This window comes from Pseudomonas fluorescens Q2-87 (assembly GCF_000281895.1).
Lineage (GTDB): Bacteria > Pseudomonadota > Gammaproteobacteria > Pseudomonadales > Pseudomonadaceae > Aquipseudomonas > Aquipseudomonas fluorescens_S.
Window position 1 is genome coordinate 6319026 of sequence record NZ_CM001558.1, and the last position, 49143, is coordinate 6368168.

Genomic DNA, 49143 nt, shown 5'->3' on the forward strand with positions numbered 1-49143 from the left:
CGAGCGGCGGACAGGCGTGCAACGAGGCGGGCGCCTCGGTTACGCATGGGCATTTCCACCCAACGGTAATTGAGTTCGCTCAGCAGCCCGATCAACAGCAAGGCGCAGGCCAGGGCCAGCCAAGGGTGGCTCGCCGGGTCCGGCGAGCCCAAGGGCGAGAAACGAAACCACAGCTCGCGCAACAGGAAAAACACCGGGATGTGGATCAGGTAGATCGCGTAGGAACGACTGCCGACCCAGACCAGCGCTGTTTTCAACCGGCCACGGGGCATCAGGTAATCGCGGTCATAGGAGGCCACCCACACCAGTACGGCACTGGACACTGCAATGACGCCGAGGCGATAGAACGACAGATTGAAATGCTCGGTGGCGATCCAGGCCATCAACCCACCGAGGAGCCCGATCAGCAGCACGCCCAGTCCAGGCCAGCGCAACCATGTGGGCTCGAACCGCCAATAGCTGGAGCGCAAGCTCCAGATCGACAGCAACACCCCGAGGGCCAGGGCGTCGGTGCGGATGACCGACAGCCACAGCGCCCGCCAGGTGAAAAACTGCACCAGTACCACCGCCAGCAGTACCCAGATCAGGTACCGGCGCGAGACAAACACCAGCAGCGGCAGGATCAGGTAGAACTGCTCTTCCAGCGACAGCGTCCAGTACACGAAGCTCGCTCCGTATTCATAACGCATGAACGCGTCGGCAAAACGCAGGTTGGCAAATTGCAGCAAGCCGGCCACGGTCGCCTGCAGGTTGGCCTCGACGCTGCCGAACGCGCCGGAACGGTTGAGGAAAAACACGGCGAACAGCACCAGCAGCAGCCAGAGCCAGGCCGAGGGCAACAGGCGGAAGGCGCGGCGAATCCAGAAATCCCGTGTCGTGGCCCAGAACTGCCGTCGCGTATCACAACGGCGCAGCTGCGCAATCAAGCTGCGCCCGATGACGAACCCCGATATGGCGAAAAACAGGTCCACGCCCCACCACAACTGAAAACTGTCGGACAGGGCCGTCAGTCGCGGCCATCCACCAGGAAACGGCATGCCTTGCAGGTGGTGGAACAGCACCCCTATCACCGCGACAGCGCGCAGCAACTCGATGTCCATGATCCGCTTGCTACTCATGAAGTTCTCCCGGACAAAGGGTCGGGCTTGCGCGCGATGATCACCTGGCTCTTGGGCATGAACCGGTCCAGTACCTGCTTGACCGCCAACCCGCCGGGTTGCGTCAACAAGTCTTGCCAGACGCCCGCCCAGCGTTCCATCAGGGGTGGATAAGGAGCGTGGATACGGTCGCGCACGGCGCCCTCGGGGTTGCGCCCCGCCGCCTGTTCGCTGGCCCAGAAGAAAATCATGCCCATGACCCAGAAAAATCCACTGGCCTGGCGATGCTCGATCACCAACCCGGCATCCTCCACCAGGGCGGCAAATCGTTCGGCGCTGAAAACCTGAACATGGTTGGGCGACTGGAAGTAGCTCGCCGGTGCGATGCCACGCTGTAGATCTTCGCCTACCGGCGCTGGCACGCTGAGCAGATACTGTGCCCCTGGCCGGCCCATGCGCACCAACTCCGCCATGAACGGTTCGGGATCATCGACGTGTTCGAGCACCTCCATGCAGACGATTTTGTTCGCGCAGCCATCGGCCAGGGGCAGCGGCAAGCTGTTGCTGACCAGCCCCAGGAAAGGCGCGGCGCCCTGGGCTTCGACCTGGCGAGCCAACTCTCGGACCTTGTCCTGTTCGCTGTCGGTAAAGATCACTGAAGCGCCTTGGCGCACCGCGAACAGCGTCGCCACGCCCTCGCCGCAGCCGACGTCGAGCAAGGTGTCACCCGCCGTGATGGCAAAGCCCTTGAGCAACTCGCCGGTTTCATTGCGGAACCAGCCATCGAGCATCGCGTCGTACAGGCCGGCGTCGCGGGGCGAAACAGCCGCCGCGGATGGCGCCGTCGACGGCGGCGACGGTTCGACCGGCGGCCTGAGCCAGGACAGTAATCGCCGGATCATGGCTGCGGGGCGTTCCGGCGACGCTCGCAGGCCTGTTCAATAAATGCCCGCAAGCCTTGCTCGGCGTTGGCCTGGCTGCAGAATTTTTCCAGGCTGGTCACGGCATGGGCCGACATCCGGCGATAGCGCTCGGGATCATTGATGGCCACGTCGTAGCTCGCGCGGTAGGCCGAGCACAGCGAGTCCCAGTCGGTGACGTAGCGCAGGGTCCGATAGGCCGCTCGTGGGTCGTGGGGCCAGGCGGTCAGTTCTTCAGTCGAATCCACCACGAAGGCATTGTCGTGATCGATGTAGTCGGCCATCGCCGTGTTCAAGGGTGCGATGGCCGGACGGCCGCAGGACATGAACTCCATCAGCGGCAAGCACTGCCCTTCTCCGTAGGAACAATTGACCACGTAGCGGGTGGCTTCCACCAGTCGCTCGTAGTCCGCGTCCGCCAGGTAGCCGTGGATCAGCACAATGCGGCAACGGTAGGACTGGTTCTTGTAGACGTGATGCAACATGTCGGTCAGCGCAGCGCTGACGTCGTGGTGGGTCAGCTTGAGCACCAGGGTCGCGTCAGGAACGTCGCGGAACGTCGTGCAAAACGCGCTGATCATGTCCTTCCAGTTCTTGCGCCCGTCGTAGGGGTTGAACACCGAGGTGTAGATCACGCCGTCCAGCAGCAACTCACAATCCTGCGCCGGGCCATCGAGCACCAGCGGAGTACCAGCCTGATGCGCCGGCGGGCCGTAGGGCCGCAAGTCAGTGGTGCGGCTGTCGATCAGCAGGCCACGCAATTGCAGGCGCATGTGATCGACCGTCGGCCGCTGGGCCAGCAGCGCGCCCCGGGCGGCAAACCGGTCCCAAACCGGCGCCGCGATGGCGACAATGGGGAAATCCGCGCCCATCGCTTCCCGGACGGTATCGACGGTGAAACTGGAATGTGTGATTGCCATGCCGGTTGTGCCAAGCACCACTCGCCAGTCATGGCGGGGTTCGCCCTGCCAGCTTTCGGTCGGGATGGTGCTGAATTCCCAGGCAAACACGGGGATGGTCGGGCAGGCATAGTGCACTGCGGTGCGATGAGGTGGTGAGAACGACAGGAACACGCAGTCTTCGCCACGCCGCAGGCAATCGGCATGCAGCAGGTCGACCTCTTCGTCCGGCCGGGTCACTTCCACGACTCGCCCCAGCCGTTCGAGTACCGGACGGAACTCCTTGAGCACGAAGTAGTAGCTGTACTCGGGCTTGCCAAGGTTTTCGAGGATGTTGCTCTGGTTGGTTTCCGAATGAATGATGATCAGCATGATGCGGACCCCGCCTCGACCACCAGCGACAACTCATCGCCTTCTGGCACCGCGAGAAAATCAACCAGGCGCTGCTGCACCGGAGCAAAACCGCAATAACGGCGCATGCGCTCGTTGGCGGCCACGGCCATGGCCTGGTAGGCCTGCGGCTGGAGTTTGGCCAGGGCATAACTCTGCTGGTAGGCAAGCTTCAATGAACCCCAGTCGGGCCGATGGCGCAGGGTGCGGTACAAAATGCGCGAATCTTCCGGCCAGATGGTCGGTTCGCGGCTGGACTTGACGATAAAGGCCACCTCGGCGTCGATGTAGTCGCGCATCGCCGTATGGTCCGGCGCAATGACCGGTCGCCCGCTAGACATGAACTCCATCAGCGGCAGGCACAGGCCTTCGCAGCGGGACGCATTGACGTAAAAACTCGCCGCACCATACAGCCGGGCGAATTGCTCGTCCTCCAGATAACCGTGCATCACCACCACTCGACAACTGAACGGCGACAACTGGGACAGCAGCGTCAGCAGTTCGACGTAATAGGTCGACAGGTCGTTCTGGGTCATTTTCAGCACCAGCGTGGCGTCCTCGACATCCCGCAGGGCCCAGCAGAACGCGGTGATCAGGTGATGCCAGTTCTTGCGCCCGTCATCGGGGTTGAACACGCTGACATACACCACCCCGTTGACTTCGATTTCCACCACCTGACTGGTGTCCGGCAGCACGGCTTGGGGATGATCAACGGGAGCTGGCTCTGGATCTGGCGCCGGCAATGGCTCGACAATCGGCAGTGACGGCGCCGGGCGGCCCCTCAGGATCCGGCTGACCAGCACACGTGCAGGCACCGGCACCAGGTCGCGGACCGCTTCGCGGTACCAGCACAGCAGATTGTGCTTGAACAACCACAACGGACCCTGCTCGGCCTTGCCGGTGAAGGCACGAATGACCTCACGCAAATAATGACGGGAAATGAACGCGCGGCGCCGCCAGGTCAAGGGTGGCGGCTCGATGATCGGTTCTGGTTCTGGTTCCGGCTCCGGTTCTGGCACCGGTGTGTCTTCCAGCATTGGTGCGATCAAGCCATCGGCAGAGAGCCCGAGGGGGCGGCTATCGATAATGCAGCCCTTGATCTGCAGGACTGTCCCCGGGTTGACCGGCCTGCTCGGAAATTGCTCACGAACCGTCGCGAAACGCTCCCATAGCGGCGTCGGCAAGACCAGTACCGGGAATTCCTCGCCCAAGGTACGGCGGATCGCTTCGGCCGTGTGGCTGGACAAGGTAATCACCCGGCCATGACGGGCCAGGGTGCGGCTCCAGTCGTGGCGCAGGTCATCGTCCCAGTGCTCGGCCGGGATCGAATCGAACTCCCAGGCCACCACGCAGACCATTGGGCAGAGCAGATCGACAGGCGTCTTGTGGGGTGGGGAAAACGAAAGGAACAAGCAGTCCTGGCCGGCCTGCCGCAATTTCTGGTAAAGCGGATCGACTTCCGCGACCGACGACACCACATGCACCGGGCCCAGGCTTTCAAGCACGGGCCGGTAAGCCTTGAGCACGAAATAATAGCTATATTCAGGGCGGCCAAGGCTCTGGCTGATGGAGTGATCGTTTACGTCCGAGTAAAGAATGAAATTCATGGCATCCCATCATGGAGCCGCCATCCCGGCCACTCCACTTCATGACGGTCGAGTCTCGAATCGAACCGGCCTGGGGCCGCATCCATTCGATCGTCTTCTGACCCGTCTCGTTCTTGTTTTTAGTAGCCCTGGCCGTGCGCTTCGATCCGAGAATCAGAATCGGGCCGGCGTAGTGACGAGGGCATTCTAAACACATCCACCAAGCGTTCGTGAACCGCTCGATGAGAATAAACCGGCTATAAATATGAGAACTGACCGGTCACGGTCTGCGCTGTTGAAATTGCGTTGAAATTGGCACAAATTGGCAACCAAACAACTACAACAAACGCTTCTCTACGCCGATTGTTGAGTGACTTTTCCCCGAACTTACGGAAATTTCCCACTCAGTTTGCGATAGACGAGGCAACCGTACGGGGGCTAGTGCTTGAAAAAACGTCTGTTCGTTACGGGCCTCAGCGGTTTCGTTGGACGCCACCTCAAATCTCGACTCAATGGTCATGATTCGACGTGGCAGTTGATGCCTGTCGCCGCCCGCTATGACCTGACAGAGGCAAAGACCCTGGAAGGCCTCTGGCCCGAGATTCCCGACGCCGTCATCCACCTTGCCGGCCAGACGTTTGTCCCCGAAGCCTTTCGCGATCCGGCGCGCACCTTGCAAATCAATCTGCTCGGCACCCTGAATCTGCTTCAGGCCCTCAAGGCCCGGGGGTTCACCGGGACATTCCTGTATGTCAGCACCGGCGATGTCTACGGCCAAGTCGCTGACAACCAACTGCCGATCACCGAACTGCACGCCCCGGCCCCACGCAATCCTTATGCCGTGAGCAAACTCTCGGCCGAGCTGCTGAGCCTGCAATGGGGCATGAGCGAAGGCTGGCCGGTGCTGGTGGCCCGCCCGTTCAATCACATCGGTCCCGGCCAGAAAGACAGCTTCGTCATTGCCAGCGCCGCCCGGCAGATCAGCCGTATCAAGCAAGGACTGCAACCGGCGCGTCTGCAAGTGGGCGATATCGACGTGACCCGCGATTTTCTCGATGTCAGCGACGTGATCTCGGCCTACCTGGCGCTGCTGGAAAAGGGTATGGCGGGGCAGGTCTACAACATCTGCTCGGGTCGCGAGCAGAGCATTCGCAGCCTGATCGAACAACTGGGCGACATCGCCCAGGTCGATGTGCAACTGATCCAGGACCCGGCGCGTCTTCGCCGTGCAGAACAGCGTCGCGTCTGTGGTAGCCCCGCCAAGCTACGACAGGCAACGGGATGGACGCCTGAAACAACAACACAACAATCCTTGCGGGCGATCCTGTCCGACTGGGAGATACGGGTACAAGAAGAATGAAAAGTGCACTCATCACAGGGATCACCGGCCAGGATGGCGCGTATCTGGCCAAGCTGCTGCTCGACAAGGGTTACAAAGTCCATGGGCTGGTGGCGCGACGAAGCAGCGATTCACGCTGGCGGTTGCGCGAGATGGGGATCGAGCACGACATCGTTTACCTGGACGGTGACATGGCCGACGCCTGTTCGGTGCAGCGAGCCGTGATCAAGTCGGCGCCGGACGAGCTGTATAACCTCGCCGCGCAAAGTTTCGTTGCCGCATCCTGGGACCAGCCGGTAACCACCGGCATCGTCGACGGGCTGGGGGTCACCCACCTGCTCGAAGCCATTCGCCAGTTCAGCCCGCATACCCGCTTCTACCAGGCGTCCACCAGCGAAATGTTCGGCTTGATCCAGGCCGAGCAACAGGACGAACACACGCCGTTCTACCCGCGCAGCCCGTATGGCGTGGCGAAACTGTACGGCCATTGGATCACCGTCAACTACCGTGAAAGCTTCGGCCTGCATGCCAGCAGCGGCATCCTGTTCAATCACGAGTCGCCCTTGCGCGGCATCGAATTCGTCACCCGCAAGGTCACCGACGCCGCCGCGCGTATCAAGCAGGGCAAGCAGCGGGAATTGCGCCTGGGCAATATCGACGCCAAGCGCGACTGGGGCTTTGCCGGCGACTATGTCGAGGCCATGTGGCTGATGTTGCAACAGGACAAGCCCGACGATTTCGTCGTCGCCACGGGCGTTACCACGACCGTCAGGGACATGTGCAAGATCGCCTTCGAGCACGTGGGCCTGGACTACCGTGACTTCGTGAAGATCGACCCGGCGTTTTTCCGCCCGGCCGAAGTCGAGGTGCTGCTCGGCAACCCGGCCAAGGCCCAACGGGTATTGGGCTGGAAGCCCAGGACTGACCTCGACACCTTGATCCGCATGATGATGGATGCGGACATGAAACGCGTCGCCAAGGAGTAGGCCATGCTCATTCCCGTAATTCTCTCCGGCGGCGCCGGGACGAGATTGTGGCCGGTGTCCCGCGAGGGCCATCCCAAGCCATTCATGATCCTGCCCGACGGCCAGTCACTGCTGGGCAAGACCTATCGACGCGCCGCCGGGTTGTTCGACGGCCGGGGCGACATCGTCACTGTCACCAATCGCGAGTACTACTTCCAGAGCCGCGACCACTATCAAAGCGCTCATCTGGAGCGTTATCGCGGGCACTTCGTGCTGGAACCGACGGGGCGCAACACCGCGCCGGCCATCGCCGCCGCTACCTTGGCGGTGCAGGCCCTGCACGGTGACGACGCCATCCTGGTGGTCATGCCCGCCGACCACCTGATCCAGGACGAGGCGGCTTTCAAGGCCTCCGTGGGGCACGCGGTGGAGTTGGCAAAAAGCGGTCACCTGGTGACTTTCGGTGTGTTGCCCACGACACCGGAAACCGGCTTCGGCTACATCGAACGGGGCAAGCCCCTGGACACCAAGGGCGCGGCCAAGGTCGTGCGCTTCGTCGAAAAACCCGACCTGCCGACCGCAACCCAGTATCTGGAAAGCGGCCGCTTCCTGTGGAATTCGGGCATGTTCTGCTTTTCGGTCAAGACATTGCTGGCGGAGCTGCAAGCCCATGCGCCCGACTTGCTCGAACAGGCTCGTGCCTGCGTCGCGGCCAGCACGGCGGTGGAAACCTCAGGGTGCGTGCAACAGGAATTGTCGGCAACGCACTTCGCCGAAATGCCGGACATTTCCATCGATTACGCCCTCATGGAACGCTCCGCCCACGTGGTGGTGATTCCAGCCGCATTCGACTGGAGCGATATCGGCTCCTGGAGCGCCGTCGCCGGCCTGGTGCCCGCCGATGCTCAGAACAACCGCGCCACGGGCGAGACCTTGTTCATCGACAGCCAGAACAACTTCGTCCAGAGCGACGGACGATTGGTGGCCGCGCTGGGTGTGGAAAACCTGATCATCATCGACACCGCCGACGCCGTACTGGTGGCCCATGCCGACCGCGCCCAGGATGTGCGCCGCGTCGCCCGGCAACTCAAGGACAAGGAACACGAAGCCTATCGCCTGCACCGCACGGTCAGCCGCCCGTGGGGCAGCTACACCGTGCTCGAGGAAGGCCCGCGCTTCAAGATCAAGCGCATCGTGGTCAAGCCCGGCGCGTCGCTGTCCCTGCAAATGCACCATCACCGCAACGAACACTGGGTGGTGGTGGAGGGCATGGCCAAGGTCACCAACAACGGTTCGGGTTCGCACCTGGTGGCCAAGAACGAGTCGACCTTCATTCCCGCCGGCCACAAGCATCGCCTGGAAAACCCCGGTGTCATCGACCTGGTGATCATCGAGGTGCAGAGCGGCGAATACCTGGGCGAAGACGACATCGTTCGTTTCGAAGACCATTATGGCAGGGCCGTCTGATGTTGCTGACCTTGCAACGCACACTGTGGAGCTATCGCGGCTTCGTCCTGGGTAGCGTCAAGCGCGAGTTCCAGGCGCGGTATCGCAACTCGCTGTTCGGCGCGTTGTGGACGGTGCTCAATCCGCTGTCGATGATCCTGGTCTACACGGTGATTTTTTCCCACATCATGCGTGCCCGCCTGCCCGGGGTCGAAGACGGCATGGCCTACAGCGTCTACCTCTGCGCCGGGCTGCTGACTTGGGGCCTGTTCGCGGAGATCACCACCCGCAGCCAGGGCATGTTCCTGGAAAACGCCAACTTGCTGAAGAAGATCAGCTTCCCGCGGATCTGCCTGCCGGTCATTGTCTTGTTCAATGCCGGCATCAACTTCGCGATCATCCTCGGGCTGTTCCTCGGTTTCCTCCTCATCACCGGGCGCTGGCCGGGCATGGCCTTGCTGGCGTTGGTGCCGTTGCTGGTCTTGCAAGTGCTGTTCGCCGCCGGGCTGGGCATGTTGCTGGGGATTCTCAACGTGTTTTTCCGCGATGTCGGGCAACTGTTCGGTATCTGCCTGCAGTTCTGGTTCTGGCTCACGCCGATCGTCTATCCAATGACAATCCTGCCGCCGTCGATCCAGCAACTGCTCGCCTTCAATCCCATGACCGCGCTGATGCAGAGCTACCAGAACCTGTTTCTGTACAACCAGTGGCCGGTCTGGAGTTCGTTGGTACCGTTGCTGGTGGTCGGCCTGCTGTTATGCACCTTGGGCTTGCGCATGTTTCGCCGGCGCGGCGGTGAAATGGTGGATGAACTCTGATGGGACATTTGCGCGTCACTGGCCTGGGCAAGGCCTATAAGCAGTATCCGAACCGCTGGAGCCGGCTGTTCGAATGGTTGATTCCCTTTTCCCGGCCGCGCCATCAGTTGCACTGGATCCTGCAAGGCGTGGATTTCGAGATCCAGCCCGGCGAAGCGGTGGGCATCGTTGGGGTCAATGGCGCCGGCAAGAGCACCCTGCTCAAGATGATCACCGGCACCACCCAACCGACCTGCGGCCACATCCAATTGCAGGGGCGCGTCGCCGCGTTGCTGGAACTGGGGATGGGCTTTCATCCCGATTTCACTGGCCGGCAGAACGCCTTCATGGCCGGTCAACTACTGGGCATGCAGGTGGAGGAAATCGAAGCCCTGATGCCAGAGATTGAGGGGTTTGCCGAAATCGGCGACGCCATCGACCAACCGGTGCGCACCTATTCTAGCGGCATGCAGATGCGCCTGGCGTTCAGCGTCGCCACCGCCCGGCGTCCAGATATTCTGATCGTCGACGAGGCGCTGTCGGTGGGTGATGCCTACTTCCAGCACAAGAGCTTCGAGCGCATCCGCAGCTTTCGCAAGGCCGGCACCACGTTGCTGATCGTGTCCCACGACCGTTCGGCGATCCAGTCGATCTGCGACACCGCCATCCTGCTCGAACACGGGCGCATGGCCATGCGCGGCAAGCCGGAAGAAGTGATGGATTACTACAACGCCATGCTGGCCCAGCGCGAGGGACAGGTGGTGCGCCAGGAGATGCTCGCCAACGGCCAGGTACGCACCATTTCCGGCACCGGTGAGGCCGGCATCCTCGATGTGCAATTGCTCAACAGCCAGGACCAGCCGGTGGAAGTGGCCGAGATCGGCCAGCCGATGGTGTTGCAGGTACGCGTGGAAATCCGCCAGGACATCGAGCGTCTGGTGCTGGGTTTCCTGATCAAGGATCGCCTCGGCCAGCCCATGTACGGCATCAATACTCATCGCCAGGACAAAGCCGTGACCGACCTCAAGGCCGGCGAACAGATCACCTTCCGCTTCAGCTTCGACATGCGCCTGGGCAAGGGCAACTACTCCGTAGCCCTGAGCCTGTCACGGCTGGATTCGCACCTGGACCGCAACTTCGAATGGCGCGACTACGGGCTGGTGTTTCACGTCATCAACAATCGCCAGGAAGACTTCGTCGGCTGTTCCTGGCTCCAGGCGCGGACCAGTATCCAGCGCTCGAGCCAGACTGCCGTCCAAGCGTTGCCGCAAAAGGAGCTGCCATGACCCGTCTACTGGTGGAGTGCACTTACGTATTTGAACATCCGGAAATCAATTCCGGCATCCAGCGCGTCGTGCGCAATGTGATTCGCGAATTGCCCGCCAAGGACGGTGAGCAAGAATGCATCCCCGTGGTCATGCTGGAAGGAAAGTTATACGAGGCCAAGAGCCTGGCACCGCTGTCGACCGATAAACTGGACCTGGTCAGCCTGCGGATCCGCTGGGAACAGATGGCCAACCTGTTCTGGTTCTGGCACCGGACACTGGCACGGCAGTGGCCCTTCGGCCGATCATCGTGGGCCCGCCGAATCCTGTATGTCGGCTGCCGCCTGTTCGCCCTGGGCTGCTTGAGCATTCCGATACGCTTGCTCGACCGCGCGCTCAAGGGCAAAGAACTACCGAAACGTTGCGTACCGCTGAAACATCGGGCAGGCGATCAACTGGTCTTGCTCGATTCCTCCTGGCATTCGGATATCTTCCCCCTGGCCGAACAGCTCAAGCGTGATGGCGTCGGGATCATTTCGGTGGTCTACGACCTGATTCCCCTGTCCCATCCGCAATTTTGCGACGCGGGTCTGGTCAAGGTGTTCAACCATTGGTTCGACTGGATTGCCCGTACCGCCGACGGCTACATCGCCATCTCCGCCACCATCCGCGACCAGCTTCGCCAGGAAATGGTCCGACGCATTGGCGAGGAGCAGGTGCAGGAACGCTGGTTCGACTATTTTCATCTGGGCAGCGAGCTGGACCAGATTAATCCCGCCCACGCCGTCGATACGCAATTGCTGCGACTGTTCAAGCGCCCCGAGCCGGTATTCCTGATGGTCAGCACCATCGAGCCGCGCAAGAACCATGCTTATCTGCTCGATGCGTTCGAGCGGGCCTGGACCGCCGGTTCACAGGCGCGCCTATGCATCGTCGGGAAGATCGGCTGGAAATGTGAGGCGTTGATCGAACGTATCGAGCGTCATCCACAACTCAACAGCCGTCTGTTCATGTTCAATCGCCTCTCGGACCACAGCCTGGAACACGCCTATCGGCACTCCACCGCGCTGGTGTTCCCGTCTTATGTGGAAGGCTTCGGCCTGCCGCTGGTGGAAGCCATGCAGCGCGGCTTGCCGGCAATGGGGAGCGACATTGAAGTGTTTCGGGAAATCGGCGGTGAGTTCATGGCCTACTTCGACCTCGAGGATCCTCAAAGCTTGACGAACCTGGTCACCGAGATGGAACGCACCGGGGTCTTCCCGGCCAGTCGCAACCTGGATCAATGGCAATGGCTGAGCTGGCGCCAAGCCAGTGCGCAACTGGTCGAGCGAATCGAGCGACACGTCGAAGCGGTGATTGTCGACAGGGAAACAGCATGCGGATAGCCCTCAACGCGCGCATCCTCCAGGCGCCACGCACCGGCATTGGCCAATACGTGTCGGAATTGGCCACCGCCCTGGCCCGCGAGCCGGATGTGCAGTTATCGCTGTTTCACGGCTGGGGCTGGAACTCGCAGCTGCCACAAGCACCCGCGCCTGGCTATTCAAGGTTCAGCCCCTTGCTGCGGCGGGTTCCGGGGGCCTATCAGGCTCGCCGCTGGCTGGAACAGAAGCGCTTCGATCAAGGCCCTTCAAAAGCCATCGACCTGTACCACGAACCCAGCCTGTGGCCGCTGGCTTTTGACGGCCCGACGGTGATGACCCTGCATGACCTCACCCATGTGCGGTATCCCGAGACGCAACCGCCGGCACGCCTGAAAGAAATCGAGCGACGGCTGGCCCGGGCGGTGGAACAGGCGCAGTTGATCATGACTGTTTCTCAGTTCATCGCCGATGAAGCCCAACAGTATTTCGGCCTCCCAGCCGAGCGCCTGCGCGTCGCCCCATTGGGCGTGGCGGCACGTTTCCATCCGCGCGAACCCGAGGCCATCGACGGAGTACTCAAGGCCCATGGCCTGGAGGCGGGTCGTTATTTCCTCTGTGTGGGTACCCTGGAACCGCGCAAGAACCTGTCACTGGCCCTGCACGCCCATGCCGGACTCCCAGAATCAGTGCGTCAGACCTTTCCTTTGTTCATTGTAGGAATGAGCGGATGGCAACAGGCACAGCTCAATGATGAGTTGAAACGCGCCCTGGCTGGAGGGCATGTTTGTCTGGCGGGTTACCTGCCTGACGAACAGGTCGCCCAATTACTGGCGGGGGCACGGGCACTGGTTTTCCCTTCGCACTACGAAGGCTTTGGCCTGCCGGTCCTCGAAGCCATGGCCAGCGGCACGCCGGTTATCACCACGCGTTGCTCGGCCATGCCCGAGGTGGCGGGGCCGGCCGGCAATTATTGCGACCCGCAGGATCCCGAGGGCTTGCGCGAGGCGATGCTCCGCTTGATCGAAGATCACCCGCATTGGCAAGCCTGCCGGGAAGCAGGATTGCAGCAAGCGGCGCTTTTTTCCTGGGAACGCTGTGGGAAAGTCACTGCCCAAGCGTATCGCCAGGTTCTGGGAGGTTGAATGCGAGTCCTGCACTTTTACAAAACCTATCTGCCTGAGTCCATGGGCGGCATCGAGCAGGTGATTTTCCAGCTGTGCGACAGCACTGACCGGATGAGTATCGATAACACTGTGCTTGCTTTGAGCGGGAATCCGTCCCCCACCCCTCTCCAGATTCGACAGCATGTCGTTCATCAATCCCGAATGGACTTCCAGCTCGCCTCCACCGGTTTTTCCTACAGCGTTTTCAAGAAGTTCCGCGAGCTCGCCGCTGAAGCAGACGTGATCAACTACCACTTCCCGTGGCCGTTCATGGATGTGGTGCATTTTTGCAGTGCCGTGAAAAAACCCTACGTAGTCACTTACCATTCGGACATCGTTCGCCAGCGGCACCTGCTGACGCTGTATCGGCCCCTGATGCGGCGCTTTCTCGACGGCGCCGATCGCATCGTGGCGGCGTCGCCGAACTACGTGCACACCAGCGACGTGCTCAAGCAATACCCCGATAAAACGCGGATCATCACCTACGGGCTGAACAAAAGCAGTTATCCACAGCCGGACGCCGAGCGCATGGCCGGATGGAAGGCCAGGCTCGGTGAGCGCTTCTTTCTGTTCGTCGGAGTGATGCGCTACTACAAGGGCCTGCACATTCTGCTCGACGCCCTCAAAGGCGTGGATTATCCCGTGGTCATCATGGGGGCCGGTCCCCTGGAAAAACAACTGCATGCCCAGGCAGCGGCATTGGGTCTGCGCCATGTGCATTTCCTTGGGCGCCTGGGGGACGAGGACAAAGTCGCCTTGCTGGAACTGAGCTACGCCATCGTGTTTCCGTCGCACCTGCGTTCCGAGGCCTTCGGTATCTCATTGCTCGAAGGGGTGATGTTCGGCAAACCGATGATCTCCAGCGAAATCGGCACCGGAACCAGCTACATCAATATCCACGATGAAACCGGCCTGGTGGTGCCTCCCAGCAATCCCGAAGCGTTCCGGGAGGCGATGCGTACCCTATGGGAAAACCCCACGCTGGCGCAGGCCATGGGCGTCAGGGCCGAAGCCCGTTACCGGCAGTTGTTCACCGCCGAGGAGATGGGTCGCAAGTGGGTGCAGCTGTATGAAGAGTTGCTGGAGGAAAAGGCGCTTTCCTACGCCTAGCAGCCTCTCATCCAACGAAATGCCCGCTGTGGCCAGGGCGCTTGCTCACTGGCCACAGCGGGCATTCAGCCTTGATTATCAGGCATGTGTTTGCAAACCGATCACTGTACGCGGCATGCCCACAAACCCAGGCAAGGCTTCGATACGCGCCAGCCAGGCTCGCACATTCCCGTAGTCCTGCAATGACACATTGCCTTCCGGTGCGTGGGCGATGTAGCTGTAGCCGGCCACATCGGCAATCGTCGGCGCATCGCCGGCCAGATAGGCGCTGCCGCTCAACTCTTGGTCGATGACTTTCAGCACGTTATGGGAACGCGCGATCACGTCTTCAGCGTTATAAGGCGCACCAAACACCGTGATCAGCCGTGCCGTGGCCGGCCCCGCATGAATCGGCCCCGCGGCAGCCGACAACCAACGCTGCACCCGGGCCGCGCCGATCGGATCGGTCGGCAACCAGCGGCCCTTGCCGTATTTTTGCGCCAGGTACACCAGGATGGCGTTGGAGTCCGCCAGCACCACGCCATCATCGTCGATGACCGGTACTTGGCCAAAGGAGTTGAGCGCCAGGAAATCCGCCTGTTTGTGCGCCCCCTTGGCCAAGTCGACGAAGACTTCCTCGACGGGCAACTCGAGCAACGAAAGCATCAGCTGGACGCGGTGGGAATGGCCGGAAAGCGGGAAGTGATAGTGCTTGATGGGGTTCATGGTCGACTCCGGGGGAAGTGACGCCATCAGCACAACGGCGTCGATGGGGTCATCTTCCTCCCCAAGCCAAAACAAGAGAATCACCCGCAAACGCAATCCATTATTTCGTCTTTTGAAACAATACCTCAGCCGCTCAAGGCCGGATGTTCGCGCAACGCGTTAACGGTGAAATCGACAAAACTGCGAACCCGCGCCGGTGCATTGCGCCCGCCCTGATACACCACATGGATCGGCAGCGGCGGCAATTCGAAGTCAGCCAGGACGATTTCCAGCTCACCGGCCGCCACATTGCTCGCCACTTGATAGGACAACACCCGGGTCATACCCAACCCTTGGCAGGCAGCGGTGATCGCGGCCTGGTTGGCCGTCACCACCAGGCGCGGCACAGGCCGGACGGCCAGCGGTTGGCCTGCATCGATGAAGGTCCAGCTTTTGATCTGGCCAATGGCCGATGACGCCACCACCGGCATTCGCTCCAGATCCTCTGGATGGCGAGGCCGGCCGTGGCGGTCGAAGAATGCCGGGGAGCCACAAACGACCCTGCGCACCTCACCCACACGCACGGCGTGCAGATTGCTGTCCGGCAACTCGCCGATGCGCACGGCCACATCGATGCCCTCCTCGACCATGCTGACCGTACGATCCAGCAGCAAGGCATTAATACAGACCTCGGGATACCGGTGCAGATAATCGACCAGCAGCGGGGTGACGAACAACTGGCCGAACAATACCGGCGCAGTCACCGTCAGTTGTCCTCGGGGTTGGACATGGCTGCCGGCCGCCGAGTCCTCGGCTTCCTGCAGCTCACCCAGGATCCGCCGACAGTCCTCGAGAAAGCGCTGGCCCGCTTCGCTCAAGTAGACGCTACGGGTGGTGCGCACCAGCAGGGGCGTACCGATGCGTTGCTCCAACCCTGCCACCGCACGCGTGACGCTAGCCGCCGACAGCCCCAGGCGCCGCGCCGCTGCCGAAAATCCGGCGTCCTGGGCCACCGCGACAAACACCTGCATTTCCTGGAACCTGTCCATCCATCCCCCGATGAGAAATCCTGATACAAGTTTTTCGCGGCGTCTCAACGCAGCGCAGGGCCGCCATTGTAGAGGCCTGGGCCAGTGAACCACAGCGTAGCGCAGCCGGACACCGGGACATTGATCCGGCCACGGAAGGTACCCCTTGGTACCATCGCGTTTCATGACAATTTTATGACCCGGAAAATAACCCTGTGGGAGCGAGCTTGCTCGCGATAGCGGTCCGTCAGTCGCCATGAATCCGACTGAGCCGACGCTTCGCGAGCAAGCTCGCTCCCACAAGGTCCGCCTGCTGTTTTATGGATTGGCTTCAACTGAAAGGCCTGTTGCTGTGAAAGTTTTTTACCACCGTCTAACTCATCCTCTCGCCTCACTGATCATGCTGGTCGGGTGCGTATTACTCGTCCCGATGATCCTGCGCCTGGCCCTGGGTTGGTCCGACCCGCTGGGCTATCTCTCGGACCTGGGCATTGGCGGCTTGCTGATCGTGTTGCTTCATCGCCGTCCCTGGTGGCTGGCGCTTCCGGTATTGCTCGCCTGGAGCGTGTTGACCCTGGCCAGCATCGAGCTGGTCAGCGCCGTCGGACGGATGCCCACCCCCTCGGACATTCACTACCTGATCGACCCGCAATTCGTCGAAAACTCCACCAGCGGCGGCTTCGCGCATCCTTGGCTGGCTGTGTTGCAATTGGCCGCGCTGGCGTTATGGCTGATGACCCGCTGGGCCAGCCGACCCAGCTTGACGCCGCGTTTGCCGCGCCACGCCTGGGCGTTGCCGGTCATGCTCTTGCTGGCCCACGGTGCGTTGCAATCCTGGCGTCCTACCGAAGCAGACCAATGGAATGTCTTCAACCTACCCCATCAACTCGTTACGGCGGGCATTGTCGCGGGGCAGGAACGGGCCGAGCAGTGGTTCGAAGGCGATACGGTCGATCCGCTCCCGCCCATGGAAGGTCTTACCAGGCTGGACCTCGATGGCGCGAAACTGCTGGCCGAACCGGGGGGCGCGCGCAACGTCTTGGTCATTGCTCTGGAAGGCATTCCCGGGGCCTACCTGAGCACCAATCGCCAAGCCCTGAACCGCCGCTATCAGGAAAACCTGATGCCGCGCCTCAGCGCCTGGGCCGAACGCGGCATGAACACGCCCGATTACGTCTTGCACAGCCACCAGACCATCCGTGGCTTATACGCAATGTTGTGTGGCGACTACGACAAACTCAACGACGGCACGCCCAAAGGCGTCGAGATGCTGAACCAGAGCCAGCGCAACCAGGACTGCCTGCCCGCCCAATTGCGCCAGAACGGTTTTTCCACCCATTTCCTGCAGGGCGCGGGGCTACGTTTCATGGCCAAGGACCGGATCATGCCGCATATCGGCTTCGACACGACCCTGGGCATGGACTGGTTCACCCAACCGGCGTACTTGGAATTTCCCTGGGGCAAGGACGACAAGACCTTCTTCGAAGGCGCACTGGATTACGTCGGGCAGCTTCAGCAAGCGGACAAGCCATGGATGCTCACCCTGCTGACCGTGGGCACCCACCAGCCCTACTCCGCGCCGGACGACTACCTGCAACGCTACGAGTCCGCCAAGCAGGCGGCCGTGGGTTACCTCGACGACGCCCTGGACAGTTTCCTGACGGGCCTGGAACGCCAGGGCATCCTGGAAAATACCCTGGTGGTCATCACCTCGGACGAATCCCACGGCATCGACGATGTGCGCCTGGCATCGTCCTGGGGATTCAACCTGACGCTGGCACCGGAGCCATTGCCCACGATCAAATCGGGGACCTACGGCCATGTCGACTTGACCGCCTCGATCCTTGATTACTTCGGTTATGCGGTGCCCACGTCGCTGTCCGGCCGCTCGCTGTTCCGGGACTACGCAACCGGCCGGGAAATCATGTCGTTCACCAACGGCAAGCTGCGCCACCACGATGGCGACGGCACGTTTACCGAGTGTGATTTCCAGCAGCGTTGCCGTTATTACACCAGCGAAGGCTTCATTGCCGAACGCGCCCTCTATCGCGGGCAATACAGCGGCCAGCGCGCCCGGCTGATCAGCGCCCGGGCCACGGCGCTGGACCAGACCCTGCTGAGAACGCCGCTGAACCAGCATTATCAGTTTGGCAGCGCCGACAAAATCCCATTGCCGGCCACGGTCAGCAACGACTGGACCGATAACCTCATCGGCGCCCAGTACCTGGAAATGCCCAAAGGCTCACAGACCCGCGTCAGCCTGACCATTCGCGCGGTGGAGGCAGACCACGCGGCCTACATTTCGCTCAAGGCCAAGGAGTTCGAGCGGGATGTGCCGATAGATTTACCCACAGACGTGGCGGTGACACACGAGCAACCACTGGTGATGGACATCCGTTTCGACAACCCGCTGCCGCGCAAGGCATTTTCTTTCCATTTGCTCGGCCATGGGGCCGGCGCCATCGAGATCAGCGATTTCAGCGTCGTCACCGAATTGCCGGACCAGACCGACCAACCGCAATACCTGGACGACATGCAGGACGACAGCGAGGCCCAATCCAGCTGAACAAAAAACCCGCAGCCCTGGAGCAAGGCTGCGCGTTTTTTGGGCTCATCCGACTTGATCATATAAAAGCGCCGGGCTAATCCAGCAATCGATGCAGCTTGGCGTACTGCAACAACATGATGGTCTTGCCATCGCAAATCTCGCCGGTCTCGATCATGCCCAGGGCCTGATCCAATGGCATCTCCAACACCTCGATTTCTTCACCCTCCGCTTCCAACCCGCCGCCTTCGTGCTGCTTGTCTTCATCGAAGTACTCGCCGACGAAAAAATGCACTCGCTCCGTCACGGAGCCCGGGCTCATGAAGGCTTCGAACACCTTGCGCACGTCCTGGATGATATAGCCGGTTTCTTCCTGGGTTTCCTTGCGGATGCAAGTGTGCGGATCGTCGTTGTCCAGCAGGCCGGCGCAGGTTTCGATCAACAGGTCATTATGCCCGTTGACGAAGGCTGGGAAGCGGAATTGCCGGGTCAACACCACGGTCTGCTTGGCCTTGCTGTACAGCAGGATGGTCGCGCCGTTGCCACGGTCATAGGTTTCACGCGTCAGTTCGCGCCACTGGCCGTTGCGGCCCAGATAGTCATAGGTGGTCTTGCGCAGCACGTACCAATTGTCCGAGAGGACTTCGACTTGTTTGATGCGCACGCGATCCCTGATGCCGGTTGCCTGTGTCATTCACCCACTCCATTTAGGGACTAGAGGTCCCGTTTGAAAGCCTGTTCAGCCATCGCCGATGCTCACAAAACGTTCAAGATGGCCTAACTTCTGTTCCAGTTCGACTGAAAACTGTCGCAACCATTCCCGCTCACAACGATGAGGGGACACGTGGCAGTGCGCGTTTATGAGCCGTCCGCAGGTAGGCGCGTTCGATGATCTGTCGTACCTGGGGCGACACCTCTTCGCCCATCAGGTATGCATCGATTTCCTCGTAGCTGCATCCATGCGCCATTTCATCCAACTTACCAGGTGCCAAGTCTTCCAAATCAGCGGTCGGCGCCTTGCGCACCAGGTGCGAGGGCGCACCCATCGCATCAGCCAACCACCGCACCTGGGTCTTTGTCAGCCCGGACAGTGGCGCCAGGTCGCAAGCGCCGTCGCCGAATTTGGTGAAGAAACCCATCACCGCTTCTGCACCATGATCGGTGCCGACCACCAACCCATTGCTCAGATTGGCGATGGCGTATTGCGCCAGCATCCGCGCCCGGGCCTTGACGTTGCCTTTGGCAAAGTCGATGAGTTCGGCCGAAGGCTGCAACCCGTCGATGGCGATATGGCTCATCAACCCGTCGACACAAGCGGCGATGTTACTGGTAGTCGTCGAGTCCGGCCGGATGAAGTCCAGGGAGTCCTGGGCGTCTTGCTCATCGGCCTGGGCCTTGTAGGGCAGTCGGACTGCGATAAAGCGCGCCTCATGACCTTCGTCCCGCAACTGCTGCACCGCCAACTGGCACAGGCGCCCGGCGGTGAGGGAATCGACGCCGCCACTGATACCGAGTACCAGGGACTGGCAACCCGACTCGCGCACCATCTGCTTGATGAACTCGACGCGACGGGCAATTTCACTGGCTTCGCCGCCCTGTTTGAATTGACGGTCGATGCCCAGTTCCCGGGCAATGCTTTCTTGCTGAAGCGAAGTCATATCAGGCTCCCAGTTGTGGATTGGCAAGGGTGACGTTGAACACTTGCGCGGCATAACGCAGGAATGAGGCGTCCTCGCAGACGTTCTTGATCGGGTCGTCGGAGAACTTCACCACCGGCTCGCCGTGGACCCGCACCAGTTTCATGACGATGCTCAGCGGCTCGACGCCGTCGACATCGCAGGCCAGGCTGGTGCCCATGCCAAAACCGAATCTGGCCTTGCCACGAACGTGGCGCAGGATCGGCAGGCATTTTTCGAAATTGAGGCCATCGGAGAACATCAGGTCCTTGGTGCGCGGGTCGATACCCAGCTGCGCATAGCGCCCCAGTACCTTGTCGGCCCAGACGATAGGGTCACCGGAATCCTGGCGCAGGCCGTCATAGAGCTTGGCGAAGTAGAGGTCGAAGTCCTTGAGGAAAAAATCGGTGCTGATGCAGTCCGTCAGCGCGATACCGAGCCGACCGCGATATTCGTGCACCCAGTTTTCCAACGCCGCGTTCTGGCTCTCGCGCAACCGCCCGAGTTGCTGGTGCACCATCAGCCACTGGTGGGCCATCGTGCCAATCAGCGGAAGATCGAACTCATAAGCCAAGTGAGCGTTGCTGGTGCCGACAAACACCCCAGGGAAATCGCTGCGCATGACATTGACCACTTCACGCTGGGCCCTGAACGACAGGCGCCGACGGGTGGAGAAGTCCGAAACACGAAACTCGGCGAGTTCTTCACGGCTGGCATTTTTCTCCAGCCATTCGAACTTCTGGTAGAGCTTGCGGGTGACGTCGGCCAACTCGACTTCGGGATATTTCTCGCGGTTGCGCAGTTCGCTGACCATCGCCAATACCGGTTGCTCGAACATGATGCAGTGCAGCATCGGGCCACGGACGCGGATGTGCAGTTGGCCGTCGACTTCGGCAACGTGTATGTAGCGCAGGTTGAAGCGGAACAAGCCGAGAAACTGTTCGAAGTCCGGGGTCAGGTACTCTCGGAAACGCTTGTTGAACAGAAACCGTTGCTCGCCTTCACGCAGCTGCAAGCCGGCGAGTTTCTCCAATTCGACACGAATGTCCGGGATCAGGTGGCCGAGCCGCTCCTTGGAACGCACGATGAATTGATATTCCACCTCTACGTTTGGGTGCTGGTGCAACACCGCCTGCATCATGGTGAAGGTGTAGTAGTCGGTATCCAGAAGACTCTGGATGGTGGCGCTGCTTGTATCGAATGCACTGTCCATGGCTCTTCCTTATGCGTTTGCCAGACGGATCGTTTCTTCGCGAGTCGCGGCCACCGAGACCCCTGCTTGCTGCAAGCCTTCAATGGCTTGAACGGCCCCCTCCTCGCTGATTGCGCGACAGGCCGGGAGGTGAACGATCACCTTGAAGCCGGCGGCGGCCAGTTGCAGGGCGGTGGTCTTGACGCAGAAATCCAGCGCCAGCCCGCCGACAATCACCTGTTCCACCTTCAGGCCTTTCAAATACTCGATCACCCCGGTGGACAGCTTGCCGTGCAGGTCGTGGTAGCAAGCGCCGTAGGGGTGCAGATCGGGCTCGACGCCCTTCCAGACGAAATAGTCGTAGTCGTATGGGGTCGGCAGTTCGTCCAGCAGGGTGAAACCCTCGGTACCGGGAACACAGTGGCTGACCCAAGTGATATCGGCGTGCTCGAGCCCGGTTGGCACGAACATCTGCGAATGATCGGCGACCACCCAAGGTGCCGGTGGCGAATGGGCGTCCTTGCTGCCGATGCGAATACTGGCCAGGGATGCGATGAAATTCAGCTCACTGCCGATCTGGTGACCACCTGGTACGGGAAGCTCATCAGGGCAAAGCGGTGTGAAGCTCTTTTGCGCATCGACATCGAAGGAAGCCGTTTTTCGGGTCAGGCTGTTCATGCTGGTTTTCTCCTGTTGACGATCGAAAGAGTACACAACGTGTACTTTCATAACAAGCGCCAAACAGAAATATTTTACAGCCTCCATTTTTCTGGATATTCGAGCGGACATAAGATCTCGCTGTCCAAAATCTAGACTTCACTGATAGAGTACACGTGGTGTACCTATCGGAGATAAGCCATGTTCGAGATAGCCCTTTATGGCGGCGCTTTCAACCCGCCGCATGCCGGTCACGCCCAAGTGATGATCGAAGCCTCGTGCCAAGCCAGACGTGTGCTGGTCGCCCCCAGCTTCAGGCACCCCTACGCAAAGCGAATGATCGATTATGAGGTTCGCCTGAACTGGCTCGAATCGATCGCCCGGAAGGTCCAGCCACTGTGCCGTGCGCAAGTACGCGCAAGCCGGGTGGAGCAGGTCGTGGCGCGGGATGTAGAAGGCCCGATCTACAGCTACACCCTGCTCACCCACCTCGCCGACAGCCTGGCCCTGGACGGCAAGCAGATAGCGTTGGTGGTCGGCCAGGATGTCGCGCAACTGCTGCCGACCTTCTATCGCGGCGAAGCATTGCTGGAGCGCTTTTCCATCGTTTGCGTGGAAGAAACGATCCACGTGCGCAGCACCGTGGTTCGCGAGCGACTGGCCTTGGGCGAGCCGCTTCCCACCCACTGGATGGCACCCGGTATGAACCCGTTAAACTATGACCTTTACGCAACCCACGGAAATTGACATGCCGAACCGCACAGCCCCCGCGCGCGACTACCTGCACACCATCGACCTGTGTGTGCTGCGCTTCTGCCGGGAAGCCCAGGCGCTTGAAATCCTGCTGAACCGACGCGAAACCGAGCCGTTCGCCGGCCATTGGGCGCTGCCGGGAATCGTGGTCAATGGGGGGGTTGAAGACCTGACGCTGAACGACGCCGTAGAACGGCTGCGTAGCTCGAGCAAAGTGGGCATGCCGCTGGCCTGGATCGAACAAGTCGGCACCGTCGGCGACGCGTTCCGCGACCCGCGCTGCTGGTCGTCGTCGACGTTCTACCTGGCGATCGTGAGCGATGCGGTGCAGCTCGCCGAGCACCAGGGATTTTTCCCGCTCAAGGACGTCGCCGACGCCTCGATCAAACTCCCTTTCGATCACAACAACCTGGTGGCCACCGTACAGGAGCGCTTGTTCTCCAAAGCCCTCTACAGCAGCCTACCGCTGATGTTCCTCGGCCCTGAGTTCAGCGCGCCGCAAGCCGTGAGCATTTTCTCCGTGGTGCTTGATCGCCCGGTGCTCAAGACCAGCATGCGCCAGCGTCTGCTGAAGATGACCGAAGCAGGCTATTTACAGGAAACTGGCCGCAAGAAAAGCGGCGACGGCGGCCGTCCACAACGCACGGTGGAAAACCTCAAGCCCGGCAGCGTCTATCTTTTCGATCGTTGTTTTCTGGATTAACGCGCGGACAAGCGCTAGACCACTTCGGCGCAGATGCCGGTGCTGCCGCCTGTGGTCAGCAATACTTTTGCTTCAATACCTTGGCGTATGGCAGCACCTTTTTCTTTACGTCAAATTTCAGAGCAAGCATACAGCGGGTAGTCCGTGAAGCCTCGCTCACCGCCGCCATACAGGTTAGCGGCGTCCAGGGCATTGAGTGGCCAGCCCTTCTCGATGCGCTGGGGCAGGTCGGGGTTGGCGATAAACGGCCGGCCGAACGCAATCAGGTCGGCCAGGCCCGCATCCACTAGACGCGCGCCACGCTCGGCGGTGTACAGGCCTGCATACAGGATGCGGCCGCTGAAGGTGCTTCTGACCTCCCGGCGAAACGCGTCAGGCAGGTCTGGGGCATTCGGCCAGTCGGCTTCGGCAATCGACAGGTAAGCGATACCTGCTTGTTCCAGCACTTTGATCGCCTCGATATAGGTCTGATGCGGATCATCCTCGACGAAGCCGATATACACCCGATCTTCATCGGTACTGGTGAACAGCGGCGTGAAGCGTACCCCGACGCGGTCAGGTCCAACCACGGCGCTGACGGCTTGCACTACTTCGCGCAGGAAACGCAGGCGGTCATGCAGCGAACCGCCGTATTCATCGGTGCGCTGGTTGGCGTGGGCGGAAATGAACTGGTTGACCAAATAACCATTGGCCGAGTGAATCTCAACGCCGTCGAAACCGGCGCTGAGCGCATTGCGTGCCGCCTGGGCGTAGAGCTCGACCAGCGCCTTGATTTCCGTCACGGTGAGCTCCCGTGGCAGGGACGGTTCGACCAGGGTGCCGATACCCGGGGCCGTTTCAATGAAGGCTTTGGCCTTCCGGGCCTGGATCGCCGACGGCGCGACGGGTGCGGCATTGTCCGGTTGCAGGCCGGTGTGTGAGACCCGGCCGACGTGCCAAAGCTGGGCGAAAATCACGCCGCCTTCTGCATGTACCGCGTCGGTGACGGTGCGCCAGCCGTCGATCTGCGCCTGGCTGTAGATCCCTGGCGTCCAGGCATAACCCTTGCCGCGCGGTTCGATCTGGGTGCCTTCGCTGATGATCAAACCGGCGCTGGCGCGTTGCTGGTAATAAGTAGCCATCAGGGCCGTTGGCACGTCGCCGGGCTGGCCGCTGCGCTGACGCGTCAGGGGCGGCATGACGATGCGGTTTTTCAGTGTCAGCGGCCCGAGGGTAGTCGGTTCAAACAGGAAGTGGTGTTGCATGATTCGATTCCTTTTTTGCATCAGTCGGGCTTACAGACCGCCTAGGCTGAGGTACTTGAGGTTCAGGTATTCATCCAGGCCGTGGCTTGAGCCTTCACGACCAATGCCGCTGTCCTTGACCCCGCCAAACGGGGCTTCCACGGTGGTGATCACCCCGGCGTTGATGCCGACCATGCCGCTCTGCAGGGCACGGGATACGCGGAAAGTGCGCGCCAGGTCACGGGTGTAGAAGTACGCAGCGAGGCCGAATTCCGAGGCGTTGGCGGCGTCGATAGCCTCTTGCTCGGTACTGAAGCGCAACAGCGCGGCTACCGGGCCGAAGGTTTCTTCGTGGGCGATGAGCATGTCGGCGGTGGCGTCGGCGATCACGGTCGGCTCGAAGAAGGTCGCGCCTAGCGCATGGCGTTTGCCGCCGAGTAATACGCGTCCACCTTTGGCTTGGGCATCTTGAACGTGGGCTTGGACTTTGCTGACGGCGGCCTGGTTGATCAGCGGGCCTTGTTCGACGCCGTCCTCGAAGCCGTTACCGACCTTCATCTGGCGCACGCGGTCGGTCAGGCGGCGGGCGAATTCGTCGTAGATGCCGTCCTGCACGTAGAAGCGGTTGGTGCATACGCAGGTCTGGCCGCTGTTGCGGAATTTTCCGGCGACGGCGTTTTCCACGGCCAGGTCCATGTCGGCATCGTCGAAAATAATCGTCGGTGCGTTGCCGCCCAATTCCATGGAGAGTTTTTTCATGGTGTCGGCGGATTGTTTGTAGAGCAGCTTGCCCACACGGGTCGAACCGGTGAAGGTTATTTTGCGCACCAGAGCGTTGGAGGAGAACTCTCCACCGACGACGGCGCCGTCACCGGTCACGACATTGACCACACCGGCGGGAATCCCGGCTAGCTGGGCCAGTACGCCATAAAGCAGGCCGGAAAATGGTGTGAACTCGGATGGCTTGATGACGATGGTGCAACCGGCGGCAAGCGCCGGGGCAATTTTGCGCGATAGCATGGAAAATGGGAAATTCCACGGTGAAATCGCGCCTACTACACCGACGGGTTCACGGGTAACCAGGATCTGGCGGTCTTTCCAGGGCGACGGAATGATCTCCCCATTGATGCGCCGTGCTTCTTCGGCAAACCACTGGATGTAATCGGCGCCGAGTTTCATTTCGTTGCGTGCTTCGGCCAGCGGCTTACCTTGTTCAAGGGTGAGCATGCTGGCGAGAATGTCGATGTTGTCGCGCACGATCTGCGCCATGCGGCCGAGAAAGCCTGCACGTTCTGCGGCGGTGGTCATCGACCAGGCGCTGAAGGCATCTTGTGCGGCATCGATGGCGCGGCGCGTTTCAGGGGCCCCCACCCATGGGATCTGGCCAATCTGGGCTTCGGTGGCCGGGTCAATGACGCTATAGACGTTGGCGTCATCCGCCGCCACCCATTGTCCACCGATGTAGTTGGCTTCCTTCAGCCAGCCAGCGGCTTTGATTTGCTCCACGTTGAACGTTGTCATGGTGTCTCCAGAGGTTGAGTGGCCTGCACCGAAGCCCCGGCGGGGCCTGCGGATGGGAATAGGGAATAGCGACGGGAGATGTTCGAGTCTCCCGTCAGCGGCGAGCTCAAGCGTTGGATTGGTTCAGTTTGGCGATCAGGAGTTGGGCGGCTTCGGTGGACGAACCCGGGTTCTGGCCGGTAATCAGCAAGCCGTCGCTGACGACGTAGGAGGACCAGTCAGCGCCCTTGGAGTACATGCCACCGTTGGCGATCAGCATGTCTTCAACCAGGAAGGGCACGACGTTGGTCAGGCCTACGGCTTCTTCCTCGGTATTGGTGAAACCGGCGACTTTTCTGCCTGCAACCAGTGGCGTACCGTCTGGATTTTTCACGTGGCGCAGCACGCCGGGAGCGTGGCACACCAGGGCAGCAGGCTTGCCGGCGGCCAGGAATGCCTCGATCAGTCGGATCGACTTCGGATCTTCAGCCAGGTCCCACAGTGGGCCATGGCCGCCTGGGTAGAACACTGCGTCGAAATCATTCTGGGAGACGCTGTCCAGTCGCACGGTGTTGGCGAGCTGGGCGGTGGCCGCGGCATCGTTCTCGAAGCGGCGGGTCAGGTCAGTCTGGAACGATGGCTCATTGCTCTTCGGGTCCAGCGGTGGCTGGCCGCCTTTGGGCGAGGCCAGGACGATTTCGGCGTTGGCCGCGAGAAAGGTGTAGTAGGGGGCCGCCAGTTCTTCCAGCCAGAAACCGGTCTTGCGGCCAGTGTTGCCCAGGGTGTCGTGGGAGGTCAGCACCATAAGAATTTTCATGTTAAGCATCCTGTTTTCAGTTTGGGGTCGTGGGGTCGCAATAAATGAAGCAATTTAATTAGACTGGTCGTCTACAAACCGGGCAGCAAAAAGAGCGATGGGGAGATAAAGGCCAGCTTGGTACGGGTGCTCATCGCTGTAACCTTTGCCGGGGTGAGTGAATGTGCGACTACAGTATCTACGATTAGACCAGTCGTCTAGTAACTTTTTAAAGTTTTTTAACGCGGCGCTTCTCAGGGGTTTTTCCAAGCGAGGAAAGGCTGCGAAAAAAGCGGCGGATTTATGTTCGAGGAGGATTGCGGGGGTGCTAAAGCAACGTGAGCGGTGCAGCGCCGCGATAGGCGATACACCACTCACGCCATGAATCAGGATAGGTTGAGAATCTGGCGGGTCGTGGCCATCGCCGTCTCGAAGGGCTGAACACTTTTGGTAATTTTCACCATGACGCTGGCGCCAAGCCACAATTGATAAAGGCTTTGCGCAACATTGTGAGGCGTACCGGTGACCGCCAAGGAACCTTCAGCCACACCGATTTCAATCCCGTTCGCAAGGCGATCGATAATCCCGGATGTACCGCGCTTGAGCACGGCACGCATGGTTTCCGAAAGATCGGCAACTTCCACGCCCAACTTCACGGCAAGGCACTTGCCCTGGCAATCCTGGAAGGACTGGGTGTCCTGCCAGATCTGGAAGTAGTTCTGCAGCCGCTGCGCCATTGTCTGGTTGGGCTGGGCGAGCGTCTGGTCGATGTCGTCGAGGTACGCCTCGAAATAGTTTTCGAGCAGGGCTTCGCCAAACGCGTCTTTGGAGCCGAAGTAGTGATAGAAGGAACCCTTCGGCACACCGGCAGTGGCCAGGATCTCGTTCAAGCCCACGGCGGTATACCCTTTGGCAGCCATGATTCGCTGGCCTACATCAAGGATTCCCTGGCGGACGTCGGATGTTTCGCGGGTCTTTGGAGTGTTCATGGGAGGATGGTAGTCGTTTGTAGTTGATCGGTCTACTAGGCGCCCTGATTCTCCACACACACCATGCGGCTGGGTTTAACAGCCGAGGGATCGATCGATCCCTGGCCGTTTCCAACAGTATTTAATTTTCCAGCGACACGTCTAAATCCAAAGCCAGGGCTTGGATCAGGCGGTGCGACTCACTCCACCGTCACAGACTTCGCCAAGTTACGCGGCTGGTCGACATCGGTGCCCTTGAGCACGGCAACGTAGTACGACAGCAATTGCAGCGGGATGGTGTAGAGAATCGGCGACAGGATGTCGTGGATGTGCGGCATGTGCACCACGTGGGTGCCTTCGCCATTGGTCATGCCGGCTTTCTCGTCAGCGAACACAATCAACTGGCCGCCACGGGCGCGCACTTCCTGCAGGTTGGACTTGAGCTTTTCCAGCAGCTCGTTGTTCGGCGCCACGGTGACCACCGGCATGTCGTTGTCCACCAGGGCCAACGGGCCGTGCTTGAGTTCACCGGCCGGGTAGGCCTCGGCGTGTATGTAGGAGATTTCCTTGAGCTTCAAGGCCCCTTCCATCGCCACCGGGAATTGCGCGCCACGGCCAAGGAACAGGGTGTGGTTCTTCTCGGCGAACAGCTCGGCGATTTTCTCCACGGTGCCGTCCATCGCCAAGGCCTCGCCGAGGCGGGCCGGCAGGCGGCGCAGTTCTTCGACCAGCTTGGCCTCGACGCCCTCGCCCAGCGTGCCGCGTACCTGGCCCAGGGACAATGTCAACAACAGCAGGCCCACCAACTGCGTGGTGAACGCCTTGGTCGACGCCACGCCGATTTCACGGCCGGCTTGGGTCAGCAGGGTCAGGTCGGACTCGCGCACCAGCGAGCTGATCCCCACGTTGCAGATCGCCAGGCTGGCGAGGAAGCCCAGCTCCTTGGCGTTGCGCAGGGCAGCCAGGGTGTCGGCGGTTTCGCCGGACTGGGAGATCGTGACGAACAAGGTGTCTGGTTGCACCACCACCTTGCGATAGCGGAACTCGCTGGCCACTTCGACCTGGCACGGAATGCCCGCCAGCTCTTCCAGCCAATAACGGGCGACCATGCCGGCGTGATAACTGGTGCCGCAAGCCACGATCTGCACGTTACGGACCTTGGCGAACAGTTCGGCCGCTTGTGGACCGAACGCCTGGACCAGCACCTGACTTTGGCTCAGGCGGCCTTCCAGGGTACGTTGCACCACGGCCGGTTGTTCGTGGATTTCCTTGAGCATGAAGTGACGGAATTCGCCTTTGTCGGCCGCTTCGGCACCGTCGCGGTACTGAACGGTCTCGCGTTCCACAGCTTTTCCATCGATGTCCCAGATCTGCACGCTGTCACGGCGAATCTCAGCGATGTCGCCTTCTTCCAGGTACATGAAGCGGTCCGTGACCTGACGCAGCGCCAACTGATCGGACGCCAGGAAGTTCTCCCCCAGGCCCAGGCCAATGACCAACGGGCTGCCGCTACGGGCCGCCACCAAGCGATCGGGCTGTTTCGCACTGATGACCGCCAGGCCATAGGCACCGTGCAGTTCCTTGACCGTTGCCTTGAGGGCGACGGTCAGGTCCACCAAGTCCTTGAGCTTGTGATTGAGCAGATGGGCGATGACCTCAGTGTCAGTGTCCGAAGTGAACACATAACCGAGCGCCTTGAGTTGTTCACGCAGGGCTTCGTGGTTTTCGATGATGCCGTTGTGCACCACGGCCAGGTCGCCGGAGAAATGCGGGTGGGCGTTACGCTCGCATGGGGCGCCATGGGTGGCCCAGCGGGTGTGGGCAACGCCGAGGCGACCCACCAGCGGTTCGGCGTCGAGCGCCTGTTCAAGCTCGCTGACCTTGCCCGGGCGACGCATGCGCTCAAGCTTCTCGTCGTTGGTGAATACCGCCACACCGGCGCTGTCGTAGCCGCGATATTCCAGGCGCTTGAGGCCTTCGAGCAAGATTGCTGTGATGTTGCGTTCAGCAACGGCGCCGACAATTCCACACATGCTATTTCTCCTGGCTGACAGGCGCGCAGATCACGGTGATGCCGCGGGCCTGAATCTGATCGCGAGCCTCTACGGGCAGGCGATCATCGGTAATAAGGGTATGGACGCTGCTCCACGGCAGCTCCAGGTTGGGAATCTTGCGGCCGATCTTGTCGGCCTCCACCATCACGATCACTTCGCGGGCCACTTCGGCCATGACACGGCTCAAGCCCAGCAATTCGTTGAAGGTGGTGGTACCTCGAACCAGATCGATGCCGTCGGCACCGATGAACAACTGGTCGAAATCGTAGGAACGCAGGACCTGCTCAGCCACCTGCCCCTGGAAGGACTCGGAATGAGGGTCCCAAGTGCCTCCGGTCATCAACAGCACCGGTTCGTGCTCCAGCTCGCTCAAGGCATTGGCTACATGCAGGGAGTTGGTCATCACCACCAGGCCCGGCTGCTGGCCGAGCTGAGGAATCATGGCCGCCGTGGTGCTGCCGCTGTCGATGATGATGCGCGCATGTTCGCGGATCCGCTGCACAGCGGCCCCGGCAATGGCTTGTTTGTACTTGGAAACGGTTTGCCCGTTATCGGCCACCAACTCCTGCGGCATGGGAACCGCGCCACCGTAACGGCGCAGCAGCAGACCATTGGTTTCCAGGGCGGCGAGGTCCTTGCGAATCGTAACTTCCGAGGTTTCGAAGCGTTTGGCCAGCTCATCCACACTGACTTCGCCCTGCTCTTGGAGCAGCGCTAGGATGTTGTGGCGGCGTTGTGGCGTGTTGCGCTTCGACATGATGGCTTAAGTTTCGATTCGAAAGATAACGTAAGCAATCAAAACCTATTGTGGAGAAGTCGTCAAGGCGCAAGGAGAAAAATTCAGAAAGGAGATTCCCTAGGGATTTAGGCTGGGCACAGAACTCAAGTACACCTAGAACCCCTGTGGGAGCGGGCTTGCCGCGAAAGCGGCGGCACATTCAGCATCAATGTAGCTGAACCACCGCATTCGCGAGCAAGCCCGCTCCCACAGGACAGCTGTGGATAACTTTAAGGCTTCTTGATCTTCACAGGCCGCTTCCAGCCGTCGATGTTGCGTTGACGGGCGCGGGCCACGGCGAGTTGCGACTTATCCACATCCTGATTAATAGTCGAACCTGCCGCCGTGTTTGAGCCATCACCGATGGTCACGGGCGCAACCAGCGAGTTATTGGAACCGATGAACACGTCTTCACCAATGGTCGTCTGGTACTTGTTGGCCCCATCGTAGTTACAAGTGATGGTTCCGGCACCAATGTTGGTGCGGGCGCCGATTTCAGCGTCGCCCAGGTAAGTCAGGTGGCCGGCCTTGGCACCTTCGCCCATATGAGCATTCTTCAGCTCGACGAAGTTACCCACATGGGCCCGAGCCTCCAGCACAGTGCCGGGACGCAGGCGCGCGAATGGGCCGGCATCGCTGCCCTCGCCCATGATCGCGCCTTCGAGGTGACTGTTGGCCTTGATCACCACGCCTTTGCGCAAGGTGCAGTCCTTGATCACGCAGTTCGGGCCGATGGCCACATCGTCTTCAATGACTACCTTGCCTTCAAGGATGACATTGATGTCGATGACCACGTCGCGCCCCACGCTGACCTCACCGCGTACGTCGAAACGGGCCGGATCGCGCAAAGTCACGCCCTGCGCCATCAGGCGGCGAGCGGCCCGCAGTTGATAGTGGCGCTCCAACTCGGCCAGTTGCCGACGGTCATTGGCGCCCTGCACTTCCATGGCGTCCAGCGGTTGCTCGGTGGCGACGACCAGGCCGTCGCTGACAGCCATGGCGATAACGTCGGTCAGGTAATACTCGCCCTGTGCGTTGTTGTTGGACAAGCGACTCATCCAGGCGCCCAGGTGTTCAGCCGGTACCGCCAGAATCCCGGTGTTGCCCTCAGTGATAGCGCGCTGCGCTTCGTTGGCGTCCTTCTGCTCGACAATCGCTGTTACCTGACCATCGGCGTTACGCACGATGCGGCCATAACCGGTGGGGTCGTCCAGCTCGACCGTCAACAGACCCAGCTGTTGCGGCGCAACATGCTTGAGCAGGCGCTGCAAGGTCTCGACTTCAATCAGCGGCACATCACCATAGAGAATCAATACGGTATCCGCCGTAATGAACGGCACGGCTTGGGCCACGGCATGACCGGTGCCCAGTTGTTTGTCCTGCAGGACGAAATTCAAGTCGTCTGCCGCCAGGCGCTCACGAACCGCATCGGCGCCGTGGCCGATCACCACATGGATGCGCTGTGGATCAAGTTGCCGGGCGCTGTGGATAACATGGCCGAGCATGGAGTTGCCGGCTACCGGGTGCAAGACCTTGGGTAACGCCGAACGCATGCGGGTGCCTTGACCGGCCGCGAGGATAACGATTTCAAGAGACATGACTGCTACCAATCCTGGGTGGTCAGCGGCTGCGACCAGATGAAGGGTGTCGGGAAAAGAAAAAAGGGTAGCCGAGGCTACCCTTTTTAATCAATCGCACAGAAAGCAGACGGCTTAGCCGCCGAACTTCTTGCGGATCTGCTGGACGGTACGCAGCTGGGCTGCGGCCTCGGCCAGACGTGCGGCAGCAGAACCGTAGTCGAAGTCCGCGCCTTTTTCGTGCAGAGCCTTCTCGGCGGCCTTGACGGCCTCCAGAGCGGAGGCTTCGTCCAGGTCGGCAGCACGTTGCACGGTGTCGGCAAGAACCTTGACCATGTTCGGCTGAACCTCGAGGAAACCACCGGAGATGTAGAACACCTCCCTTTCCCCGCCCTGCTTGGTCAGAGTAATCGGACCTGGCTTCAAGCTGGTGATCAGCGGTGCGTGACCCAGGGCGATACCAAGATCACCCAGCTCACCGTGCGCAACCACAAACTCGACCAGACCGGAGAAAATTTCCCCTTCCGCACTGACGATATCGCAATGGACTGTCATAGCCATCTGATTGCCTCAACCTAAATTAGCGCCCGTTGCCGGGCGCCGGGATTACAGTTTCTTGGCTTTCTCGATCGCTTCTTCGATGCCGCCGACCATGTAGAACGCTTGTTCTGGCAGGTGGTCGTAGTCACCGTTGAGGATGCCTTTGAAGCCAGCAATGGTGTCTTTCAGGGAAACGTATTTACCCGAGGCACCGGTGAAGACTTCAGCCACGAAGAACGGCTGCGACAAGAAACGCTGGATCTTACGAGCACGGTTTACCAACTGCTTGTCGGCTTCCGACAGCTCGTCCATACCCAGGATCGCGATGATGTCCTTCAGTTCCTTGTAACGCTGCAGCACGTACTGAACGCCGCGAGCGGTGTCGTAGTGCTCCTGGCCGATCACGTTCGGGTCCAGCTGGCGCGAAGTCGAATCCAGTGGGTCTACCGCTGGGTAGATACCCAGGGAAGCGATGTCACGGGACAGAACGACGGTGGCGTCCAAGTGGGCGAAGGTGGTCGCTGGCGACGGGTCGGTCAAGTCGTCCGCTGGTACGTATACCGCTTGGATCGAGGTGATCGAGCCTTGCTTGGTCGAAGTGATGCGCTCTTGCAGCACGCCCATCTCTTCAGCCAGGGTCGGCTGGTAACCTACTGCCGAAGGCATACGGCCCAGCAGTGCGGATACTTCGGTACCGGCCAGGGTGTAGCGGTAGATGTTGTCGACGAACAGCAGTACGTCGTTACCTTCGTCACGGAATTTCTCGGCCATGGTCAGGCCGGTCAGTGCTACGCGCAGACGGTTTCCCGGCGGCTCGTTCATCTGGCCGTATACCAGTGCCACTTTGTCCAGAACGTTGGAATCCTTCATCTCGTGGTAGAAGTCGTTACCCTCACGAGTACGCTCACCCACACCGGCGAACACGGAATAACCGCTGTGCTCGATGGCGATGTTACGGATCAGCTCCATCATGTTTACGGTCTTGCCTACACCGGCACCACCGAACAGACCGACTTTACCGCCCTTGGCGAACGGGCAAACCAGGTCGATAACCTTGATGCCTGTTTCCAGCAGTTCGTTGCCACCCGCCTGCTCAGCGAAGGTTGGCGCAGGACGGTGAATGCCCCAGCGCTCTTCGGTGTCGATCGGGCCAGCTTCGTCGATCGGGTTGCCCAGTACGTCCATGATCCGGCCCAGGGTCGCTTTACCGACCGGTACGGAGATGGCTGCGCCAGTGTTGTTGACGTCCAGACCGCGCTTCAAGCCTTCGGTGGAGCCCATCGCAATGGTACGAACCACGCCGTCGCCCAGCTGCTGCTGAACTTCCAGGGTGGTTTCGGCGCCTTGAACTTTCAAGGCGTCGTAGATGCTCGGTACGCTGTCGCGTGGGAATTCCACGTCGATAACGGCGCCGATGATTTGAACGATACGTCCGCTACTCATAGCTGGATCCTCTGAATATTTGAACCGTTAAACCGCGGCAGCGCCGCCGACGATTTCCGAGATCTCTTGGGTGATCGCAGCCTGACGCGCCTTGTTGTAGATCAGCTGCAAATCGCTGATCAAATCACCGGCGTTGTCGGTAGCGTTCTTCATCGCGATCATCCGCGCCGCTTGTTCAGCTGCGTTGTTCTCGACCACCGCCTGGTAGACCTGCGACTCCACGTAGCGGACCATCAAGCCGTCAAGCAGCTCCTTGGCATCCGGTTCGTAGAGATAGTCCCAGTGGTGCTTGAGTTCCTGTTCCGGGGTTGCCACCAGTGGAATCAACTGCTCCACGGTTGGCTGTTGCGTCATGGTGTTGATGAACTTGTTGGATACCACGGACAGGCGGTCGATCCGGCCTTCCAGGTAAGCATCCAGCATCACCTTGACGCTGCCGATCAGGTCATTGATCGACGGTTCTTCACCCAGGTGGCTGATAGCGGCGACGACGTTACCGCCGAAGTTGCGGAAGAAAGCCGCACCCTTGCTACCAACTACACACAGATCGATCTCGACGCCTTGTTCGCGGTTTACCGCCATGTCCTTGACCAGAGCCTTGAACAGGTTGGTGTTCAAGCCACCGCACAAACCACGGTCACTGCTCACCACGACGTAACCGACGCGCTTGATGGCGCGGTCGATCATGAACGGATGGCGATATTCCGGGTTGGCGTTGGCCAGATGACCAATCACCTGGCGGATGCGCTCCGCGTAAGGACGGCTAGCAGCCATGCGCATTTGTGCCTTGCGCATTTTGCTGACCGCCACTTTTTCCATGGCGCTGGTAATCTTTTGCGTGCTTTTGATGCTCGCAATCTTACTGCGAATCTCTTTTGCGCCTGCCATGTAACACCTATCAGGTTAGCAAGCGGGAGCCTTGCGGCTCCCGCTGCGGCTTACCAGGTTTGGGTGGCCTTGAACTTCTCGATACCAGCCTTGAGGCCAGCGTCGATTTCGTCATTGAAGTCACCCTTCACGTTGATCTTCGCCATCAAATCGGCGTGATCGCGGTTGAAGAAAGCAATCAGCGCTTGTTCGAAGCTGCCGATCTTGGCGATTTCAATGTCAGTCAGGAACCCACGCTCAGCGGCATACAGCGACAGCGCCATGTCAGCGATCGACATCGGTGCGTATTGCTTCTGCTTCATCAGCTCGGTAACGCGCTGACCATGCTCAAGTTGCTTACGGGTCGCTTCGTCCAGGTCAGAAGCGAACTGGGCGAATGCTGCCAGTTCACGGTACTGGGCCAGGGCGGTACGGATACCACCGGACAGCTTCTTGATGATCTTGGTCTGAGCGGCACCACCCACACGGGATACCGAAACACCGGCGTTCACAGCAGGACGGATGCCCGAGTTGAACATGGCCGATTCCAGGAAGATCTGACCGTCGGTGATGGAAATCACGTTGGTCGGAACGAACGCGGAAACGTCGCCAGCCTGGGTTTCGATGATCGGCAGAGCGGTCAGGGAACCGGTCTTGCCAGTCACTGCGCCGTTGGTGAACTTCTCTACGTATTCTTCCGAAACGCGCGATGCGCGCTCCAGCAGACGGGAGTGGAGATAGAACACGTCGCCTGGGTAGGCTTCACGGCCTGGTGGACGGCGCAGCAGCAGGGAAATCTGGCGGTAAGCCACTGCTTGCTTGGACAGATCGTCATAAACGATCAGCGCGTCTTCACCGCGGTCGCGGAAGTATTCGCCCATGGTGCAACCGGAGTACGGTGCCAGGAACTGCAGCGCGGCCGATTCGGAGGCACTGGCAGCAACGATGATGGTGTTAGCCAGTGCACCGTTTTCTTCCAGCTTGCGAACAACGTTGGCAATGGTCGATTGCTTCTGACCGATTGCCACGTAGACGCAGAAAATGCCGCTGTTTTTCTGGTTGATGATCGCGTCGATCGCCAGAGCGGTCTTACCGATCTGACGGTCACCGATGATCAGCTCGCGCTGGCCACGGCCGACAGGAATCATGGCATCGACAGCCTTGTAGCCAGTCTGTACAGGCTGGTCTACCGACTTACGCCAGATCACGCCTGGAGCAACTTTCTCGACCGCGTCGGTCTCGGTGTTGTTCAGCGGACCTTTGCCGTCAACAGGGTTACCCAATGCGTCGACTACGCGACCCAGCAGTTCCTTACCCACTGGAACCTCGAGGATGCGGCCGGTGCACTTGGCGCTCATGCCTTCAGCCAGACTCGTGTACGCGCCCAATACAACGGCACCTACAGAGTCTTGCTCCAGGTTGAGGGCCATACCGTAGACGCCGCCCGGAAACTCGATCATCTCGCCGTACATGACGTCGGCCAGACCGTGAATCCGCACGATGCCGTCAGATACGCTGACGACAGTGCCTTCGTTACGGGCTTGGGAGGTCACATCGAGCTTATCGATGCGGCCCTTGATAATTTCACTTATTTCGGAAGGATTGAGTTGCTGCATTGCTCTGCTGCCCCTTCAAACTCAAGATTTCAATGCTTCGGCAAGTTTCGCGATTTTGCCGCGAATCGAGCCATCGATAACCAGGTCGCCGGCGCGGATTACAACGCCCCCTATCAGGGACTTGTCTTCCTCGACTTGCAGGCGCACTTCCCGGTTGAGTCGTGCACTGAGAACCTTGGCGAGTTTGTCTTGCTGTTCTTGGTTCAATGCAAAAGCACTGGTTACTTCCACGTCTACCGATTTCTCTTGCTCGGCCTTGTACAGGTCGAAAAGAGCGGCGATCTCCGGCAAAAGCGGGAGACGGTCGTTTTCGGCAACGACGTGAATGAAATTCTGTGCCTTGGCATCGAACTTGTCGCCGCACACGTCAATGAACGTGGCGGCCTTTTCTGCGCTCGTCAGTCGCGGGGCCTTGAGCACGCGCTGCATGGTGTCGTCTTGCGACACCGCTGCTGCCAGGCCGAGCATGGCTGACCAATTGGCCAGTTGCTGGTGGGCCTGAGCGTGCTCGAAGGCCGCCTTAGCGTAAGGTCGGGCCAACGTGGTCAGTTCTGCCATGATCGCCCTCGCTTAGATTTCAGCAGCCAGTTGGTTTACCAGCTCTGCGTGCGCGTTTTGATCGATTGTGGCACCCAGGATCTTCGAAGCACCGCCAACGGCCAGAGCACCCACTTGGGCACGCAGCGCGTCTTTGACACTGTTGAGTTCCTGTTCGATCTCGGCTTGAGCCTGAGCCTTCACACGGTCAGCTTCGACGCGAGCCTGTTCACGGGCTTCGTCGACAATCTGGGTACCGCGTTTCTTGGCTTGCTCGATGATTTCAGCTGCTTGAGCCTTCGCTTCGCGCAGTTGCTGACCCACTTTCTCATGGGCCAACTCCAGGTCGCGAGCTGCACGGCTGGCAGCGTCCAGACCATCAGCGATCTTCTTTTGACGTTCGTGCAATGCCGCAATGACCGGAGGCCATACGAACTTCATGCAGAACAGTACAAAAATCAGGAACGCAACGGACTGGCCAATCAGGGTCGCATTAATGTTCACGCCAACACCTCGCAGTTACGTTGTCCATCACACCAATCTACTCGAGACATCCGAGTAATTAGCCAGCGATTTGACCAACGAACGGGTTCGCAAAGGTGAAGAACAGCGCGATACCAACACCGATCATGGTCACGGCGTCGAGCAGACCGGCCACGATGAACATTTTGACTTGCAGCATTGGAACCATCTCTGGCTGACGCGCTGCGCCTTCCAGGAACTTGCCGCCCAACAAGCCGAAACCAATTGCGGTACCCAGTGCGCCCAGGCCGATCAACAGTGCAACAGCGATAGCGGTTAGACCAACTACAGTTTCCATCTTTCCTCCCGACTTTTACGTCGTATGGTTTAGGTTTTTTAGATTAAAGCGGTAAAACAAATCGTTTCATCAGCCCTGGTCGGGCTCCTTCCCGTTTGACCGGGAAGGACATCAGACTAGTCGAGACTGGCCTTAATGGTTTTCTTCGTGCGCCATCGACAGGTAGACGATGGTCAGCATCATGAAGATGAACGCCTGCAGGGTGATGATCAGGATGTGGAACACAGCCCACGCCCATTGCAGGACCACGCCCAGGCCACTGAGCCACAGCAGGCCGCTGCCGAACATCACGGCGATCAGGATGAACACCAGCTCGCCGGCATACATGTTGCCGAACAGACGCAGTGCCAGAGAGATTGGCTTGGCAATCAGGGTCACGAATTCCAGCAGGAAGTTCACTGGGATCAGCAGGGCCTGAACGAGGATGTTCTTGCTGCCGAACGGGTGCAGGGTCAGTTCGCCGATGAAGCCGCCGATGCCCTTGACCTTGATGCTATAGAAAATGATCAGTGCGAAAACCGAGAACGCCATGCCCAGGGTCGCGTTCGGGTCGGTGGTCGACACGGCACGGAACGGGATGTGGTGGTCACCGGAGATGAGGATGGCCAGCTGAGGAATCCAGTCGACCGGTACCAGGTCGACGGCGTTCATCAGGAACACCCACACGAAGATGGTCAGTGCCAGCGGCGCGATGACCGGGCTGCGGCCATGGAAGCTGTCTTTCACGCTGCCATCGACGAATTCGACCAGTACTTCAACGAAGTTCTGCAGTGCACCGGGCTGACCGGAAGTCGCTTTCTTGGCCGCCATGCGGAAAAGAAGCACGAAGATCAGACCCAGTGCGACCGACCAGCCGAGGGTATCGACGTGGAAAGCCCAGAAACCCATTTCCTTGGCTTCTGCAGCGGAGTGGGCAAAGCCCCAGCCGCCGTTGGGTAGCTGACCGAAAGTCAGGTTCTGCAAGTGGTGCTGGATATAGCCCGAAGCGGTTGTCTCTGCCATGGTTGCCTCAAACGCCCTAAGGTCTCGAAAGTCTTGTTCTCATTAGCAGGGGGGAAAACCAGCTGACCAGTTGGGTCAGCACGAAGACGCCGAATACAGCCAGCGGCGCCAATGGCTTCACACCTGCGAACGTCAGTGCAAACAGCACTGCCGTCAAAATCAATTTCCCCGCTTCCCCGGCATAAAACGACCGGACGATAGCCTGGGCTGCTCGGGCGCCGGAAAACCGAAAGGCCCTGTGAGCGAAATAAATATTGGGGAGCAAGGCTATCAGGCCTCCGCAAAGACCTGAGTATCCGGCGACGACTCCTTTCCATTGCCAGAGCGCCAATGTGGCGATCAGTACAACGGCGAATTGGGCCATCAAAACCGGGAAAACTGCCAGGCGATGAAACGGCAAGCGGTTTGGCGTGCGGGTTTCCATCGCTTTTACTCTCCAGTGGTCGGCTGCCATGATTCAATAACTTGGCATAATTTGTGCCGACAAAATGCGCGCAGAGTATAGGGGCGGTTCTGCCCCTATTCAACCTTCGGGTAGTGATTTCCGACTGCGCGCTACAAGAGCAATTGTTTCAGCGAATGTGTGCAAGGACACCCTGCAACTCATCGAGGGAGTTATAGCCAATCACCAGTTGCCCTTTGCCCTTCTTGCCGTGGCGAATCTGCACCGCAGAGCCCAGGCGCTCGGCCAGGCGCTGTTCCAGGCGAGCGATATCAGGATCGGTTTTGGGGGCTTCCACTGGGGCCGGTTTGCCGCTCAGCCACTGACGAACCAGTGCCTCGGTTTGGCGCACGGTGAGGCCCCGTGCGACAACATGTCGCGCCCCTTCAACCTGTTGATTTTCCGGCAAACCAAGCAATGCCCGGGCATGACCCATTTCCAGATCGCCATGGGACAGCATGGTCTTGATGACTTCCGGCAACGCAATCAGGCGCAACAGGTTGGCCACGGTCACGCGGGACTTGCCCACCGCCTCGGCAACTTGTTGCTGGGTCAGCTGGAATTCCTGTTGCAGACGTTGCAGCGCCACTGCCTCTTCGATCGGGTTGAGGTCTTCGCGCTGGATGTTCTCGATCAGCGCCATGGCGATGGCGGTTTCGTCCGGGACGTCGCGGACCATCGCCGGAATGGTTTCCTGGCCGGCCTGCTGGCTGGCGCGCCAGCGACGTTCACCGGCAATGATTTCGAAGCGCCCGTTGGCGATCGGTCGCACCACGATCGGCTGCATCACGCCCTGGCTCTTGATCGACTGTGCCAGTTCTTCCAGCGCCTGCGGGTCCATGTCCCGGCGTGGCTGGTATTTGCCGCGCTGGATCAGGTCCAGCGGCAGGTGTTGCAGCTCACGCTGATCGGCCTGTACCGCCTGTTCTTCAAGCGAGCTGACAGTCGGACCGCTGAGCAATGCATCCAGTCCACGTCCGAGACCTCGTTTCTTGACGGCCATGGGGTTTCCTTAAGTTGGCTGGGCTGCAGCTGTGCGTGGGTTACGGCGCTGACGACGAACCATCTCGCCCGCCAGGGCCAGGTAGGCCAGTGCACCACGGGATTGTTTGTCGTAGGCCAAGGCCGGCATGCCGTAGCTTGGCGCTTCGGCCAGGCGGATGTTACGCGGAATGACCGTGTCGTAGAGCTGCTCGCCAAAATGTTCCTTGAGCTGGGCCGACACGTCATTCATCAGGCTCAGGCGCGGGTCGTACATGGTCCGCAACAGGCCTTCGACTTTCAGCTCGGGGTTCAGCAGCTCGGCGATGCGCTTGATGTTATCCACAAGGTCGCTCAAGCCTTCCAATGCGAAGTATTCGCATTGCATGGGGATAATTACCCCATCGGCGGCCACCAGGGCGTTGAGCGTCAGCATCGACAGCGACGGAGGGCAGTCGATCAGGATGTAGTCGTAGTTTTCCCGGATCGGCGCCAAGGCACTGCGCAGGCGGCTTTCCTTCATCTGCATTTCCAGCAGGACCACTTCGGCCGCCGTCAGATCACGGTTGGCCGGCAGCAGTTGATAACCGCCGTGTTCGGAGAAATGCATGGCCTGACCCAGATCGCATTCACCGATCAGTACGTCGTAGATGGAGTTTTCCAGGCCATGTTTATCCACACCGCTACCCATGGTGGCGTTGCCCTGTGGATCGAGATCGATCAACAGCACCCGACGCTTGGTCGCGACCAGGGATGCTGCGAGGTTGATACAGGTGGTGGTCTTGCCCACGCCACCCTTCTGGTTCGCTATCGCGAATACCTTAGCCATTCTTGCTTGTGTTCCCAATCATGCCGTGCGGCGCAGTATCAGCAGATGGCGTTGGCCTTGGCAACCGGGTACGGCCAAGGCGTGTTCGCTATCGAGGTGGAAGTCTGCCGGCAATGCTACCAGCTCATCGGCCGGATGAACGCCCTTCATTGCCAGCCAGCGCGTGTCGGTGTCGCCCAAGTGGCGTGTCCAGTTGCTAAAATTCTCCATGCTGCTGAATGCCCTGGAGATAATCCCGTTGAACGGCTGCGCAGGCTGGAACGCTTCGACACGGCTGTGGATAACTTGCAGGTTATCCAGTTTGAGTTCGAGTTTGACCTGGGTCAGGAACCGGGTTTTCTTGCCGTTGCTGTCCAGGCAGGTCACTTGCGACTCAGGAAACAGGATTGCCAGTGGGATTCCCGGCATGCCCCCGCCACTGCCCACATCCAGCCAGCGACCGTTTTCGATGAAAGACATGACGCTCAAACTGTCGAGCAGATGCCGGGAAACCATTTCATCTGGATCGCGCACGGCGGTCAGGTTGTATGCCTTGTTCCATTTGATCAACAAGGCCAGATAGCCCAGCAATTGCCCATGCTGGGCTTCACTCAGGCTGACGCCGAGTTGGCGGGCGCCTGTGGATAACTCTTCGGCGTGTTGCGAGGTGACCATCGAACTCAAGCGCTTTGCTCCAACTGACGGCCCGCGCCGCGTTTTTTCAAATGGATCATTAACAGCGAAATGGCCGCCGGGGTTACGCCAGGGATACGCGAAGCCTGGCCCAAGGTTTCTGGGCGCGTCGCTCCGAGCTTGCTCTGGATTTCTTTCGACAATCCGGAAATGCCGGTGTAATCGATATCCACAGGCAGCTTGGTGTCTTCGCTGGCGCGCAGACGGGCGATTTCATCCTGCTGGCGATCAATGTAGCCGGCGTATTTGGTCTTGATCTCGACCTGCTCGGCCACTTGCGGATCTTCCGCGCCCTGGCCGGTGACTTCCACTAGCCCGACGTAATCGATTTCCGGACGGCTCAACAGGTTGAGCAGGTTGTATTCGTGAGTCAGCGGCGTGCCGAATTTGGCTGCAATGGCATCGCCCTGCTCGGTACCGGGACGAACCCAGGTGCTTTTCAGGCGTTGTTCTTCCAGCTCGATGCTCTCGCGTTTCTTGCAGAATGCTGCCCAGCGCACGTCATCGACCAACCCCAGCTCACGACCTTTTTCGGTCAGGCGCAGGTCGGCGTTGTCTTCGCGCAGGATCAGGCGATATTCGGCGCGGGACGTGAACATCCGATACGGTTCCTGGGTACCCAGGGTAATCAGATCATCCACAAGCACACCGATGTATGCCTCATCGCGACGCGGGCACCAGCTGTCTTTGCCCTGGGCGCGAAGTGCGGCATTGGCGCCGGCCAACAGGCCCTGGGCACCGGCTTCTTCGTAACCTGTGGTGCCGTTGATTTGCCCAGCAAAGAACAAGCCGCCGATGACTTTGGTTTCCAGACTGTATTTCAGGTCACGCGGGTCGAAATAATCGTACTCGATGGCGTAGCCCGGTCGAACGATGTGGGCGTTTTCCATGCCGCGAATCGACTGCACGATTTGCAGTTGCACGTCGAACGGCAAGGAGGTGGAAATCCCGTTCGGGTACAGCTCATGTGTCGTCAGGCCTTCGGGCTCGATGAAGACCTGGTGGCTTTCCTTGTCGGCAAACCGATGAATCTTGTCTTCGATCGAAGGGCAATAACGCGGGCCGATACCCTCGATGACGCCGGAATACATCGGCGAACGATCCAGGTTAGCGGCAATGATTTCGTGGGTACGGGCGTTTGTATGGGTAATCCAGCAGCTCACCTGTCTCGGGTGCTGCTCCTTGGAGCCCATGAACGACATCACCGGAATCGGCGTATCGCCTGGCTGCTCGGACATCACCGAGAAATCCACGGAGCGACCATCGATACGCGGCGGGGTACCGGTTTTCAGGCGACCGACACGCAGCGGCAATTCACGCAGGCGCTGGGCCAGGGCAATCGATGGCGGATCGCCGGCGCGGCCGCCGGAATAGTTCTGCATGCCAATGTGGATAAGTCCACCGAGGAAGGTGCCGGTGGTCAGCACCACGGAATCGGCGAAAAACCGCAGGCCCATTTGTGTGACGACACCGCGGACCTGCTCCTGCTCGACAATCAGGTCATCGGCTGCCTGTTGAAATATCCACAGGTTCGGCTGGTTTTCCAGGATCTCGCGAACCGCGGCCTTGTACAGGACGCGGTCGGCCTGGGCGCGGGTGGCGCGCACGGCTGGGCCTTTGCGGCTGTTCAATACGCGGAATTGGATGCCGCCCTTATCGGTGGCCATGGCCATTGCGCCACCGAGGGCATCGATTTCCTTGACCAGATGGCTTTTACCGATGCCACCAATGGCGGGGTTGCAACTCATGGCGCCGAGGGTTTCCACGTTATGCGTCAGCAACAGGGTCTTTGCTCCCATGCGTGCTGATGCAAGTGCTGCCTCGGTACCGGCATGACCGCCGCCGATGACGATCACTTCAAAACGGGAAGGGAAATCCACCACGCACCTCGTGCCTGCTTAATTCAGGTAATTCGGGAATTAGGTTTTGGGTTCGGCCCTGGGTGTCTTTCGAGCCAGGTCGGCAAGTATAGGGACTTCGCCCCTCCTAAAGAACCCTTTGGACAAAATTTAACCAGCTGTGGAGAACTCGCGGTTAAAAAAATAAAAAAGAAAGAAATTTATAAAATCTTTGTTTTTATGTTTATTCTTACTGAGGCACCTTTCTGTGGATAAAGCGCTGTAGCCCTTTATTTTCAGTATGTACAGAGGTTCAAAACCCTGTGTTCAGGTGGCAGTGAGTGGCTTGGATAACCGGTGTAAGCCTGTGGATGAATGACGATGTTATCCACAGAGGCGATTATCTTCAGTTTTGAAGGGGGTTTATCTACTGACCTCAAGGCCAGTTATTCACAGGTCTTAATCCACAAGCAGCAGCCCAATGGGGACACCGTAGCGTCCATAGGCACGCCGCCATCAAGGGCAATCGTTTAAAAAAAGAAAGGGGAGGAACCGGGTTTGCGTTGCGCTCGATAGTTTCGAGAACAAACCCGGTTGCAAAGGTGGTGTTATTTACCGATGCAAAAGCTTGAAAAGATTCGGCCCAGCAAATCATCAGAGCTGAAAGCGCCGGTAATTTCACCAAGGGACTGTTGCGCCAGTCGAAGGTCTTCGGCCAACAGCTCACCAGCCCCCGCCAAGGTCAGCTGCGCACGACCGTGTTCCAGGGCTGTGCTGGCGTGACGCAGAGCCTCTAGATGCCGCCGACGGGCGCTGAAGCTGCTTTCCGAGGTTTGCTCGTAGCCCATGCAGGCCTTGAGGTGTTCGCGCAACAGTTCCAGACCCTCACCTGCCGATTTGGCGCTGAGGCTGATAGTCACGTGGCCATCGTCGCTGATTTCCAGGACGATTGCTTCACCGGTCAGGTCCGCCTTGTTGCGAATCAACGTAACCTTTGCCGGATCCGGGCGCACTTCCAGGAATTCGGGCCACAAGGCGAAGGGATCATCTGCTTCCGGCGAGGTGGCATCCACTACCAGCAACACCCGGTCGGCTTCACCGATGGCCTTCAATGCCCGCTCGACGCCAATCTTTTCCACCTGATCGTCAGTGTCCCGCAGGCCTGCGGTGTCCACCACATGGAGCGGCATCCCGTCGATGTGGATATGTTCGCGCAAGATGTCTCGGGTAGTGCCGGCAATTTCGGTAACGATGGCTGCCTCACGGCCGGCCAAGGCATTCAGGAGGCTGGATTTGCCCGCGTTTGGTCGTCCAGCGATTACCACGGTCATGCCATCGCGTAACAATGCACCTTGCCCTGCTTCACGCAACACTGTGGATAACTCATCGCGGATCTTGTCGAGCATGCTCAACACATGGCCATCGGCGAGGAAGTCGATTTCCTCTTCCGGAAAGTCGATTGCGGCCTCGACGTAGATGCGCAGGCCGATCAATTGCTCGGTGAGGTTATGCACACGCTGCGAAAAGGCGCCCTGCAAGGAGCGCAGCGCGTTGCGCGCGGCCTGTGCAGAGCTGGCTTCGATCAAATCGGCGATGGCTTCAGCCTGGGCCAGGTCGAGCTTGTCGTTAAGAAACGCCCGCTCGCTGAACTCCCCGGGCCGAGCCAGGCGACAACCGAGTTCAAGGCAGCGCTTGAGCAGCATGTCCAGTACGATCGGTCCGCCGTGCCCTTGCAGTTCGAGCACGTCTTCGCCAGTGAAAGAATTCGGTCCCGGAAAATACAAGGCCAGGCCTTCATCCAACACTTGCTGGTCATCACTGAAAAACGGCCCGTAGTGAGCAAACCGCGGCTTGAGTTCACGACCGCTGATCGCCTTGGCCGCAACACCGGCCAAGGGCCCCGAAATACGGACAATGCCGACGCCCCCGCGACCTTGGGCGGTGGCAACGGCGGCAATGGTTTCACGCGGTGCGTTCATAAACCGGTATCCAGACAAAAGTGGTAGATAGCAAAACGCCCCACTAGGGGGCGTTTTGTGTGGTTATCCACAGAGCAAGTTACGCCTCGGCTTTTTTCGTAGCCGCTTCGATCTTACGCGTGATGTACCACTGCTGAGTAATGGACAACACGTTGTTCACAACCCAGTACAGCACCAGGCCAGCTGGGAACCACAGGAAGAAGAAGGTGAAGATGATTGGCATCATTTTCATGACCTTCGCCTGCATTGGGTCCGGAGGCGTTGGGTTCAGCTGCTGCTGGATGAACATGGTCGCGCCCATGATGATCGGCAGGATGAAGAACGGATCCTTGATCGACAGGTCGGTAATCCACAGCATGAACGGTGCCTGACGCATCTCCACGCTTTCCAGCAGAACCCAGTACAGCGACAGGAACACCGGCATCTGCACAAGAATCGGCAAGCATCCACCCAACGGGTTGATCTTCTCTTTCTTGTACAACTCCATCATGGCTTGGGACATTTTCTGCCGGTCATCGCCATGTTGCTCTTTCAGCGCAGCCAGTTTCGGTGCCACTGCGCGCATGCGCGCCATGGATTTATAGCTGGCAGCCGACAGCGGGAAGAAGATCCCTTTGATCAGCATGGTCAGGAAGATGATCGACCAGCCCCAGTTGCCGACGATGCTGTGGATATGTTGCAGCAGCCAGAAGATTGGCTGGGCAATGAACCACAGGAAACCGTAGTCGACGGTCAATTCCAGACCTGGGGACAACTCTTTCAGCACCGCCTGGCTTTTAGGGCCGGCATACAGAATGGCGCTGGTTTCGGCTTTTGCACCTGGCGCGGCAGTCAATGTCGGGCCGGTGTAGCCGATGATGAAGTTGCCTTTGCTGTCTTTACGCGTCTGGACGATGTTGCTGTCGCCCTTCTGCGGGATCCAGGCGGTTACGAAATAATGCTGCAGCCAGGCAACCCAACCACCTTGGACGGTTTCCTTGAGCGGTCCCTTGTTCATGTCCTTCATGGACACTTTCTTGTACGGCTCCGAACTTGTCCACAGGGCAGCGCCCAGGTAAGTCGCGGTGCCGGTAGCAGTGCTGGAAGAAGGATCGTCGCTGGCGTCACGCTTGAGTTGGGCAAACATCGCGCCGGACCATGGCTGGGCGCTCTGGTTGTCGATCAGGTACGAGACGGTGACGTCATACAGGCCGCGTTTCAAGGTGAAACGCTTGATGTAGTTGACGCCGTCCTGGCTGAACTTCAGGTCTACGACCAGTTGGTCCTGACCGTCAGCCAGTTGATAAGTCTTCTTCTCGGCGGAGTACACAGGGCGACCGGCCGGGCTTGCATCCGGACCATTGGTGCCGATCAGGCCACTTTGGGCCAGATACGTGCGCTCGTTACCGTTGTCGAACAACTGGAACGGGATTTCCGGATGATCCTGGCGGCGCGGATACAGCGGCAGCTTCAGCTGGGCGACGTCACCACCTTGTGGATCGATGGCCAGCTCGAGCACGTCCGTCTTGATCTGGATAAGATCTTTGCTCGCAGCCACTGGGGCTTCGGCAGGAGCGCTGGTATCGCTTGCCGCGCGCGGGATATCGTCATTGCCAGCGGTGCTATTGGCAGTTGGGACATCCGGCAGGCTCGGTGCGGTATTGCTGGCTGCAACATTCTGAGTCGGCAAGGCAGCCTGGCCATAGTCCTGGTTCCATTTAAGGACCATGACATAGGACACGATTGCCAGGGCGACGATCAGGATCGTGCGTTTGATATCCATGATTACTCGGCCATCGAAGAAGAACGGGAGGTAGGGATAGGCGGAACCGGGTCATAACCGCCGGGATTCCACGGATGACAGCGACCTAAACGACGAAAGGTCAGCCAGCCACCGCGCAGAAGGCCATGATTTTCTATGGCTTCGTACGCGTAGCAGGAACAGCTGGGGTAGAAACGACAGTGACTGGCCATCAAAGGACTAATGGCATAGCGATAAAACTGGATCGGAACGAGTGCCAGTTTACGCATCGGGACTGTCTACCCCTACAGTTTCGGTGTTGACTGCTGGTACTGGCTTGCTGCGTGCCAGACGCTTCCAGAGCTTGCCGAAATGCTGAATCAATTCGGGGTTTTCTACATCACCCAAACCTTTGCGCGCGACGATAACGATGTCCCATCCGACCAGTGAATCCTGGTTCAGGCGAAACGATTCGCGCATCAGACGTTTGAGGCGATTGCGCTCAACGGAGAGCTTGACGCTCTTTTTCCCGATAACCAGCCCTAGTCGGGGGTGATCGAGATCGTTGTTGCGCGCAAGGAGCAGGAGATTTTTCCCCGGAACCTTGCCGGTAGGGGAGTCAAAGACTGCCTTGAAATGCCGGGGTGTAAGCAGACGCTTTTCCCGACTGAAGTCCTGACTCACCTCCAGTGCCGGATTATCAAACTGCCAGACGCGCACGACCTTTGGCGCGACGACGCGACAGGACGGCACGACCGTTCTTGGTAGCCATGCGAGCACGGAAACCGTGGGTACGAGCGCGTTTGATAGTGCTTGGTTGGAAAGTACGTTTCATGTCGTGTTACCTGGTTCGTCCACAACGGGCCGGAATGGCCCCCGTTTTAAGAGACCGGGGATTCTAGAGAAAGCAAGCCTCTAGGTCAATTTCCAACCAGCGTTTCCTTTAAATAGATATCCGCTCCCCTGGTTGCCTTCGTCACGCAACGCTAGATATAGAAATAAAGAAGGGAATTATTTAAAGCTTTTCTGTAAAGCTTATAAAAGCAAGGCCGCCATCCTTCTGTGGATAACTGCCTTGGGCCCAGGTATCACGCTGTGTACAGAGAATGACAACTACGGGGGAAAGCGGTGGCAAGCCTGTGCCGCGCTGTCGGATAAGCTGTGTGTGGAAAGGGTAGTTATCCACAGTCGGGTTATCCACCGACTTCAACCCCCACTTGTACAACGAGCTCATGGGGGGTTATCCACAGAGCTTATCCACCGACCGCCGGTCGGCTTTCTTTCTGTTAAGACATTGATAAATCATGGGCGAACAGCAACCTGCATGTGGATAAGTGGGCGCCTGCTCGCTACAATGGCCGCTTGTTTTTGCCTCACCGGCT

General features: G+C 59.5%; 46 protein-coding genes (1 of these 46 cut by a window edge). 11 read left to right on the forward strand and 35 right to left on the reverse strand.

What is annotated here, in order from left to right; genetic code table 11:
* The 4 genes in view from PFLQ2_RS00215 to PFLQ2_RS00200 are tightly spaced (each overlapping or abutting the next) and all read right to left on the reverse strand, a layout consistent with a single transcriptional unit that may run on beyond the window.
* Positions 1 to 1118 carry the 5' portion of an acyltransferase family protein gene (locus tag PFLQ2_RS00215; RefSeq protein ID WP_003187149.1) on the reverse strand. Its footprint begins 37 nt before the window's first position, so 1118 of the gene's 1155 nt are visible here — the first part of the coding sequence; its start codon is at positions 1116 to 1118; its stop codon lies beyond the left edge, outside the window.
* Positions 1115 to 1999: a class I SAM-dependent methyltransferase gene (locus PFLQ2_RS00210; RefSeq protein ID WP_003187150.1), complete on the reverse strand. Its 885-nt coding sequence runs from the start codon at positions 1997 to 1999 to the stop codon at positions 1115 to 1117. The genes PFLQ2_RS00215 and PFLQ2_RS00210 overlap by 4 nt, the downstream gene beginning before the upstream one ends.
* Positions 1996 to 3288 (reverse strand): glycosyltransferase, encoded by a 1293-nt coding sequence (locus PFLQ2_RS00205; protein ID WP_003187151.1) that lies wholly within the window; start codon positions 3286 to 3288, stop codon positions 1996 to 1998. The genes PFLQ2_RS00210 and PFLQ2_RS00205 overlap by 4 nt, the downstream gene beginning before the upstream one ends.
* On the reverse strand, positions 3282 to 4913 hold the full coding sequence (locus PFLQ2_RS00200) for a glycosyltransferase (protein ID WP_003187152.1): 1632 nt from the start codon (positions 4911 to 4913) through the stop codon (positions 3282 to 3284). The genes PFLQ2_RS00205 and PFLQ2_RS00200 overlap by 7 nt, the downstream gene beginning before the upstream one ends.
* Positions 4914 to 5337: 424 nt before the next feature.
* Between PFLQ2_RS00200 and PFLQ2_RS00195 the strand changes: the two genes are divergently transcribed.
* The 8 genes from PFLQ2_RS00195 to PFLQ2_RS00160 are packed head-to-tail and all read left to right on the forward strand — an operon-like array spanning position 5338 to position 14341.
* Positions 5338 to 6252: a GDP-mannose 4,6-dehydratase gene (locus PFLQ2_RS00195; protein WP_003187153.1), complete on the forward strand. Its 915-nt coding sequence runs from the start codon at positions 5338 to 5340 to the stop codon at positions 6250 to 6252.
* Positions 6249 to 7217 carry a GDP-mannose 4,6-dehydratase gene (gene gmd / locus PFLQ2_RS00190; protein WP_003187154.1) on the forward strand — a complete coding sequence of 323 codons (969 nt, stop codon included), beginning with the start codon at positions 6249 to 6251 and terminating at the stop codon, positions 7215 to 7217. The genes PFLQ2_RS00195 and gmd overlap by 4 nt, the downstream gene beginning before the upstream one ends.
* 3 nt (positions 7218 to 7220) lie before the next feature.
* The gene (locus PFLQ2_RS00185) at positions 7221 to 8663 is read left to right on the forward strand and encodes a mannose-1-phosphate guanylyltransferase/mannose-6-phosphate isomerase (RefSeq protein ID WP_003187155.1); all 1443 of its coding nucleotides are present in this window, start codon (positions 7221 to 7223) and stop codon (positions 8661 to 8663) included.
* The gene (locus PFLQ2_RS00180; protein ID WP_003187156.1) at positions 8663 to 9460 is read left to right on the forward strand and encodes an ABC transporter permease; all 798 of its coding nucleotides are present in this window, start codon (positions 8663 to 8665) and stop codon (positions 9458 to 9460) included. Before PFLQ2_RS00185 ends, PFLQ2_RS00180 begins: the two co-directional genes overlap by 1 nt.
* Positions 9460 to 10725 carry an ABC transporter ATP-binding protein gene (locus tag PFLQ2_RS00175; RefSeq protein WP_003187157.1) on the forward strand — a complete coding sequence of 422 codons (1266 nt, stop codon included), beginning with the start codon at positions 9460 to 9462 and terminating at the stop codon, positions 10723 to 10725. Before PFLQ2_RS00180 ends, PFLQ2_RS00175 begins: the two co-directional genes overlap by 1 nt.
* Positions 10722 to 12089 carry a glycosyltransferase family 4 protein gene (locus PFLQ2_RS00170; RefSeq protein ID WP_003187158.1) on the forward strand — a complete coding sequence of 456 codons (1368 nt, stop codon included), beginning with the start codon at positions 10722 to 10724 and terminating at the stop codon, positions 12087 to 12089. The genes PFLQ2_RS00175 and PFLQ2_RS00170 overlap by 4 nt, the downstream gene beginning before the upstream one ends.
* Positions 12080 to 13210, forward strand: a complete 1131-nt coding sequence (locus PFLQ2_RS00165) for a glycosyltransferase family 4 protein (protein WP_003187159.1) — start codon at positions 12080 to 12082, stop codon at positions 13208 to 13210. Before PFLQ2_RS00170 ends, PFLQ2_RS00165 begins: the two co-directional genes overlap by 10 nt.
* The gene (locus PFLQ2_RS00160) at positions 13211 to 14341 is read left to right on the forward strand and encodes a glycosyltransferase family 4 protein (RefSeq protein WP_003187160.1); all 1131 of its coding nucleotides are present in this window, start codon (positions 13211 to 13213) and stop codon (positions 14339 to 14341) included.
* Between the two features lie 78 nt (positions 14342 to 14419).
* Here PFLQ2_RS00160 and PFLQ2_RS00155 read toward each other — a convergent pair whose 3' ends face one another.
* Entirely contained in the window at positions 14420 to 15046 is a 627-nt protein-coding gene (locus PFLQ2_RS00155; protein ID WP_003187162.1) for a glutathione S-transferase family protein, read from the reverse strand.
* A 125-nt stretch (positions 15047 to 15171) separates the two neighbouring features.
* Complete coding sequence (locus tag PFLQ2_RS00150; protein WP_003187164.1) at positions 15172 to 16074, reverse strand: LysR family transcriptional regulator; 903 nt, start codon at positions 16072 to 16074, stop codon at positions 15172 to 15174.
* Positions 16075 to 16453: 379 nt separating this feature from the next.
* Here PFLQ2_RS00150 and PFLQ2_RS00145 point away from each other — a divergent pair, with 379 nt between their 5' ends.
* Positions 16454 to 18619, forward strand: a complete 2166-nt coding sequence (locus tag PFLQ2_RS00145; RefSeq protein WP_033046358.1) for an LTA synthase family protein — start codon at positions 16454 to 16456, stop codon at positions 18617 to 18619.
* Between the two features lie 76 nt (positions 18620 to 18695).
* On the opposite strand, the gene nudK is transcribed toward PFLQ2_RS00145, so the two are convergent.
* From nudK to PFLQ2_RS00125, 4 genes are all read right to left on the reverse strand, one after another.
* The gene (nudK, locus tag PFLQ2_RS00140) at positions 18696 to 19292 is read right to left on the reverse strand and encodes a GDP-mannose pyrophosphatase NudK (RefSeq protein ID WP_003187166.1); all 597 of its coding nucleotides are present in this window, start codon (positions 19290 to 19292) and stop codon (positions 18696 to 18698) included.
* Between the two features lie 130 nt (positions 19293 to 19422).
* A complete protein-coding gene (gene nadE / locus PFLQ2_RS00135; RefSeq protein WP_003187168.1) occupies positions 19423 to 20256 on the reverse strand; it encodes an ammonia-dependent NAD(+) synthetase in 834 nt (277 codons plus the stop codon).
* A gap of 1 nt (position 20257) precedes the next feature.
* Positions 20258 to 21487, reverse strand: coding sequence for a nicotinate phosphoribosyltransferase (pncB, locus tag PFLQ2_RS00130; RefSeq protein WP_003187169.1), 1230 nt, complete (start codon positions 21485 to 21487; stop codon positions 20258 to 20260).
* A 9-nt stretch (positions 21488 to 21496) separates the two neighbouring features.
* The gene (locus PFLQ2_RS00125) at positions 21497 to 22144 is read right to left on the reverse strand and encodes a nicotinamidase (protein ID WP_003187170.1); all 648 of its coding nucleotides are present in this window, start codon (positions 22142 to 22144) and stop codon (positions 21497 to 21499) included.
* Between the two features lie 180 nt (positions 22145 to 22324).
* On the opposite strand from PFLQ2_RS00125, the gene PFLQ2_RS00120 reads away from it, so the two are divergent.
* Together PFLQ2_RS00120 and PFLQ2_RS00115 are read left to right on the forward strand one after the other, a co-directional pair.
* A complete protein-coding gene (locus tag PFLQ2_RS00120) occupies positions 22325 to 22870 on the forward strand; it encodes an adenylyltransferase/cytidyltransferase family protein (protein WP_003187172.1) in 546 nt (181 codons plus the stop codon).
* Between the two features lies 1 nt (position 22871).
* The gene (locus PFLQ2_RS00115) at positions 22872 to 23579 is read left to right on the forward strand and encodes an NUDIX hydrolase (RefSeq protein ID WP_003187173.1); all 708 of its coding nucleotides are present in this window, start codon (positions 22872 to 22874) and stop codon (positions 23577 to 23579) included.
* A gap of 110 nt (positions 23580 to 23689) precedes the next feature.
* Here the strand turns inward: PFLQ2_RS00115 and PFLQ2_RS00110 are convergent, their stop codons facing one another.
* The 25 genes from PFLQ2_RS00110 to rpmH all read right to left on the reverse strand — a co-directional run bounded on the left by PFLQ2_RS00110 (position 23690) and on the right by rpmH (position 48596).
* Entirely contained in the window at positions 23690 to 24823 is a 1134-nt protein-coding gene (locus tag PFLQ2_RS00110) for an alkene reductase (protein WP_003187174.1), read from the reverse strand.
* A gap of 30 nt (positions 24824 to 24853) precedes the next feature.
* Positions 24854 to 26323 carry an NAD-dependent succinate-semialdehyde dehydrogenase gene (locus tag PFLQ2_RS00105; protein WP_003187175.1) on the reverse strand — a complete coding sequence of 490 codons (1470 nt, stop codon included), beginning with the start codon at positions 26321 to 26323 and terminating at the stop codon, positions 24854 to 24856.
* A gap of 106 nt (positions 26324 to 26429) precedes the next feature.
* Complete coding sequence (locus PFLQ2_RS00100; RefSeq protein ID WP_003187177.1) at positions 26430 to 27119, reverse strand: type 1 glutamine amidotransferase domain-containing protein; 690 nt, start codon at positions 27117 to 27119, stop codon at positions 26430 to 26432.
* Positions 27120 to 27484: 365 nt separating this feature from the next.
* Complete coding sequence (locus PFLQ2_RS00095) at positions 27485 to 28087, reverse strand: TetR/AcrR family transcriptional regulator (protein ID WP_003187178.1); 603 nt, start codon at positions 28085 to 28087, stop codon at positions 27485 to 27487.
* A 179-nt stretch (positions 28088 to 28266) separates the two neighbouring features.
* A complete protein-coding gene (gene glmS / locus PFLQ2_RS00090; protein WP_003187180.1) occupies positions 28267 to 30099 on the reverse strand; it encodes a glutamine--fructose-6-phosphate transaminase (isomerizing) in 1833 nt (610 codons plus the stop codon).
* A 1-nt stretch (position 30100) separates the two neighbouring features.
* A complete protein-coding gene (locus PFLQ2_RS00085; protein WP_172680647.1) occupies positions 30101 to 30880 on the reverse strand; it encodes a DeoR/GlpR family DNA-binding transcription regulator in 780 nt (259 codons plus the stop codon).
* 248 nt (positions 30881 to 31128) lie between these two features.
* Entirely contained in the window at positions 31129 to 32496 is a 1368-nt protein-coding gene (glmU, locus tag PFLQ2_RS00080; protein ID WP_003187184.1) for a bifunctional UDP-N-acetylglucosamine diphosphorylase/glucosamine-1-phosphate N-acetyltransferase GlmU, read from the reverse strand.
* A gap of 114 nt (positions 32497 to 32610) precedes the next feature.
* The gene (locus PFLQ2_RS00075; RefSeq protein WP_003187185.1) at positions 32611 to 33036 is read right to left on the reverse strand and encodes a F0F1 ATP synthase subunit epsilon; all 426 of its coding nucleotides are present in this window, start codon (positions 33034 to 33036) and stop codon (positions 32611 to 32613) included.
* 45 nt (positions 33037 to 33081) lie between these two features.
* Positions 33082 to 34458 carry a F0F1 ATP synthase subunit beta gene (gene atpD, locus PFLQ2_RS00070; protein WP_003187186.1) on the reverse strand — a complete coding sequence of 459 codons (1377 nt, stop codon included), beginning with the start codon at positions 34456 to 34458 and terminating at the stop codon, positions 33082 to 33084.
* Positions 34459 to 34485: 27 nt separating this feature from the next.
* Positions 34486 to 35346 (reverse strand): F0F1 ATP synthase subunit gamma, encoded by an 861-nt coding sequence (atpG, locus tag PFLQ2_RS00065; RefSeq protein WP_003187188.1) that lies wholly within the window; start codon positions 35344 to 35346, stop codon positions 34486 to 34488.
* A 50-nt stretch (positions 35347 to 35396) separates the two neighbouring features.
* Positions 35397 to 36941 (reverse strand): F0F1 ATP synthase subunit alpha, encoded by a 1545-nt coding sequence (gene atpA / locus PFLQ2_RS00060; RefSeq protein WP_003187190.1) that lies wholly within the window; start codon positions 36939 to 36941, stop codon positions 35397 to 35399.
* 21 nt (positions 36942 to 36962) lie between these two features.
* A complete protein-coding gene (locus PFLQ2_RS00055; protein ID WP_003187192.1) occupies positions 36963 to 37499 on the reverse strand; it encodes a F0F1 ATP synthase subunit delta in 537 nt (178 codons plus the stop codon).
* Between the two features lie 12 nt (positions 37500 to 37511).
* Positions 37512 to 37982, reverse strand: a complete 471-nt coding sequence (locus PFLQ2_RS00050) for a F0F1 ATP synthase subunit B (RefSeq protein WP_003187193.1) — start codon at positions 37980 to 37982, stop codon at positions 37512 to 37514.
* 58 nt (positions 37983 to 38040) lie between these two features.
* Positions 38041 to 38298: a F0F1 ATP synthase subunit C gene (atpE, locus tag PFLQ2_RS00045; protein ID WP_003097235.1), complete on the reverse strand. Its 258-nt coding sequence runs from the start codon at positions 38296 to 38298 to the stop codon at positions 38041 to 38043.
* Positions 38299 to 38430: 132 nt separating this feature from the next.
* The gene (gene atpB, locus PFLQ2_RS00040) at positions 38431 to 39300 is read right to left on the reverse strand and encodes a F0F1 ATP synthase subunit A (protein ID WP_003187195.1); all 870 of its coding nucleotides are present in this window, start codon (positions 39298 to 39300) and stop codon (positions 38431 to 38433) included.
* A gap of 16 nt (positions 39301 to 39316) precedes the next feature.
* Positions 39317 to 39724 carry a F0F1 ATP synthase subunit I gene (locus tag PFLQ2_RS28310; RefSeq protein ID WP_033046359.1) on the reverse strand — a complete coding sequence of 136 codons (408 nt, stop codon included), beginning with the start codon at positions 39722 to 39724 and terminating at the stop codon, positions 39317 to 39319.
* A gap of 148 nt (positions 39725 to 39872) precedes the next feature.
* Positions 39873 to 40745 (reverse strand): ParB/RepB/Spo0J family partition protein, encoded by an 873-nt coding sequence (locus PFLQ2_RS00035; protein ID WP_003187197.1) that lies wholly within the window; start codon positions 40743 to 40745, stop codon positions 39873 to 39875.
* A 9-nt stretch (positions 40746 to 40754) separates the two neighbouring features.
* Complete coding sequence (locus PFLQ2_RS00030) at positions 40755 to 41552, reverse strand: ParA family protein (RefSeq protein ID WP_003187199.1); 798 nt, start codon at positions 41550 to 41552, stop codon at positions 40755 to 40757.
* Positions 41553 to 41570: 18 nt separating this feature from the next.
* Positions 41571 to 42206, reverse strand: a complete 636-nt coding sequence (gene rsmG / locus PFLQ2_RS00025; protein WP_172680648.1) for a 16S rRNA (guanine(527)-N(7))-methyltransferase RsmG — start codon at positions 42204 to 42206, stop codon at positions 41571 to 41573.
* Positions 42207 to 42211: 5 nt separating this feature from the next.
* Positions 42212 to 44104: a tRNA uridine-5-carboxymethylaminomethyl(34) synthesis enzyme MnmG gene (mnmG, locus tag PFLQ2_RS00020; RefSeq protein ID WP_003187201.1), complete on the reverse strand. Its 1893-nt coding sequence runs from the start codon at positions 44102 to 44104 to the stop codon at positions 42212 to 42214.
* A gap of 566 nt (positions 44105 to 44670) precedes the next feature.
* A complete protein-coding gene (gene mnmE / locus PFLQ2_RS00015; protein ID WP_003187203.1) occupies positions 44671 to 46041 on the reverse strand; it encodes a tRNA uridine-5-carboxymethylaminomethyl(34) synthesis GTPase MnmE in 1371 nt (456 codons plus the stop codon).
* Positions 46042 to 46120: 79 nt separating this feature from the next.
* Positions 46121 to 47803 carry a membrane protein insertase YidC gene (gene yidC, locus PFLQ2_RS00010; protein WP_003187204.1) on the reverse strand — a complete coding sequence of 561 codons (1683 nt, stop codon included), beginning with the start codon at positions 47801 to 47803 and terminating at the stop codon, positions 46121 to 46123.
* 2 nt (positions 47804 to 47805) lie between these two features.
* The gene (gene yidD, locus PFLQ2_RS29255) at positions 47806 to 48051 is read right to left on the reverse strand and encodes a membrane protein insertion efficiency factor YidD (protein WP_010465488.1); all 246 of its coding nucleotides are present in this window, start codon (positions 48049 to 48051) and stop codon (positions 47806 to 47808) included.
* The gene (gene rnpA, locus PFLQ2_RS00005) at positions 48044 to 48445 is read right to left on the reverse strand and encodes a ribonuclease P protein component (protein WP_003187205.1); all 402 of its coding nucleotides are present in this window, start codon (positions 48443 to 48445) and stop codon (positions 48044 to 48046) included. The genes yidD and rnpA overlap by 8 nt, the downstream gene beginning before the upstream one ends.
* 16 nt (positions 48446 to 48461) lie before the next feature.
* A complete protein-coding gene (gene rpmH / locus PFLQ2_RS29260) occupies positions 48462 to 48596 on the reverse strand; it encodes a 50S ribosomal protein L34 (protein WP_003213577.1) in 135 nt (44 codons plus the stop codon).
* Positions 48597 to 49143 lie beyond the last annotated feature (547 nt).

What these genes read in the sequence shown, in the direction of transcription:
- PFLQ2_RS00210 (WP_003187150.1), bottom strand. Translation starts at nt 1,999, where the DNA reads ATGATCCGGCGATTACTGTCCTGGCTCAGGCCGCCGGTCGAACCGTCG.
- PFLQ2_RS00205 (WP_003187151.1), bottom strand. Translation starts at nt 3,288, where the DNA reads ATGCTGATCATCATTCATTCGGAAACCAACCAGAGCAACATCCTCGAA.
- PFLQ2_RS00200 (WP_003187152.1), bottom strand. Translation starts at nt 4,913, where the DNA reads ATGAATTTCATTCTTTACTCGGACGTAAACGATCACTCCATCAGCCAG.
- gmd (WP_003187154.1), top strand. Translation starts at nt 6,249, where the DNA reads ATGAAAAGTGCACTCATCACAGGGATCACCGGCCAGGATGGCGCGTAT.
- PFLQ2_RS00185 (WP_003187155.1), top strand. Translation starts at nt 7,221, where the DNA reads ATGCTCATTCCCGTAATTCTCTCCGGCGGCGCCGGGACGAGATTGTGG.
- PFLQ2_RS00180 (WP_003187156.1), top strand. Translation starts at nt 8,663, where the DNA reads ATGTTGCTGACCTTGCAACGCACACTGTGGAGCTATCGCGGCTTCGTC.
- PFLQ2_RS00175 (WP_003187157.1), top strand. Translation starts at nt 9,460, where the DNA reads ATGGGACATTTGCGCGTCACTGGCCTGGGCAAGGCCTATAAGCAGTAT.
- PFLQ2_RS00170 (WP_003187158.1), top strand. Translation starts at nt 10,722, where the DNA reads ATGACCCGTCTACTGGTGGAGTGCACTTACGTATTTGAACATCCGGAA.
- PFLQ2_RS00165 (WP_003187159.1), top strand. Translation starts at nt 12,080, where the DNA reads ATGCGGATAGCCCTCAACGCGCGCATCCTCCAGGCGCCACGCACCGGC.
- PFLQ2_RS00160 (WP_003187160.1), top strand. Translation starts at nt 13,211, where the DNA reads ATGCGAGTCCTGCACTTTTACAAAACCTATCTGCCTGAGTCCATGGGC.
- PFLQ2_RS00155 (WP_003187162.1), bottom strand. Translation starts at nt 15,046, where the DNA reads ATGAACCCCATCAAGCACTATCACTTCCCGCTTTCCGGCCATTCCCAC.
- PFLQ2_RS00150 (WP_003187164.1), bottom strand. Translation starts at nt 16,074, where the DNA reads ATGGACAGGTTCCAGGAAATGCAGGTGTTTGTCGCGGTGGCCCAGGAC.
- PFLQ2_RS00145 (WP_033046358.1), top strand. Translation starts at nt 16,454, where the DNA reads ATGCTGGTCGGGTGCGTATTACTCGTCCCGATGATCCTGCGCCTGGCC.
- nudK (WP_003187166.1), bottom strand. Translation starts at nt 19,292, where the DNA reads ATGACACAGGCAACCGGCATCAGGGATCGCGTGCGCATCAAACAAGTC.
- nadE (WP_003187168.1), bottom strand. Translation starts at nt 20,256, where the DNA reads ATGACTTCGCTTCAGCAAGAAAGCATTGCCCGGGAACTGGGCATCGAC.
- pncB (WP_003187169.1), bottom strand. Translation starts at nt 21,487, where the DNA reads ATGGACAGTGCATTCGATACAAGCAGCGCCACCATCCAGAGTCTTCTG.
- PFLQ2_RS00125 (WP_003187170.1), bottom strand. Translation starts at nt 22,144, where the DNA reads ATGAACAGCCTGACCCGAAAAACGGCTTCCTTCGATGTCGATGCGCAA.
- PFLQ2_RS00120 (WP_003187172.1), top strand. Translation starts at nt 22,325, where the DNA reads ATGTTCGAGATAGCCCTTTATGGCGGCGCTTTCAACCCGCCGCATGCC.
- PFLQ2_RS00115 (WP_003187173.1), top strand. Translation starts at nt 22,872, where the DNA reads ATGCCGAACCGCACAGCCCCCGCGCGCGACTACCTGCACACCATCGAC.
- PFLQ2_RS00110 (WP_003187174.1), bottom strand. Translation starts at nt 24,823, where the DNA reads ATGCAACACCACTTCCTGTTTGAACCGACTACCCTCGGGCCGCTGACA.
- PFLQ2_RS00105 (WP_003187175.1), bottom strand. Translation starts at nt 26,323, where the DNA reads ATGACAACGTTCAACGTGGAGCAAATCAAAGCCGCTGGCTGGCTGAAG.
- PFLQ2_RS00100 (WP_003187177.1), bottom strand. Translation starts at nt 27,119, where the DNA reads ATGAAAATTCTTATGGTGCTGACCTCCCACGACACCCTGGGCAACACT.
- PFLQ2_RS00095 (WP_003187178.1), bottom strand. Translation starts at nt 28,087, where the DNA reads ATGAACACTCCAAAGACCCGCGAAACATCCGACGTCCGCCAGGGAATC.
- glmS (WP_003187180.1), bottom strand. Translation starts at nt 30,099, where the DNA reads ATGTGTGGAATTGTCGGCGCCGTTGCTGAACGCAACATCACAGCAATC.
- glmU (WP_003187184.1), bottom strand. Translation starts at nt 32,496, where the DNA reads ATGTCTCTTGAAATCGTTATCCTCGCGGCCGGTCAAGGCACCCGCATG.
- PFLQ2_RS00075 (WP_003187185.1), bottom strand. Translation starts at nt 33,036, where the DNA reads ATGGCTATGACAGTCCATTGCGATATCGTCAGTGCGGAAGGGGAAATT.
- atpD (WP_003187186.1), bottom strand. Translation starts at nt 34,458, where the DNA reads ATGAGTAGCGGACGTATCGTTCAAATCATCGGCGCCGTTATCGACGTG.
- atpG (WP_003187188.1), bottom strand. Translation starts at nt 35,346, where the DNA reads ATGGCAGGCGCAAAAGAGATTCGCAGTAAGATTGCGAGCATCAAAAGC.
- atpA (WP_003187190.1), bottom strand. Translation starts at nt 36,941, where the DNA reads ATGCAGCAACTCAATCCTTCCGAAATAAGTGAAATTATCAAGGGCCGC.
- PFLQ2_RS00055 (WP_003187192.1), bottom strand. Translation starts at nt 37,499, where the DNA reads ATGGCAGAACTGACCACGTTGGCCCGACCTTACGCTAAGGCGGCCTTC.
- atpE (WP_003097235.1), bottom strand. Translation starts at nt 38,298, where the DNA reads ATGGAAACTGTAGTTGGTCTAACCGCTATCGCTGTTGCACTGTTGATC.
- atpB (WP_003187195.1), bottom strand. Translation starts at nt 39,300, where the DNA reads ATGGCAGAGACAACCGCTTCGGGCTATATCCAGCACCACTTGCAGAAC.
- PFLQ2_RS28310 (WP_033046359.1), bottom strand. Translation starts at nt 39,724, where the DNA reads ATGGAAACCCGCACGCCAAACCGCTTGCCGTTTCATCGCCTGGCAGTT.
- PFLQ2_RS00035 (WP_003187197.1), bottom strand. Translation starts at nt 40,745, where the DNA reads ATGGCCGTCAAGAAACGAGGTCTCGGACGTGGACTGGATGCATTGCTC.
- PFLQ2_RS00030 (WP_003187199.1), bottom strand. Translation starts at nt 41,552, where the DNA reads ATGGCTAAGGTATTCGCGATAGCGAACCAGAAGGGTGGCGTGGGCAAG.
- rsmG (WP_172680648.1), bottom strand. Translation starts at nt 42,206, where the DNA reads ATGGTCACCTCGCAACACGCCGAAGAGTTATCCACAGGCGCCCGCCAA.
- mnmE (WP_003187203.1), bottom strand. Translation starts at nt 46,041, where the DNA reads ATGAACGCACCGCGTGAAACCATTGCCGCCGTTGCCACCGCCCAAGGT.
- yidC (WP_003187204.1), bottom strand. Translation starts at nt 47,803, where the DNA reads ATGGATATCAAACGCACGATCCTGATCGTCGCCCTGGCAATCGTGTCC.
- yidD (WP_010465488.1), bottom strand. Translation starts at nt 48,051, where the DNA reads ATGCGTAAACTGGCACTCGTTCCGATCCAGTTTTATCGCTATGCCATT.
- rpmH (WP_003213577.1), bottom strand. Translation starts at nt 48,596, where the DNA reads ATGAAACGTACTTTCCAACCAAGCACTATCAAACGCGCTCGTACCCAC.